The sequence below is a fragment of the Streptomyces sp. RKAG290 genome, from assembly GCF_023701695.1.
Classification (GTDB): Bacteria; Actinomycetota; Actinomycetes; order Streptomycetales; family Streptomycetaceae; genus Streptomyces.
On the sequence record NZ_JAJOZC010000001.1, the window covers coordinates 1,838,817 to 1,896,487 of the forward strand.

At 70.9% G+C, this 57,671-nt stretch carries 40 protein-coding genes and 4 pseudogenes (2 of these 44 cut by a window edge); 22 read left to right on the forward strand and 22 right to left on the reverse strand.

Going from position 1 to position 57,671, the window contains the following annotated elements; all coding sequences use genetic code 11:
* From LNW71_RS07660 to LNW71_RS07670, 3 genes and pseudogenes are all read left to right on the forward strand, one after another.
* Positions 1-194: the end of an ABC transporter ATP-binding protein gene (locus LNW71_RS07660; protein ID WP_250967539.1), read on the forward strand. The gene continues 1,675 nt to the left of window position 1, outside the view; 194 of the gene's 1,869 nt are visible here — the last part of the coding sequence; its start codon lies off the left edge, out of view; it ends in the stop codon at positions 192-194.
* Positions 191-2,085, forward strand: a pseudogene (locus LNW71_RS07665) (ABC transporter ATP-binding protein). The gene LNW71_RS07660 and the pseudogene LNW71_RS07665 overlap by 4 nt, the downstream one beginning before the upstream one ends.
* Positions 2,086-2,515: 430 nt before the next feature.
* Positions 2,516-4,539: pseudogene (locus tag LNW71_RS07670) on the forward strand (M4 family metallopeptidase).
* A 78-nt stretch (positions 4,540-4,617) separates the two neighbouring features.
* Here LNW71_RS07670 and LNW71_RS07675 read toward each other — a convergent pair.
* Positions 4,618-5,847, reverse strand: a complete 1,230-nt coding sequence (locus tag LNW71_RS07675; protein WP_250967540.1) for an alginate lyase family protein — start codon at positions 5,845-5,847, stop codon at positions 4,618-4,620.
* A gap of 203 nt (positions 5,848-6,050) precedes the next feature.
* Complete coding sequence (gene glgP, locus LNW71_RS07680) at positions 6,051-8,654, reverse strand: alpha-glucan family phosphorylase (protein ID WP_250967541.1); 2,604 nt, start codon at positions 8,652-8,654, stop codon at positions 6,051-6,053.
* Between the two features lie 765 nt (positions 8,655-9,419).
* Here glgP and LNW71_RS07685 point away from each other — a divergent pair.
* From LNW71_RS07685 to glgB, 4 genes and pseudogenes are all read left to right on the forward strand, one after another.
* Positions 9,420-11,470, forward strand: a pseudogene (locus LNW71_RS07685) (maltotransferase domain-containing protein).
* Positions 11,467-13,173 (forward strand): maltose alpha-D-glucosyltransferase, encoded by a 1,707-nt coding sequence (gene treS / locus LNW71_RS07690; protein WP_250967542.1) that lies wholly within the window; start codon positions 11,467-11,469, stop codon positions 13,171-13,173. The pseudogene LNW71_RS07685 and the gene treS overlap by 4 nt, the downstream one beginning before the upstream one ends.
* 240 nt (positions 13,174-13,413) lie before the next feature.
* A pseudogene (locus LNW71_RS07695) lies at positions 13,414-14,816 on the forward strand (phosphotransferase).
* A 116-nt stretch (positions 14,817-14,932) separates the two neighbouring features.
* On the forward strand, positions 14,933-17,380 hold the full coding sequence (gene glgB, locus LNW71_RS07700; RefSeq protein WP_250967543.1) for a 1,4-alpha-glucan branching enzyme: 2,448 nt from the start codon (positions 14,933-14,935) through the stop codon (positions 17,378-17,380).
* Positions 17,381-17,428: 48 nt separating this feature from the next.
* On the opposite strand, the gene trxA is transcribed toward glgB, so the two are convergent.
* From trxA to LNW71_RS07715, 3 genes are all read right to left on the reverse strand, one after another.
* Complete coding sequence (trxA, locus tag LNW71_RS07705) at positions 17,429-17,770, reverse strand: thioredoxin (RefSeq protein ID WP_250967544.1); 342 nt, start codon at positions 17,768-17,770, stop codon at positions 17,429-17,431.
* Positions 17,771-17,773: 3 nt separating this feature from the next.
* The gene (locus tag LNW71_RS07710; protein WP_250967545.1) at positions 17,774-18,178 is read right to left on the reverse strand and encodes a MerR family transcriptional regulator; all 405 of its coding nucleotides are present in this window, start codon (positions 18,176-18,178) and stop codon (positions 17,774-17,776) included.
* Positions 18,179-18,312: 134 nt separating this feature from the next.
* The gene (locus LNW71_RS07715) at positions 18,313-19,671 is read right to left on the reverse strand and encodes a cation:dicarboxylate symporter family transporter (protein WP_250967546.1); all 1,359 of its coding nucleotides are present in this window, start codon (positions 19,669-19,671) and stop codon (positions 18,313-18,315) included.
* A gap of 130 nt (positions 19,672-19,801) precedes the next feature.
* Between LNW71_RS07715 and LNW71_RS07720 the strand changes: the two genes are divergently transcribed.
* The 3 genes from LNW71_RS07720 (at position 19,802) to LNW71_RS07730 (ending at position 22,989) form a co-directional block, all read left to right on the forward strand.
* Positions 19,802-21,490, forward strand: a complete 1,689-nt coding sequence (locus tag LNW71_RS07720) for an ATP-binding protein (protein WP_250967547.1) — start codon at positions 19,802-19,804, stop codon at positions 21,488-21,490.
* The gene (locus LNW71_RS07725) at positions 21,487-22,170 is read left to right on the forward strand and encodes a response regulator (protein WP_250967548.1); all 684 of its coding nucleotides are present in this window, start codon (positions 21,487-21,489) and stop codon (positions 22,168-22,170) included. Before LNW71_RS07720 ends, LNW71_RS07725 begins: the two co-directional genes overlap by 4 nt.
* Before the next feature lie 195 nt (positions 22,171-22,365).
* Entirely contained in the window at positions 22,366-22,989 is a 624-nt protein-coding gene (locus tag LNW71_RS07730) for a helix-turn-helix transcriptional regulator (protein WP_250971929.1), read from the forward strand.
* A 218-nt stretch (positions 22,990-23,207) separates the two neighbouring features.
* Here the strand turns inward: LNW71_RS07730 and LNW71_RS07735 are convergent, their stop codons facing one another.
* Positions 23,208-24,233 (reverse strand): ATP-dependent 6-phosphofructokinase, encoded by a 1,026-nt coding sequence (locus tag LNW71_RS07735; RefSeq protein WP_250967549.1) that lies wholly within the window; start codon positions 24,231-24,233, stop codon positions 23,208-23,210.
* 258 nt (positions 24,234-24,491) lie between these two features.
* Between LNW71_RS07735 and pta the strand changes: the two genes are divergently transcribed.
* The 3 genes from pta (at position 24,492) to pyk (ending at position 29,352) form a co-directional block, all read left to right on the forward strand.
* Positions 24,492-26,564, forward strand: a complete 2,073-nt coding sequence (gene pta, locus LNW71_RS07740; protein WP_250967550.1) for a phosphate acetyltransferase — start codon at positions 24,492-24,494, stop codon at positions 26,562-26,564.
* Between the two features lie 5 nt (positions 26,565-26,569).
* Positions 26,570-27,847 (forward strand): acetate kinase, encoded by a 1,278-nt coding sequence (locus LNW71_RS07745; RefSeq protein WP_250967551.1) that lies wholly within the window; start codon positions 26,570-26,572, stop codon positions 27,845-27,847.
* A gap of 74 nt (positions 27,848-27,921) precedes the next feature.
* Complete coding sequence (gene pyk / locus LNW71_RS07750; protein ID WP_250967552.1) at positions 27,922-29,352, forward strand: pyruvate kinase; 1,431 nt, start codon at positions 27,922-27,924, stop codon at positions 29,350-29,352.
* Positions 29,353-29,442: 90 nt separating this feature from the next.
* Here the strand turns inward: pyk and LNW71_RS07755 are convergent, their stop codons facing one another.
* From LNW71_RS07755 to LNW71_RS07770, 4 genes are all read right to left on the reverse strand, one after another.
* Positions 29,443-30,726 (reverse strand): hypothetical protein, encoded by a 1,284-nt coding sequence (locus LNW71_RS07755; RefSeq protein ID WP_250967553.1) that lies wholly within the window; start codon positions 30,724-30,726, stop codon positions 29,443-29,445.
* The gene (locus LNW71_RS07760; RefSeq protein WP_250967554.1) at positions 30,716-31,303 is read right to left on the reverse strand and encodes a DUF6114 domain-containing protein; all 588 of its coding nucleotides are present in this window, start codon (positions 31,301-31,303) and stop codon (positions 30,716-30,718) included. Before LNW71_RS07760 ends, LNW71_RS07755 begins: the two co-directional genes overlap by 11 nt.
* 98 nt (positions 31,304-31,401) lie before the next feature.
* Positions 31,402-32,034 (reverse strand): DUF6230 family protein, encoded by a 633-nt coding sequence (locus LNW71_RS07765; RefSeq protein WP_250967555.1) that lies wholly within the window; start codon positions 32,032-32,034, stop codon positions 31,402-31,404.
* Between the two features lie 599 nt (positions 32,035-32,633).
* Entirely contained in the window at positions 32,634-33,614 is a 981-nt protein-coding gene (locus tag LNW71_RS07770) for a tetratricopeptide repeat protein (RefSeq protein ID WP_250967556.1), read from the reverse strand.
* Positions 33,615-33,933: 319 nt separating this feature from the next.
* Between LNW71_RS07770 and LNW71_RS07775 the strand changes: the two genes are divergently transcribed.
* Positions 33,934-34,563 (forward strand): TetR/AcrR family transcriptional regulator, encoded by a 630-nt coding sequence (locus tag LNW71_RS07775; RefSeq protein ID WP_250967557.1) that lies wholly within the window; start codon positions 33,934-33,936, stop codon positions 34,561-34,563.
* A 9-nt stretch (positions 34,564-34,572) separates the two neighbouring features.
* On the opposite strand, the gene LNW71_RS07780 is transcribed toward LNW71_RS07775, so the two are convergent.
* From LNW71_RS07780 to LNW71_RS07805, 6 genes are all read right to left on the reverse strand, one after another.
* Positions 34,573-35,649, reverse strand: a complete 1,077-nt coding sequence (locus tag LNW71_RS07780) for an alpha/beta fold hydrolase (protein WP_250967558.1) — start codon at positions 35,647-35,649, stop codon at positions 34,573-34,575.
* 82 nt (positions 35,650-35,731) lie between these two features.
* Positions 35,732-37,432, reverse strand: a complete 1,701-nt coding sequence (locus LNW71_RS07785; RefSeq protein WP_250967559.1) for a methylmalonyl-CoA mutase family protein — start codon at positions 37,430-37,432, stop codon at positions 35,732-35,734.
* 116 nt (positions 37,433-37,548) lie between these two features.
* Positions 37,549-37,881, reverse strand: coding sequence for a DUF3817 domain-containing protein (locus LNW71_RS07790; protein WP_250967560.1), 333 nt, complete (start codon positions 37,879-37,881; stop codon positions 37,549-37,551).
* A gap of 64 nt (positions 37,882-37,945) precedes the next feature.
* Complete coding sequence (locus LNW71_RS07795) at positions 37,946-38,455, reverse strand: MarR family transcriptional regulator (protein ID WP_250967561.1); 510 nt, start codon at positions 38,453-38,455, stop codon at positions 37,946-37,948.
* A gap of 161 nt (positions 38,456-38,616) precedes the next feature.
* Complete coding sequence (locus LNW71_RS07800; protein ID WP_250967562.1) at positions 38,617-38,910, reverse strand: MTH1187 family thiamine-binding protein; 294 nt, start codon at positions 38,908-38,910, stop codon at positions 38,617-38,619.
* Positions 38,907-39,257: a DUF3817 domain-containing protein gene (locus LNW71_RS07805; RefSeq protein ID WP_250967563.1), complete on the reverse strand. Its 351-nt coding sequence runs from the start codon at positions 39,255-39,257 to the stop codon at positions 38,907-38,909. The genes LNW71_RS07800 and LNW71_RS07805 overlap by 4 nt, the downstream gene beginning before the upstream one ends.
* A 179-nt stretch (positions 39,258-39,436) precedes the next feature.
* On the opposite strand from LNW71_RS07805, the gene LNW71_RS07810 reads away from it, so the two are divergent.
* The 4 genes from LNW71_RS07810 (at position 39,437) to LNW71_RS07825 (ending at position 42,065) form a co-directional block, all read left to right on the forward strand.
* On the forward strand, positions 39,437-40,069 hold the full coding sequence (locus LNW71_RS07810) for an AIM24 family protein (RefSeq protein WP_250971930.1): 633 nt from the start codon (positions 39,437-39,439) through the stop codon (positions 40,067-40,069).
* Positions 40,069-40,719: an AIM24 family protein gene (locus tag LNW71_RS07815; protein WP_250967564.1), complete on the forward strand. Its 651-nt coding sequence runs from the start codon at positions 40,069-40,071 to the stop codon at positions 40,717-40,719. Before LNW71_RS07810 ends, LNW71_RS07815 begins: the two co-directional genes overlap by 1 nt.
* Positions 40,716-41,480, forward strand: a complete 765-nt coding sequence (locus LNW71_RS07820) for an AIM24 family protein (protein ID WP_250967565.1) — start codon at positions 40,716-40,718, stop codon at positions 41,478-41,480. Before LNW71_RS07815 ends, LNW71_RS07820 begins: the two co-directional genes overlap by 4 nt.
* Before the next feature lie 114 nt (positions 41,481-41,594).
* Complete coding sequence (locus tag LNW71_RS07825) at positions 41,595-42,065, forward strand: MarR family transcriptional regulator (protein WP_250967566.1); 471 nt, start codon at positions 41,595-41,597, stop codon at positions 42,063-42,065.
* A 133-nt stretch (positions 42,066-42,198) separates the two neighbouring features.
* Here LNW71_RS07825 and LNW71_RS07830 read toward each other — a convergent pair whose 3' ends face one another.
* Together LNW71_RS07830 and LNW71_RS07835 are read right to left on the reverse strand one after the other, a co-directional pair.
* Positions 42,199-43,650, reverse strand: a complete 1,452-nt coding sequence (locus tag LNW71_RS07830; protein ID WP_250967567.1) for a HAMP domain-containing sensor histidine kinase — start codon at positions 43,648-43,650, stop codon at positions 42,199-42,201.
* A complete protein-coding gene (locus LNW71_RS07835) occupies positions 43,647-44,306 on the reverse strand; it encodes a response regulator transcription factor (protein ID WP_250967568.1) in 660 nt (219 codons plus the stop codon). The genes LNW71_RS07830 and LNW71_RS07835 overlap by 4 nt, the downstream gene beginning before the upstream one ends.
* A 118-nt stretch (positions 44,307-44,424) precedes the next feature.
* On the opposite strand from LNW71_RS07835, the gene LNW71_RS07840 reads away from it, so the two are divergent.
* Positions 44,425-45,075 (forward strand): PepSY domain-containing protein, encoded by a 651-nt coding sequence (locus LNW71_RS07840; protein WP_250967569.1) that lies wholly within the window; start codon positions 44,425-44,427, stop codon positions 45,073-45,075.
* 20 nt (positions 45,076-45,095) lie between these two features.
* On the opposite strand, the gene LNW71_RS07845 is transcribed toward LNW71_RS07840, so the two are convergent.
* The 4 genes from LNW71_RS07845 to LNW71_RS07860 all read right to left on the reverse strand — a co-directional run bounded on the left by LNW71_RS07845 (position 45,096) and on the right by LNW71_RS07860 (position 52,472).
* Positions 45,096-47,390: a protein kinase gene (locus LNW71_RS07845; RefSeq protein ID WP_250967570.1), complete on the reverse strand. Its 2,295-nt coding sequence runs from the start codon at positions 47,388-47,390 to the stop codon at positions 45,096-45,098.
* Between the two features lie 28 nt (positions 47,391-47,418).
* Positions 47,419-49,899 (reverse strand): protein kinase, encoded by a 2,481-nt coding sequence (locus tag LNW71_RS07850; RefSeq protein WP_250967571.1) that lies wholly within the window; start codon positions 49,897-49,899, stop codon positions 47,419-47,421.
* Positions 49,900-50,268: 369 nt separating this feature from the next.
* Positions 50,269-51,228, reverse strand: a complete 960-nt coding sequence (meaB, locus tag LNW71_RS07855) for a methylmalonyl Co-A mutase-associated GTPase MeaB (RefSeq protein ID WP_250967572.1) — start codon at positions 51,226-51,228, stop codon at positions 50,269-50,271.
* Between the two features lie 41 nt (positions 51,229-51,269).
* Complete coding sequence (locus tag LNW71_RS07860; protein ID WP_250967573.1) at positions 51,270-52,472, reverse strand: acetyl-CoA C-acetyltransferase; 1,203 nt, start codon at positions 52,470-52,472, stop codon at positions 51,270-51,272.
* A gap of 134 nt (positions 52,473-52,606) precedes the next feature.
* Between LNW71_RS07860 and mce the strand changes: the two genes are divergently transcribed.
* From mce to LNW71_RS07875, 3 genes are all read left to right on the forward strand, one after another.
* The gene (gene mce / locus LNW71_RS07865) at positions 52,607-53,035 is read left to right on the forward strand and encodes a methylmalonyl-CoA epimerase (RefSeq protein ID WP_123461701.1); all 429 of its coding nucleotides are present in this window, start codon (positions 52,607-52,609) and stop codon (positions 53,033-53,035) included.
* A gap of 243 nt (positions 53,036-53,278) precedes the next feature.
* On the forward strand, positions 53,279-57,061 hold the full coding sequence (scy, locus tag LNW71_RS07870; RefSeq protein WP_250967574.1) for a polarized growth protein Scy: 3,783 nt from the start codon (positions 53,279-53,281) through the stop codon (positions 57,059-57,061).
* Positions 57,062-57,246: 185 nt separating this feature from the next.
* Positions 57,247-57,671: the start of a cellulose-binding protein gene (locus LNW71_RS07875; protein ID WP_250967575.1), read on the forward strand. 514 nt of this gene lie beyond the right edge of the window; only the first 425 of its 939 coding nucleotides appear in the window; it begins with the start codon at positions 57,247-57,249; its stop codon lies beyond the right edge, outside the window.

Sequence of the window (57,671 nt, forward strand, 5' to 3'; positions counted from 1 at the left end):
TCCTGTCGGAGGGCCGGATCAGCGCGGTCGGCACCCATCAGGAACTGCTGCGCGGCAACGCCGAGTACGCCTGGCTGATGTCCGGTGCCGGGAGCCCGCCGGGCGAGGACCCGGTTGTCGTGCACCCATCCGGCACCACGGCCGATGACCTTCCGGGCACGCACGCCCCAGCCGAGGAGAGCAGCACCCGATGACCAGCACCACGACCGGGCGTCCCACGGAGCCGGGCGGCGACGACAGGGACGAACACGGGACCCCGGCAGCGCCGGAAGCCGAAGCGCCCGTGAGGCGGGCCGGGGACCCGTTCGACCGCGACGACCTGCCCACCCCCGCGGTGCCACGCGCGAGCTGCTCGTCTCGCTGCTGCGCCCGCTGCGCGCCCGGGTCGTGCTGGCCGCGCTGTTCCTGCTGGTCCAGCAAGTCGCGGTACAGGCCGGCCCGCTGCTCGTCGCGTACGCCATCGACAGCGGGGTGCCCGCGTTCCGGGACGAGGACTACGGACCACTGATCGCCGTGGCCGTCGGCTACGCCCTCTGTTCGGTGGGCGCGGGGGTCATGCAGTACGCCTTCATCCGGGCGTCCGCGCAGGTCAACCAGGACGTCCTGCTCGATCTGCGCGGCCGGATCTTCCGTCATGCGCAGGCCCTGAGCGTGGACTTCCACGAGCGGTACACCTCGGGCCGGCTGATCTCCCGCTCCACCACCGATGTCGAGTCGCTCAGGGAGCTGCTCAGCGAGGGGCTGCAGGAGCTGATCGGTGTCATTCTCTCCTTCGTCTCCATCTCCCTGATGCTGCTCTGGCTGGACTTCGCGACGGGCGCCGTCGCCGTGCTCTCCTTCGTCCCGCTGTATCTGCTGGTCCGTCTCTACCAGCGCCGGGCCGCAGTGATCTTCGCCTCCCGGTCGACGGCGATCGCCGCCGTCATCGTCAAGTTCGCGGAGACGATGAACGGCATCCGTCCCGTGCAGGCCTTCCGCCGGGAGCCGGTCAACGACGCGGCCTTCCGGACGCTGAACCACGAGCACCGGCGCACCAACGGCAACGCGATGCTGGAGAACGCGCGCTATGTCGTCGGGTCCCGGCTGGTCGCCAACACCGCGGTGGCCGGAATCGTGCTGTGGGGTGCCTACCGCGTCGCGTCCGGCACTCTCGCCCTGGGCGTGCTGGCCGCGGTGGTGCTGTACCTGCGGCGGCTCTACGACCCCATCGACCGGCTCAGCATGTTCCTCAACTCCTACCAGTCGGCGGCGGCCTCACTGGAGAAGATCGCGGGTCTGCTGGCACAGACCCCCACGGTGCCGGAGGCCCTGGAGCCGCAGGAGCTGCCGGCACTCTCGGGCGGACACCCGGGCCGCGAGGTGGTCTTCGACTCGGTGAGCTTCGCGTACCGCACGGGCGGCGAGGTGCTGCCGCCTTTCGATCTGACCGTCCCGGCGGGGCAGACGGTCGCCGTGGTCGGTTCGACGGGCGCGGGGAAGTCGACGCTCGCCAAGCTGCTGGCCCGCTTCTACGACCCGACGGACGGCCGGGTGCTGCTGGACGGCACCGATCTGCGGGATCTGGCCACCCCCGAACTGCGGCGCGGGGTGGTGATGGTGACCCAGGAGGCCTTCCTGTTCTCCGGGACCGTCGCCGAGAACATCGCGATCGGCAGCCCGGACGCGACGCGCGCGCAGATCGAGCAGGCGGCCAGGGAGATCGGTGCGCACGACTTCATCACCGGTCTGCCCGACGGGTACGACACGGACGTGCGCAAGAGGGGCGGCCGGATCTCGGCCGGCCAGCGCCAGCTGGTCGCGTTCGCCCGCGCCCTGCTGGCCGACCCGGCGGTGCTGATCCTCGACGAGGCGACCAGCTCCCTCGACATTCCGGGTGAGCGTGCGGTGCAGCGGGCGATGGACACCGTGCTGCACGGCCGCACCGCGGTGGTGATCGCCCACCGGCTGTCGACCGTGGAGATCGCGGACCGGGTTCTGGTGATGGAACACGGCCGCATCGTGGAGGACGGCGCCCCGGCCGAACTCATCGGCGGCACCGGCCGGTTCGCCGGCCTCCACCGCGCCTGGCGGGAGAGCCTGGCCTGACAGCACTGCCGCGCGTCATCGGCCTGCTGCGTCCACGAGTCGAGTCCCTGCTCCCGGCAGACCGGGCGTGAGCGGATCCGCCGCGCGGGCCGGGACCGCGCGGATCGAGCCACAGTGCGCAGCCATCTCGACAGGTGGGAACTCCCAGGTTCTTCACACTCTTTTCGAACGCGACAACTTCGGTCCCGACCTCCACACCCTCTTCGAATTCCGGCCCCGAAGGACCCTGGACGGCATCGAAGTGATGATCGGCGAAACGTCCGCTTAACGAACATGACCTTTCAGGCAACGGACGAATTCCGGCCATCTTGTTGACGCGGTCCTGACACAGACCGCTTTCTGCTGACACTCTTCCCCCGTTCTGCGCACTGCCTGCTCTGCCCGGACGGCTCACCCTGCCGCCGGTACCCCCCTTGCAGAAGGAGTCCGCGTGAGATCCACGCTCAGCCGTCGTGCCACCGCGACCGGCGCTCTTATAGCCGCAGCAGCTCTCCTGGCCGGAGTCCAGACCGGCACAGCGACAGCCACACCGGCCGGCGCGACCAGCGCCGCCGTCTCCACCAAGGCCGACCCCGGAGCGCTGCCCAAGCAGCTCTCCCCCTCGCAGCGTGCCGAGCTGATCCGCGAGGCCACCGCGAGCCGGGCGGCCACCGCCAAGGACCTCGGTCTCGGCTCGCAGGAGAAGCTCGTCGTCCGGGACGTCATCCAGGACAACGACGGCACCACGCACACGCGTTACGAGCGCACCTTCAGCGGACTTCCGGTCCTCGGCGGCGACCTGGTCGTCCAGCAGTCGAAGGCCGGCACGACCGAGAGCGTCACCAAGGCCTCCAAGGCCACCGCCGCCCAGCTGGGGCCGTGGACACGGCCGCGGACGTCGCTCCGGCGGCGGCCGAGAAGCAGGCGATCGGTGCGGCCAAGGCGGACGGCTCGAACCGGACGGTGGCCGACAAGGCGCCGCGCAAGGTCGTCTGGATGGCGACGGGCAAGCCGCAGCTCGCCTACGAGACCGTGGTCGGAGGGCTGCAGGAGGACGGCACGCCCAACGCACTCCACGTCGTCACGGACGCCACCACCGGCGCGAAGCTCTACGAGTGGCAGGCCATCGAGACCGGCACCGGCAACACCGAGTACAGCGGGCAGGTCACCCTCGGGACCGCCCCGTCGTACACGCTGACCGACACCGGCCGCGGCAGCCACAAGACGTACAACCTGAACCACGGCACGTCCGGCAAGGGCACCCTCTTCTCCGGCTCGGACGACGTCTGGGGCGACGGCACCGCCCAGAACGCCGAGACCGCCGCGGCCGACGCGCACTACGGTGCGGCCGAGACCTGGGACTACTACAAGAACGTCCAGGGCCGCACGGGTATCCGCGGTGACGGCGTCGGCGCGTACTCCCGCGTCCACTACGGCAACAACTACGTCAACGCCTTCTGGGACGACAGCTGCTTCTGCATGACGTACGGCGACGGCAGCGGCAACGCCTCACCGCTGACCGCGCTGGACGTCGCGGCGCACGAGATGACGCACGGCGTCACCTCCAACACCGCCGGCCTGGTCTACAGCGGTGAGTCCGGTGGCCTCAACGAGGCGACCAGCGACATCTTCGCCACCGCCGTGGAGTTCTACTCCAACAACGCCACCGACAAGGGCGACTACCTCATCGGTGAGAAGATCGACATCAACGGCGACGGCACCCCGCTGCGCTACCAGGACAAGCCGAGCAGGGACGGCGCGTCCAAGGACGCCTGGTACTCGGGCATCGGGAACGTCGACGTCCACTACTCCTCGGGCCCGGCCAACCACTTCTTCTACCTCCTCTCGGAGGGCAGCGGCGCCAAGACCATCAACGGCGTCTCGTACAACTCCCCGACCTCCGACGGCCTGCCCGTGACCGGCATCGGCCGCGACAAGGCCGCGCTGATCTGGTTCAAGGCGCTCACCACCAAGTTCAGCTCCACCACCAACTACGCGTCGGCCCGTACCGGCACGCTGGCGGCGGCCGGTGAGCTGTACGGCACGACCAGCGCCGAGTACACGGCCGTGGCCAACGCGTGGGCCGGCATCAACGTCGGTACCCGCCCCGGCGGCACCGACCCGGGCGGCACGGTCTTCGAGAACACCACCCCCGTGACCATCCCGGACGCCGGCGCGGCCATCACCAGCTCGGTCAACGTCACCGGCCGCACCGGCAACGCGCCCAGCACGCTCAAGGTCGGCGTGGACATCACCCACACCTACCGCGGTGACCTGGTCATCGACCTCGTCGCCCCGGACGGTTCGGCCTACCGGCTGAAGAACTCCTCCTCCAGCGACTCGGCGGACAACGTCCAGACCACGTACACGGTCAACGCCTCCTCGGAGGCGGCGAACGGTACCTGGAAGCTGAAGGTCCAGGACGTCTACGCCAGCGACACCGGCAAGATCAACAGCTTCAAGCTGACCTTCTGAACCGGCCCCACCGCATGACCCGCGACTGACACCGCGTCCCGCCCGGGAGGAGCTCGCTCCTCCCGGGCGGCTGTGTGCTCAGCTCGGGTTGTCCGCGTGGGTCAGCGTCTCCCAGGCGACGAACAGGTTGTCGGTCCCGGCGGGCCTGCGCTGTTCCGTGAGTGCCTGGGTGTTGGTCATCGCGATGCCCATCCGGTTGTGCAGCGCGTTGAACCCGACCTCGGTGACCGGGCCGAGGTTGTCCTTGAGCGATCCGCCGCACAGCGACGAGGGAACGGCCGTCCCCAGCTGGTACTTGGCGTGCAGACCGAGTGCCTGGCGCAGCCGCTCGGCGATCTCCGGGTAGAGGTCCTGCCCCTGGATCCGGCTGGTCTCGGCGATGTGCGAGATGGCGGAGAGGCCGTAGCCGGTGTGCGTGAGGTCGCGGCAGGTCTCCTGCGAGAGGCCGTCCATGAAGGTCGACTGCCCCTGCCAGTAGTTGATGATCTTGTCACGGGTGTCCAGGCCGCTGCCGGGCGCGGTCTTCGGCAGCGCACCGTCCGAGGTCAGGTAGATGTACGCGGGAACACGTCCGCGGAACTTGCTGACCGCCTTGTCGTACGAGGTCCGGTCCTCCAGGAACACCGAGATGCCGATCGCGGCCTCGGTCATGCTCAGTTCCCAGTTCCCGTTGCTGTTCGAACCGTTGATGACCTTGGGCAGGTAGACGTCGCGCAGCATGGTGGAGAACCGGCCCGCGTTCGGCCAGCCGCTGTACGTGTACTTGATGATCTCGGCGGCCCGCGGCCAGGAGGAGCCGGCCCAGCCGGTCTGCAGGGGGGCGTTGCTGTTGGTGTGGTCCTTGATCACGGCCGACCAGGCGTCCATGATGCCGATGGCCTTCGTGGCGTACCGGCTGTCCTGGGTGAGATACCAGGCCAGCGAGAGGGTGTAGGCGGCTATCGCGTCCTCGCGCTCGTCGGTGCACCCGTAGTTGGGGTTCGAGTACGAGCCGCACTCCACGACCGCGCGGGGTTTGGCGGTCCGGGTGAGCGAGGCGTACTTGCTGGCCATCATCTGGTCGAACGCGCTCTTCCAGGGCTGTGCGCCGGCCTGCACCTTGGCGCGCACGAAGTCGAGCTGGGGGCGGCTGACCAGTACGCCGGGGTGGGTGAAGGCCGCGGGAGCGGCGGCCCGTGCGGCCGGGGCGGCGGCGCCCGGGTCCGGGGCGGCTCTGCCCGCCGAGGCCGGGGCCATGGAGAGGCCGGTGATCAGTGCCGCGAGTGCGGTGGCGAGGCCGAGGCCACGCCCGATGGTTCCGGGGCGCATGTGGGGTGCCTTCCGGTGCGGAGGAGGTCCGGCAACTCGACTCGGAACCAACGGAGTTCACAGACATGAACCTTGAGTCGAGTTGTGAACGCTGCGATGAGTGAGGAACCTAAAGACATTGCATGGGCACGTCAAGGACTTGCGTTCAGAAAGCGAAGGGCCCGGCACCGTAACGGTGCCGGGCCCACAGCGGGCGGGCGTCCTCAGCGCATCAGCACACCCGCGCCTTCGCCCGTCGCCTCCGTCGGCTGTGCGACCAGACCGAGTTCGGCGCCGGTCACCAGCAGCCGATGGGCGGGCAGCACCCGCACGGTGTACCCGTAGGGGCCCGTGCGGTCGAGGGCGAGCGGGCCGTCGTACAGCCAGCGGCCCTCCAGGTCCTGGCCCCCGCCCGGCTTCAGCGGGAAGACCTGGGCATCGGTGATGGCGTCTGCGGAGTCGACCCGCCCGGCCACCGCCTGCACCTCCACGTCCTCCGGATCCAGCGCCCCGAGGGTGATCCGGACCCGCAGGGCCAGCGTCGACCCCAGCTCCGCCGAACCGCCCGCGGTGGTGGACGTCACCGCCTCGACATGGTCGACGGCCACCCGCGGCCAGGCCGCCCGGACCCTGGCCTTCCAGTCGGCGAGCTCCCGTGCGGCGGTGGCGTCCAGGGAGCGCTGGGCGAGGGCCGCGGGGGCGTACAGCCGCTCCACGTACTCCCGGACCATGCGTCCCGCGAGAACCTTGGGGCCAAGGGTGCCCAGCGTGCGGCGGACCATCTCGATCCAGCGCTCCGGGAGCCCCTCACCCCCGCGGTCGTAGAAGCGGGGCGCGACCCGGTCCTCGATCAGCTCGTAGAGCGCGTTGGCCTCCAGGTCGTCGCGCCGGTCCTCGTCCAGGGCGGAACCGTCCGCCGTCGGGATCGCCCAGCCGAAGTCCGGCTCGAACCACTCGTCCCACCACCCGTCGAGAACCGACAGATTGAGACAGCCGTTGAGCGCCGCCTTCATGCCGCTCGTACCGCACGCCTCCAGGGGGCGCAGCGGATTGTTCAGCCAGACATCGCAGCCCGGGTAGAGCTTCTGGGCCATCGCCATCCCGTAGTCGGGCAGGAAGACGATGCGATGCCGCACCCGGGGGTCGTCGGCGAACCGGACCAGCTCCTGGACCAGCCGCTTCCCGCTGTCGTCGGCCGGATGCGCCTTGCCCGCCACGACGATCTGGATCGGGCGTTCCGGGTGGAGCAGCAGCGCCCGCAGCCGGTCGCGGTCGCGCAGCATCAGCGTCAGCCGCTTGTACGAGGGCACCCGGCGGGCGAAGCCGATGGTCAGCACGTCGGGGTCCAGCACGCCGTCGATCCAGCCGAGTTCGGCCGGCTCCGCGCCCCGGGTCCGCCATGAGGCGTGCAGCCGTTGCCGCACCTCGGTCACCAGCTGTTCGCGCAGGGTGCGCCGCACCTGCCAGAGCTGCGCGTCGGGGATGCCGGCGGCGGAGTCCCACCGGCCCGGCGTGCCCCCGGACGCGGCCCGCAGCCGGTAGATCTCGGGCGCGACCCAGGTGGGTGCGTGGACCCCGTTGGTCACGGAGGTGATCGGCACCTCCGGGGCGTCGAAGCCCGGCCAGAGGCCGGCGAACATCTCCCGGCTGACCGCCCCGTGCAGGGTGGAGACGCCGTTGGCCCGCTGGGCGAGCCTGAGCCCCATCACGGCCATGTTGAAGACGCCCGGATCGCCGCCGTCGTACGTCTCCGTGCCCAGTTGCAGGATGCGTTCGGCGGCGACGCCCGGCAGCTCACCGTCGTCTCCGAAGTGACGGACGATGAGTTCACGGTCGAACCGGTCGATCCCGGCCGGCACGGGTGTGTGGGTGGTGAAGACGGTGCCCGCCCGTACGGACTCCACCGCGGAGGCGAAGTCCAGGCCGCTACCGGAGAGCTCGCGAATGCGTTCGAGGCCCAGGAACCCGGCGTGGCCCTCGTTGGTGTGGAACACCTCGGGTGCCGGATGGCCGGTGAGCCGGCAGTAGGTCCGTAGGGCGCGCACGCCGCCGATGCCCAGCAGCATCTCCTGCAGCAGCCGGTGCTCGCTGCCGCCGCCGTACAGCCGGTCGGTGACCTCGCGTTCGCCGGGTGCGTTCTCCTCCACGTCGGAGTCGAGCAGGAGGAGCGGCACCCGGCCCACCTGGGCCTGCCAGATGTGGGCGTGCAGGGACCGGCCGCCAGGGAGCGCCAGGACGACCTGGCTGGGCGTCCCGTCGGCTTCCCGCATCAGGGTGAGCGGCAGTTCGTTGGGGTCGAGGACGGGATAGTGCTCCTGCTGCCAGCCGTCCCGGGAGAGACTCTGGCGGAAGTAGCCGTGGCGGTAGAGCAGGCCGACGCCGACGAGGGGAACGCCCAGGTCGCTGGCGGCCTTGAGATGGTCTCCGGCGAGGATGCCGAGCCCGCCGGAGTACTGGGGCAGGGCAGCGGTCACCCCGAATTCGGGCGAGAAGTAGGCGATGGCGGCAGGGAGCTCGGCGCCCTGCGTGAGTTGTTCCTGGTACCACCTGGGGCCCTCCAGGTACTCCTGGAGATCGGCGGACACCTCGGTCAGGCGGCCCAGGAAGTCTTCGTCCCGGGCCAGCTCGGCCAGGCGTCCGGCGGACACGGCGCCGAGCAGGCGCACGGGGTCGCCGTCCGCCGTCCGGCCGGCGACCGGGTCGACGGCCTGGAAGAGCTCACGGGTCTCGGTGTGCCAGGACCACCGCAGGTTGCGGGCGAGGTCGCTGAGCGGTTGAAGGGGGTCGGGGAGGACGGGACGCACGGTGAATCGACGAATGGCCTTCACGCATTCCACCTTTACAGGGGACGTACGAATCCGAGGGGACGCACCACGGTGTGCGCCGCTCCGTCACCCTCGACGGTAGCGGTGTGCGGCACTCGGCAACCACGGCGCACGGCCTTCGCCCGTCGTGCGACCCCGGGCGGACCGACCGCCCCTTGCGCTCCGCCCTCCTGGGCACCGCCCTTCACTTCAGGCACTCCCGGCACATCCGTCACAGGCGTTATGGCCGATTCCCTCCCCTCGTGCGGTCTTGTGGGCCTTCGCCCCACAAGGAAGGCTTCCCTGTGGCGCCGCTGCACCCCGCGTGCGCCGGCCTTCCGCAACCCCGCGCGTGCGCGGCGGAGCCCGGCGCATTCAGACCGTCACAGATACGCCCGAGTAGTTAACACACCACCGGATTGGCCCACCGAGATCCATGGGAAGGCTTCTCCGGTACCCGGTACGAATGCATTCCGACGACCGCTGAAGGCGATCCACCTCCGGCCCCCGGGCGATTCACCCGTCGGCCACCGGCCGTCCACTCGCGGTTCGTATGCAATGCGTACGGACCTCGTACGCATTCGGTCCACACCCGTGCACCACACCCGCGCCCCATCCATTCGAGTGCCATTCGAGTGAACGCGGACAGGAGCGGCCATGCCCACACCCCACCAGTCGTCAACGGAGCAGCTAGAAAGGACAGAACCCCACCATCGCGGCGCGCGCGTTCAGCCCTCCGCGGCCGCCACGCGCCCTGTTGAGTCCGAGCTCCAGTCCCCAGGTGATTCCATGATCGGTCGCATTCCCGTCCTCGACGTCCGCCCGCTCGTCGATTGCGGAAGAAGGCCCGCCAAGGCTGTTTCCGGTGAAACCTTCCAGGTCACCGCAACCGTCTTCCGCGAGGGCCATGACGCGGTCGCGGCCAACGCCGTTCTGCGGGACCCGAGCGGTCGTCCCGGTCCCTGGACGCCGATGCGCGAACTCGCTCCGGGCACCGACCGCTGGGGCGCCGATGTGACCCCGGACGCCGAGGGCCGCTGGACGTACACGGTCGAGGCGTGGAGCGATCCGGTCGCCACCTGGCGGCACACCGCCCAGATCAAGATCCCGGCGGGGATCGACACCGCGCTGGTCCTGGCGGAGGGCGCCGCGCTCTACGAGCGGGCCGCCGAGGGCGTGCCCAAGCGGAACGGCCGTGAGGCGGTGCTGTCCGCCGTCGACGCGCTGCGCGACGAGTCCCGCCCGGCCGCCGCCAGGCTGGCCGCGGCACTGACCCCCGAGGCGGACGAGGCGCTGTCCCGGCACCCGCTGCGTGAGCTGGTCACCGCCTCGCGCCCGCTCCCGCTCGTGGTCGAGCGCCGACGCGCCCTGTTCGGTTCCTGGTACGAGCTGTTCCCCCGTTCCGAGGGCGCGCGGACCGAGCCGGCCGTACCGGCGAAGCCGGCGGGCAAGGGCCGCACCGCCAAGGCGAAGGCCGCCGCGGCGCAGCCGCCCCGGATCATCAGCGGCACCTTCCGCACGGCCGCCGAGCGCCTGCCGGCCGTCGCCGCGATGGGGTTCGACGTGGTCTATCTCCCGCCGATCCACCCCATCGGGACCACCCACCGCAAGGGGCGCAACAACTCCCTCTCCCCCGCCGCGCACGACGTGGGGGTGCCCTGGGCGATCGGCTCGGCCGAGGGCGGCCACGACGCCGTCCATCCCGATCTCGGCACCCTCGACGACTTCGACCACTTCGTCGAGACGGCCCGCACCCTGCGCATGGAGGTCGCACTGGATTTCGCCCTCCAGTGCTCCCCCGACCACCCCTGGGTCAAGGAGCACCCGGAGTGGTTCCACCACCGCCCGGACGGCTCCATCGCGTACGCGGAGAATCCCCCGAAGAAGTACCAGGACATCTATCCGATCGCCTTCGACAAGGATCTGCGCGGCCTCGTCACGGAGACCGTCCGCATCCTCCGGTTCTGGATGGATCACGGAGTACGGATCTTCCGCGTCGACAATCCGCACACCAAGCCGGTGATCTTCTGGGAGAAGGTGATCGCCGAAATCAACCGCACCGATCCCGATGTGATCTTCCTGGCCGAGGCATTCACCCGCCCCGCGATGATGCACGCGCTGGCCACCATCGGATTCCAGCAGTCGTACACCTACTTCACCTGGCGTAACAGCCGGCAGGAAATCACGGAGTACGTCACCGAGCTCTCCGGTGAGACGGCCGCCAGCATGCGGCCCAACTTCTTCGTGAACACCCCCGACATCCTCCCCGGATACCTCCAGGAGGGCGGCAGGCCCGCCTTCGAGGCGCGGGCGGTGCTCGCGGCCACGCTCTCCCCCACCTGGGGGTGTACGCGGGGTACGAGCTCTGCGAGAACACCCCGACGCGCAGCGGCAGTGAGGAGTACCTCGACTCGGAGAAGTACGAGATCCGGCCCAGGGACTGGGAAGCCGCGGAGCGTGAGGGCCGGTCGCTGGCCCCGCTCATCACCTCGCTGAACCGGATCAGGCGCCGCCACCCGGCGCTGCAGCAGCTGCGTGACGTGCATTTCCACTCGGCCGACAACGACGCGCTGATCGTCTACAGCAAGCGCTCCGGTTCGAACACTGTTCTGGTGGTCGTCAACCTCGACCCGCACCACACCCAGGAGGCCACCGTCTCGTTGGACATGCCGCAACTCGGCCTCGACCGGCACGAGAGCGTGCCGGTGCGCGACGAGCTCACCGGCCATTCCTATCACTGGGGCAGGACCTTCTATGTGCGTCTGGAGCCGGGCGTCACGCCCGCGCACATCGCCGTCCTGCGACCGTCCCCGCCGACCGGAGGGTCACCCACGCAATGATCGTCAATGAGCCCGTCCACGACACCTTCGAGGACACCCCGGCCAAGGACCGCGATCCCGACTGGTTCAAGCGTGCCGTCTTCTACGAAGTCCTCGTCCGTTCCTTCCAGGACTCCAACGGCGACGGCATCGGTGACCTGAAGGGGATCACCGCCAAGCTGGACTACCTGCAGTGGCTGGGCGTCGACTGCCTCTGGCTGCCGCCGTTCTTCAAGTCGCCGCTGCGCGACGGTGGTTACGACGTATCCGACTACACCGCCGTGCTCCCGGAGTTCGGCGACCTCGCCGACTTCGTCGAGTTCGTCGATGCCGCGCACCAGCGCGGGATGCGCGTGATCATCGACTTCGTCATGAACCACACCAGCGATCAGCACGACTGGTTCCAGCAGTCCCGCACCGACCCCGACGGTCCGTACGGCGACTACTACGTCTGGGCCGACGACGACAAGCAGTTCCAGGACGCCCGGATCATCTTCGTCGACACCGAGACGTCCAACTGGACCTTCGACCCGGTGCGCAAGCAGTACTACTGGCACCGGTTCTTCTCGCACCAGCCCGATCTCAACTACGAGAACCCGGCGGTGCAGGAGGAGATCATCTCCGCGCTGCGCTTCTGGCTCGACCTCGGCATCGACGGCTTCCGGGTCGACGCCGTGCCCTACCTCTACCAGCGCGAGGGCACCAACTGCGAGAACCTCCCGGAGACCCACGGTTTCCTCAAGCGCGTCCGCAAGGAGATCGACGCCAACTACCCGGACACCGTGCTGCTCGCCGAGGCCAACCAGTGGCCGGAGGACGTCGTCGACTACTTCGGCGAGTTCCAGGCCGGCGGCGACGAGTGCCACATGGCGTTCCACTTCCCCGTGATGCCACGGATCTTCATGGCCGTACGGCGCGAGAGCCGCTACCCGGTCTCGGAAATCCTGGCCAAGACCCCGGCCATCCCTTCGGGCTGCCAGTGGGGCATCTTCCTGCGCAACCACGACGAGCTGACGCTCGAAATGGTCACGGACGAAGAGCGCGACTACATGTACGCGGAGTACGCCAAGGATCCGCGGATGCGGGCCAACATCGGCATCCGGCGGCGCCTGGCGCCCCTGCTGGACAACGACCGAAACCAGATCGAGCTGTTCACCGCGCTGCTGCTCTCGCTGCCCGGCTCCCCGATCCTCTACTACGGGGACGAGATCGGGATGGGCGACAACATCTGGCTGGGCGACCGGGACGCCGTGCGCACCCCGATGCAGTGGACGCCCGACCGGAACGCGGGGTTCTCCTCCAGCGACCCGGGGCGGCTCTTCCTCCCCACGATCATGGACCCGGTCTACGGCTACCAGGTCACCAACGTCGAGGCGGCGATGGCCTCACCGTCGTCGCTGCTGCACTGGACGCGCCGGATGATCGAGATCCGCAAGCAGAACCCGGCGTTCGGCCTCGGCTCGTACAGCGAACTGCCTTCCTCCAACCCGGCGGTGCTCGCCTTCACCCGTGAGCACGGGGACGACCTCGTGCTGTGCGTGCACAACTTCTCGCGGTTCGCCCAGCCGACCGAACTCGACCTGAGGTCCTTCAACGGGCGCCATCCGGTGGAGCTGATCGGCGGGGTGCGCTTCCCCGCCATCGGTCAGTGGCCCTACCTGCTGACTCTCGCCGGTCACGGGTTCTACTGGTTCCGACTGCGGAAGGACGCGCCACCGAGCTGACCGGGTGTCAGCACGCAAGCTGCCGGAGAGGCTCAGGTGCGGGGCGGTTTCCCCCGCCTCGCACGGGGCACTCTCCCCCCATATCGAACGCTTCAGCACCCTCCTGGCGTTTCGATCCCTCCGAGTCGAGTCCGTACGGATCATCCTGACCCGACACGTCCCGCACAGCCGGACAGCCAAAGCCGCAATCCGGGACACTCTTCGCATCCTGTGGTGTGCCCGGGGAAAGGACGCGATGCCATGTCGGAGGCTGCATCCGCTCAGGTCACCCTGGCGAACAGCACAGCCCTGCTCCCGTCTCTCGGACCGCTGCTGCATGAATGGCTCCCCCGGCAGCGGTGGTTCGCCGGCAAGGGACGGCTGATCACCGCCTTCTCCCTCGTGTCGGCGACCGAGATACTGCCGGTGGACAGTCCCGCCGGCGCCACCGCCGACACCGGCCCCGGACTCCTGCATCTGCTGGTCCGGGTCCATCAGCCCACCATGCCCGCCCAGCCCCCAGTCGACTGCTACCAGTTGCTGCTCGGCGTACGCTCCGCCCTGCCCCCGCGGCTCGCGCCCGCCCTCATCGGGCATGTGACGGACGGCCCGCTGGCCGGCCGCACCGTGTACGACGGGCTGCACGACCCACGCCTCGCCGCGCTGCTGCTGGAGCGGCTGCGCACCCCGGGGAGCCTCGGCGCCCTGCGGTTCGACCGGGGCCGGGACCCGATCCCCGACGGCCTCGCCCCCGGGTGCTGGACACCGAGCAGTCCAACTCCTCGCTCGTCTACGGCGACGCCTACATCCTCAAGATCTTCCGCCGGGTCTTCCCGGGCACCAACCCCGATCTGGAACTGCCGCTCGCACTCTCCCGCGAGGGGTGCGGGCGGGTCCCCGCCCCCGTCGCCTGGTTCGAGTCGACCGCACCGGAACACCTCACGCTCGGGGTGCTGCAGCCGTTCCTGCGCGGCGCGCAGGACGGCTGGCAGCTCGCCCTGGGCGCACTCGCGGCGGGCCAGGACTTCCGGGGTGAGGCCCGCGCGCTGGGGCGGGCCACCGCCGAGGTGCACACCGCACTCGCCGCGGCCCTGCCCACGCCGGTACTGCGGCGCGCCCAGACCGACCAGCTGGCCGCGGCCATGGTGCAGCGGCTGGAGGCGGCCGCCCACGCCGTGCCGGCGCTGGTGCCGTACGTCCCCGCGTTGCGTACCGCCTTCGACGCCGTGGCCGCGCTCGGCCACCGGGGTCCCAGCTGGGCGGCCCAGCGGGTGCACGGCGACCTCCATCTCGGCCAGACCCTGCGCGGGGCCGACGGCTTCTGGTCGCTGATCGACTTCGAAGGCGAGCCGGCCCGCCCGCTCCCGGAGCGCCGCAGCCCGCAGCCACCGGTGCGCGACATCGCCGGGATGCTCCGCTCCTTCGACTACGCGGCCCGCTCGCACCGGCCCTGGAACGCCGAGTGGGCCTCGCGCTGCCGGGCCGCCTACTGCGACGGATACGCGGAGGCCGCAGGCGTCGACCCCCGCAGCGAACCGGAGCTGCTGCGTGCCCACGAGACCGACAAGGCGGTGTACGAGGTGCTGTACGAGGCACGGCACCGGCCCGACTGGCTTCCGGTCCCGATGGCCGCGATCCACCGCCTGGCCTCCGTCGCGGACTGACACCCGCCGCTGCCGGCGGCCCCGCCCGACGAGGGCCCCGGCAGCCCGGCGTCCCACCGCACGCCCCCCCTTCGCCCCGCCCCACCCCGCCAACACCTCCCGAGGAGGCTGTCCCTGTGACCGCCCGCAAGCCGTCCCGCAACGCGCCCGATCCCACTCCGCCCACCACAGACGTCCCGCTCTCCGCGGCGCCCGCAGAACTCGCGGACGCCCTTGCCGGACCGGCAACCGGGACCATCGCACCGACGGACGCGAGCACCACGCTCCCCGCCGCCGACGACGCGGCAGCCACCCCCGCGCCGGCCAAGCGGACCAAGCGGGCAGCCGTGCCGCCGCGTCCCCGCCGGGCCGGCGGCCAGGGGGTCCGCCCCGCCCGCGCCCTCGACGACGGGGACCGGGCCCGGCTCCTGGCGGGTGAGCACCACGCCCCGCACGACCTGCTCGGCGCGCACCAGATCCGCGGCGGGATCACCTTCCGGGTGCTGCGCCCCTTCGCCCGCTCCGTCACCGTGCTGGCCAAGGGGCTGCGGGCCGAGCTGCACGACGACGGCGACGGGCTCTTCTCCGGGCTCCTGCCGATGCCCGCGGTCCCCGAGTACCGGCTCCTGGTCGCCTACGAGGACAACGAGATCGAGATCCATGATCCGTACCGTTTCCTGCCCGCGCTCGGCGACCTCGACCTGCATCTGATCGGCGAGGGCCGGCACGAAGAACTGTGGACCGCACTGGGCGCCCAGCCGATGGAGCATCAGGGCGTCACCGGCACCCGGTTCACCGTGTGGGCCCCCAACGCCCGCGGGGTGCGCGTCACCGGCGACTTCAACTACTGGGACGGCACCGGCTTCCCGATGCGTTCGCTCGGCTCCACCGGGGTGTGGGAGCTGTTCCTCCCCGCGATCGGGGAGGGGGCGCTGTACAAGTTCGACATCTGCCGCCCGGACGGCTCGCACACCCTGCGCGCCGACCCGATGGCCCGGCACGCCGAGGTGCCGCCCTCCAACGCCTCGGTCGTGACGGCCGCGCACCATGTCTGGCAGGACCAGGAGTGGATGGCCCGTCGCGGGGACGTCCCCGTGCACGAGGCGCCGCTCTCCGTCTACGAGGTCCATCTGCCGTCCTGGCGCCCCGGCCTCACCTATCGCCAGCTCGCCGATCAACTCCCCGCCTACGTACGTGATCTGGGGTTCACGCATGTGGAGCTGATGCCGGTCTCCGAGCACCCCTTCGGCGGCTCCTGGGGCTATCAGGTCACCGGCTTCTTCGCCCCGACCTCCCGGATGGGCGCACCGGACGACTTCCGCTTCCTCGTCGACGCGCTGCACCGGGCCGGTATCGGCGTCATCGTCGACTGGGTGCCCGCCCACTTCCCGCGGGACGAGTGGGCGCTCGCCGAGTTCGACGGCCGGGCGCTGTACGAGCACTCCGACCCGCAGCGGGCCGCGCATCCCGACTGGGGCACGCTCGAATTCGACTTCGGCCGCACCGAGGTGCGCAACTTCCTCGTCGCCAACGCCACTTACTGGTGCGAGGAGTTCCACATCGACGGGCTGCGGGTGGACGCCGTGGCCTCGATGCTCTACCTCGACTACTCACGCGAGGACGGGGAGTGGACTCCCAACGAGCACGGCGGCCGGGAGAACCTGGACGCCGTGACCTTCCTCCAGGAGATGAACGCCACGGTCTACCGGCGCAACCCCGGAGTCGTCACCATCGCCGAGGAGTCCACCGCCTGGGACGGCGTCACCCGCGCCACCCACCATGTCGGCCCCGGCGGTTTCGGCGGTCTCGGCTTCGGGCTGAAGTGGAACATGGGCTGGATGCACGACTCCCTGGAGTACGTGTCGAAGGAGCCGGTGCACCGCAAGTACCACCACAGCGAGATGACCTTCTCGATGGTGTACGCGTACAGCGAGAACTACGTGCTGCCGATCTCGCACGACGAGGTCGTGCACGGCAAGCGGTCGCTGGTCAGCAAGATGCCGGGAGACTGGTGGCAGCAGCGCGCCAATCACCGCGCCTACCTCGGCTTCATGTGGGCCCACCCCGGCAAGCAGCTCCTCTTCATGGGGCAGGAGTTCGCGCAGGGGGCGGAGTGGTCGGAGGGCCACGGCCCGGACTGGTGGCTGCTCGACCCCTCGTACGCGGCGGAGAGCGACCACCGCGGCGTACGGACCCTGGTGAGCGATCTGAACGCGGTGTACGGGGCGACGCCCGCGCTCTGGCAGCGCGACACCGTTCCGGAGGGGTTCGACTGGGTGGAGGGGGACGCCGCCGAGGACAACGTCTTCGCCTTCCTGCGGTACGACGCGCAGGGCGCACCGCTGCTGTCCGTCTGCAACTTCTCGCCGGTGGTCCGGCACGAGTACCGGATCGGCGTCCCGGACGTCCAGGGTGAGCCCGCCGTCTGGGCCGAGGTGCTCAACACGGACGCGGCGCGTTACGGCGGCAGCGACGTGGTCAACCCCGAGCCGCTGAAGCCGGATGCGGTGGCCTCGCACGGCCGGCCGGGCAGTGTGCTGCTGACACTGCCGCCGCTGGCGACGGTGTGGCTCAAGCCGGTGTGAGCACGGCGTGCGGCCCCGCGGGTGTGAGCACACCCGCGGGGCGCGCGCTCAGGCGGCCTCGAACACGTCCGCCAGCTCCTGGAGCAGCCGGCGCTTCGGCCGGGCGCCCACCATCGACTTCACCGGCTCGCCGGACCGGAACACCATCAGGGTCGGCATCGAGAGCACCCCGTACCGGGCGGTGACCGCCGGGTTGTGGTCGACGTCGATCTGGACGATCTTGATGCGCTCGCTCTCCTCGGCCGCGACCGCGCCCAGCACGGGGGCCAGCTGACGGCACGGTCCGCACCAGTCGGCGGTGAATTCGACGAGGACGGGCAGCCCGGCCCCGAGTACCTCCGCGTCGAAGGTCTCGTCGGTGACCTCGGCGACGCCCGTTACGTGGATCATCTGTCATCCTCCCAGTTCACAACGTGGTTCCGGTCCTCCGGGCAGCTCGGAGGACGCCTCCAGCTCGGCGCGGGCCAGCTGGGCGCCCACCTCCGAACGGACGCTCTGCAGCTGCCCGATGAGCGAGTCGAGCTCGCCGAGCTTGCGCCGGTAGACGGCGAGCGAGGCGGGGCAGGAGTCACCGGCCGGATGACCGGCCCGCAGACACTCGACGAAGGGCCGGGTCTCCTCCAGGTCGAACCCGAAGTCCTGCAGGGTCCGGATCTGCTGGAGCAGCCGCAGATCCCCCTCGTCGTACGTGCGGTACCCGTTCTCCGCCCGCCGCGTGGGCAGCAGCCCGCGCGACTCGTAGTAGCGCAGGGTCCGCGTCGTCGTTCCGGCCCGCTCGGCCAGCTCCCCGATTCGCATGTGAGGACCGTAAGCCTTGACGCCGACGTCAAGGCAAGGGCGGACGGCAGGGCGACGGCGGACGGACACAGCGGACGGACACACACGGCTGCGGCCGGTACGGGAGGTCCCGTACCGGCCGCAGCCGTCTCACGTCACGCCTTGGCGAGCGAGGGCTGCTCCCCTTCGCCGTCCCTGGCCTCGGGGACGTGCGGTTGGGCGGGCCCCTCGTCCGCGATCATCGTCTCGTCGAACGGGAGCGCCCCGGACAGGACCTGGTCCACCCGGGCCCGGTCGATCTCCTTGGTCCAGGTGCCGACGAGCACCGTGGCCACCGCGTTGCCCGCGAAGTTGGTGAGGGCGCGGGCCTCGCTCATGAAGCGGTCGATGCCGACGATCAGGCCGACCCCGTCCACCAGCTCGGGGCGGTGTGACTGGAGGCCGCCGGCGAGGGTGGCCAGACCGGCGCCGGTGACGCCCGCGGCACCCTTCGAGGCGATCACCATGAAGACCAGGAGCGAGATCTGCTCGCCGATGCTCAGCGGGTCACCGGTCGCGTTGGCGATGAAGAGCGAGGCCATCGTGAGGTAGATCGCGGTGCCGTCGAGGTTGAAGGAGTATCCGGTCGGCACCGTGATGCCGACGACCGGCTTGCTGACGCCCATGTGCTCCATCTTCGCGATCAGCCGCGGCAGGGCCGACTCGGACGAGGAGGTGGAGAGGATCAGCAGGAACTCCCGGCCCAGGTACTTCAGCAGGGCGAAGATGTTGACCCCGGCCACCAGGCGCAGGATCGTGCCCAGGATCAGGAAGACGAAGAGCGCGCAGGTGATGTAGAAGCCGATCATGATGACCGCGAGGGACTTCAGCGCGTCCACGCCGGTCTCGCCGACCACCGCCGCCATCGCGCCGAACGCGCCGACCGGGGCCAGCCACATGATCATGGCGAGGATGCGGAAGACGAGGCGCTGGATGTGGCCGATGCCGCGCAGCACCGGTTCGCCGGCCGGGCCCAGGGCCTGCAGCGCGAAGCCCGCGAGCAGCGCGATGAGGAGGGTCTGCAGGACCTCGCCCTCGGTGAAGGCCGACACCATGGTGGTGGGGATGATGCCGAGCAGGAAGTCCGCGGTGGACTCACTGCCGCCCGCCTGCGCCTCACCCGCGGCGCGGGTCGCCTCGGTGAGGTGGAGGCCGGAGCCGGGCTCCAGGATGTTGCCGACGACCAGGCCGATGGCGAGCGCGACCGTCGACATCACCAGGAAGTAGCCGAGGGCCAGTCCGCCGACCGCGCCGACCTTGGCGGCCTTGCGGACCGAGCCGACGCCCAGCACGATCGTGCAGAAGATGATGGGCGAGATCATCATCTTGATCAGGTTGACGAAGCCGGTACCGACCGGCTTGAGCTCCACGGCGGCGTCCGGGGCGACGAGGCCCACCAGGATGCCGAGGCCCACCGCCACGATCACGGCGAGATACAGGTACTTCGTGCGGTCCCGCTCGGCGGCCACTGCCACGGGGTTCTCCTCGGCTCGTCCTTGTCCCTCCCCCGTCCCTGGGGGCCCCGGCGACTATTCCGCGCCCTGTGACCCCGGTCACCCTTACGTGCATTTCGTTCATATGTTTTCGGCCAGGCAGACTGTCGCCATGCGCTTCCCCCGTCCCCGTGCCCGCCCGCGCAGCCTGGCCGGGCAGCTCTTCGCGATGCAGGTGGTGCTGGTGGCGGCCGTGGTCGCGGGGTGCGCCTTCTTCGCGTACGTCTCCGGCAGCGGACAGGCCGAGGAGACGGCGAGCAGGCAGGCCCGGGCTGCGGCGCTGGCGGTGGCCGACTCGCCGTCCGTACGGGAGGCGATCCGCGCCCCGGACCCGTCGGCCGTCCTGCAGCCGTACGCGGAGCAGGTCCGCAAGGACACCGGGATCGCGTTCGTCACCATCATGGATCCGCACCGGGTCCGCTGGACGCACCCGGACGCCGACCGGATCGGCGAGACCTTCCTCGGGCACACCGCGCAGGCGCTGCGCGGCGAGACGTTCTCGGAGACGTACACCGGGACGCTGGGACCCTCGATCCGGGTCGTCACGCCGATCCGGGACGGCGGCAGGATCGTCGGCCTGGTCAGCGCGGGCATCACGGTCGAGCGGGTCTCCACGCAGGTGCGGGCGCAGCTGCGCGCGCTGGGGCTCGCGGCGGGGGCGGCGCTGGCGCTCGGCGGCATCGGCACGTACGTGGTCAACGCCCGGCTGCGGCGGCACACCCACGGGATGAACGCCGCCGAGCTGAGCCGGCTGCACGACTACCACGAGGCCACGCTGCACGCGGTGCGTGAGGGGCTGCTGATGCTCGACGGACAGCGCAGGATCGCCCTGATCAACGACGCGGGCCGGGAGCTGCTCGGGCTGGCACCGGGTACGGTCGGGCGCCGGGTGACCGAACTGGAGCTGCCCGCGCCGCTGACCGGGGCGCTGCTGGCCTCCGAGGAGCGGGTCGACGAGGTGCATCTGACGGCGGACCGGGTGATCGTGGTCAACACCCGGCCGGTGGTCGGCGGGGAGCGGCGCGGCACCGTGGTCACGCTGCGCGACCACACGGAACTCCAGGCGCTGTCAGGTGAGTTGGACTCGGAGCGGGGCTTCACGCAGGCCCTGCGCTCGCAGGCCCACGAGGCGGCGAACCGGCTGCACACGGTGGTGTCGCTGATCGAGCTGGACCGGGCCGAGGAGGCGGTCGGCTTCGCCACGGCAGAGCTGGAGCTGGCCCAGGCGCTGACCGACCGCGTCGTCGGCGCGGTCGCCGAACCGGTGCTGGCGGCGCTGCTGCTCGGCAAGGCGGCCCAGGCGAACGAGCGAGGGGTGGAGCTGGTGCTGGCGGACGACAGCCTGATCGACGACGGTTCCCTGCCCGCGACGCTGCCGCAGCGCGACCTGGTGACCATCCTGGGCAATCTGATCGACAACGCCGTGGACGCGGCCTCGGAGGCGGTGACGGGCACGCCGGGCGCGGCCGCCGCGGACGGTCCGCTGCCCGCGCAGCGTACGCACTCGCCGACGCGCCCCGCACGGGCCCGTGTCACCGTGACCGCGCTCGCCGGGGACGGTGAGCTGCTGCTGCGGGTCGCCGACAACGGGGCGGGCGTCGAACCGGCCGATGCCGCGGAGGTGTTCCGGCGCGGCTGGTCCACGCACGGCGCCGGCCGCGGGCTCGGCCTGGCGCTCGTCCGGCAGGCCGCCCACCGCAACGGCGGGGCGGTGGCGCTGGCGCACGGGCCGGACGGCGGCGCGGAGTTCACCGTACGGCTGCCGCTGACCGGCGCCGCAGGGAAGGGAAGGACCCCATGAGCCCCGCGATCCAGGTGCTGGTCGTCGAGGACGACCCCGTCGCCGCCGACGCCCATCGGCTGTACGTGGACCGCGTCCCGGGATTCACGGTGGCCGCGGTCGCGCGTTCCCGTGCCGAGGCGGTACGGGCGCTGGACCGTACGCCGGTGGATCTGCTGCTCCTGGACCTGTACCTGCCCGACGGGCACGGGCTGCAGCTGCTGCGCTCGCTGCGGGCCGCCGGGCACGCGGCCGATGTGATCGCGGTGACCTCGGCCCGCGATCTGGCCGTGGTCCGGGAGGGGGTGTCGCTGGGCGTCGTCCAGTACGTGCTGAAGCCGTTCACCTTCGCCACCCTGCGCGACCGGCTCGTCCGCTACGCCGAGTTCCGTGCGGCGGCCGGTGAGGCGAGCGGCCAGGACGAGGTGGACCGCGCGCTCGCCACCCTGCGGGCCCCGAACCCCGCGCGGCTGCCCAAGGGACTGAGCGGTCCGACGCTGGAAGCGGTGACCCGGGTGCTGCGCGCGGCGCCGGACGGTGTGACGGCCGCCGCGGCGGGTGTGGAACTCGGGATCTCCCGCATCACCGCACGCCGCTACCTGGAGCATCTGGTGACCGCGGGCCGTGCGCTGCGCAGTCCGCAGTACGGACAGATCGGCCGTCCGGAGCTGCACTACCGGTGGGTGGCACAGGAGCGCTGACCGGGTCACGGGCCGCTCCGCGCCCCGGCCGGCGCGGTCCCGCGGCAGGACTTTCGCTCTAGGAGCTTCCTACGAGCCGTTATCTCGGTCGAACACACCGTAGTCAGACCGCCTCCGGCCTCTTACGGTGGGGCCGTGCACCCCACCCCGCCTTTCAACGCCCCCGCCGCGCGCAGACTGCGCGAGGCCCTGGGGATGGCCCCCGGCCACGTCGCCTACGGCCTCGGCGCCCAGTACGGCCTCCGGATCAGCGCCGAGACCGTCGCCGCGTGGGAGCGTGGGATGCAGATGCCCAGCGAGTACGAGCTCACCGCGCTGGCCGGGGTGCTGTGGTGCGCGCCCGGCGAACTGCTGACCGCCGCCCGGACCCTGCGCGAGCACCGGGTCGCCCGGGAGCTGGCCGCGGACGAGCTGGCGGGGATGGTCGGGCTGGCCACGCAGGCGTATCTGCGGATGGAGGAGTCGGGGCGGTGGCGCGGCAACGAGCGCCAGTCCGCGGCCCTCAGCGAGGCCCTGGGCCTGACGCCCGCCGAATTCGTGACGGCGACCGGCCGGACCGAGGAGCTGGCGGAGCTGCTGCGCAACGCGGTCACCTCCCGCTGGCAGGCCTACGTGCGGCCGGTCGCGAAGCTGGTGCCGGCCGACCGGCAGGTGATCCAGGCCGTACTGGAGCGGCTGCACTCCGACTACCAGGCGCTGATGGTGTCGACGCTGAGCTGGAGCAGTACGGGCACGGAGCGGGCCGGATCGACGGGGGACGCGGGGCGGGCGTTCCTCGCACAGGTCGTGGAGCGGTTCTGGCTGACGGCCGACGACTGAGGCCTGGGGGCCTTTCGCTCGGACCGGGCGCGAGCCCGGCCTGATCAGGTCGGGAGCCCGGCCTGATCCGGGCGCGAGCCCCGGGGGCGGCCCGCGAACGGCGAAGCGGGCCGTGACCACCCACGGGGGCGGTCACGGCCCGCTCGTCGTTCGCGGGGTGCCGGCAGGGTCCGTGCCGCTGACCGGCCCCTGTCGTCGGCCGGTCCGCCGCTGACCGGTCAGAAGACCGACTCGGCCTCGTGCATCCGGTCCAGCGGGACCCTCTTCAGCTGTGTCACCGCGTCGGCGAGCGGCACCATCTCGATGTCGTTGCCGCGCAGGGCCGTCATCCGGCCGAAGTCACCGCGGTGCGCCGCCTCCACCGCGTGCCAGCCGAAGCGGGTGGCGAGCACCCGGTCGTACGCGGTCGGCGTGCCGCCGCGCTGCACGTGCCCGAGAATGACCGGCCGGGCCTCCTTGCCGAGCCGGGTCTCCAGCTCGACGGCGAGGCGGTTGCCGATGCCCTGGAAGCGCTCGTGGCCGAACTGGTCGATCGCGCCCTTGGCGTACGGCATGGAGCCCTCGGCCGGGTGCGCGCCCTCGGCGACGCAGATGACCGCGAACTTCTTGCCGCGGGCGAAGCGCTCCTCGACCATCTTGACCAGGTCCTCGACCTGGAACTGCCGCTCGGGCAGGCAGATGCCGTGCGCGCCGCCGGCCATGCCGGACTCCAGCGCGATCCAGCCCGCGTGGCGGCCCATCACCTCGACGACCATGACGCGCTGGTGGGACTCGGCGGTCGTCTTCAGCCGGTCTATGGCCTCGGTGGCGACGCCCACCGCGGTGTCGAAGCCGAAGGTGCGGTCGGTGGCCGAGATGTCGTTGTCGATGGTCTTGGGGACGCCGACTACGGGCATCCCGGCGTCCGAGAGCATCCGGGCGGCGGTGAGGGTGCCCTCGCCGCCGATCGGGATGAGCGCGTCCATGCCGTAACGGCGGCTCAGCTCGGCGCAGTTCTCGGCGGCCTCGCGCAGCCGGTCGCGCTCCAGCCGGGCGGAGCCGAGGATGGTGCCGCCGCGGGCGAGGATGCCGCTGACCGCGTTGAGGTCGAGGGGGCGGAAGTGACCGTCGAGCAGGCCCTTGAACCCGTCCTCGAATCCGATGACTTCATCGCCGTGACCCACCACGGCACGGTGCACGACCGAGCGGATCACTGCGTTCAGGCCTGGGCAGTCGCCGCCTGCGGTGAGAACTCCGATGCGCATCGTGCTGTATCTCCTGCTCGCTAGGGCCTGTCCGCCGGCAACTCCAGGATCCCCCGTACCGTGAGCCACGGCGATTGTCCCATGCCAGGTCCGTACCTCGCGCTTCCGGCCGCTCAGTGAGCGGGCGGGGCGCGGCGGCCACGGTGCTGACGGCTGCGATCAGGGGCATTCGTCCGGCGGGCGGCTCCTCGGCCCCCGCAGGTATCGTCAAACAGGCGATACCACCCAAACCTGCCAGGCAAGGACGGGAGAGCACGCGTGGCGCGCAGCGTGTACGTGACCGGGATCGACCGGGGAGACGGCCGCCAGGTCGTCGATCTGGGAGTCATGGACCTCCTGACGCGGCAGGTGGACCGGGTCGGGGTGTTCCGGCCCCTGGTCCATAACGGTCCCGACCGGCTGTTCGAGCTGCTGCGGGCCCGCTACCGGCTCTCCCAGGACCCGGGCACGGTCTACGGTCTCGACTACCACGAGGCCTCGGCGATCCAGGCGGACCAGGGTACCGACGAACTGGTCTCCCGGCTCGTCGAGCGCTTCCACCGGGTCGCCCAGCAGTACGAGGTGGTCCTGGTGCTCGGCACCGACTTCGCGGCCACCCAGCTCCCCGACGAGCTGGCCCTCAACGCCCGCTTCGCCAACGAGTTCGGCGCGTCGGTGATCGCGGTGGTCGGCGGCAAGGACCAGAACGCGGAGTCCGTGAAGGCCGAGACGCGCAATGCCTACCGTGCGTACGCCGGTCTGGGCTGCGACGTCCTCGCGATGGTCGTGAACCGGGTGGCCTCCGCGGACCGCGAGGTCATCGCGGAGCGGCTCGCGGCCACCCTGCCGGTGCCCTGCTCGGTCCTGCCCGACGACCCGGCCCTCTCGGCACCGACCGTCGCCCAGATCACCGCGGCGCTGGACGGCACGGTGCTGCTCGGCGACGAGGCCGGGCTTGCCAGGGACGCGCTGGACTTCGTGTTCGGCGGCGCGATGCTGCCGAACCTGCTGAACGCGCTGACGCCGGGGTGCCTGGTGGTGACGCCCGGGGACCGGGCCGATCTGGTGGTCGGCTCGCTGGCCGCGCACAGCGCCGGGACGCCGCCGATCGCCGGTCTGCTGCTGACGCTGAACGAGCGGCCGGGCGAGGAGATCCTCAAGCTGGCCGCACGGCTCGCACCGGGCACCCCCGTGGTCTCGGTGGCCGGCGGCTCCTTCCCCACGGCCGGGGAGCTCTTCGCCCTGGAGGGCAAGCTGAACGCGGCGACGCCGCGCAAGGCCGAGACCGCGCTGGGACTCTTCGAGCGCCACGTCGACACCGGCGCCCTCCTCGACCGGGTCTCGGTCGCCCGCAGCGGCCGGGTCACGCCGATGATGTTCGAGCACGAGCTGCTGGAGCAGGCCCGCGCGGACCGCCGCCGGGTGGTGCTGCCGGAGGGCACCGAGGAACGGGTGCTGCGCGCCGCGGACGTGCTGCTGCGGCGCGACGTCTGCGACATCACGCTGCTCGGCGACCCCGACGTCGTCCGCAAGAAGGCCGCCGACCTCGGCATCGATCTGGCCGGCACCCAGCTCATCGACCCGCAGACCTCCGAGCTGCGCCAGTCCTTCGCCGAACGGTACGCAAAGCTGCGCGCGCACCGGGGGGTGACGGTCGAGCTGGCGCACGACGTCGTCTCGGACGTCAACTACTTCGGCACCCTGATGGTGCAGGAGGGGCTCGCGGACGGCATGGTCTCCGGGGCCGTGCACTCCACCGCGGCCACGATCCGCCCGGCCTTCGAGATCATCAAGACCAAGCCGGACGCCTCGATCGTCTCGTCGGTCTTCTTCATGTGCCTCGCCGACAAGGTCCTGGTGTACGGCGACTGCGCGGTCAACCCGGACCCGGACGCGGAGCAGCTCGCGGACATCGCCGTCCAGTCCGCCGTCACCGCCGCCCGCTTCGGCGTGGAGCCGCGGATCGCGATGCTCTCGTACTCGACCGGGACCTCGGGCACCGGCGCGGACGTCGACAAGGTCCGCGAGGCGACGGACCGGGTGCGCGAGAGCCGCCCGGACCTGATGATCGAGGGTCCGATCCAGTACGACGCCGCGGTGGAGCCGAGCGTCGCCGCGACGAAGCTCCCCGGGTCCGAGGTGGCGGGCCAGGCGACGGTCCTGATCTTCCCGGACCTGAACACCGGCAACAACACCTACAAGGCCGTGCAGCGGTCCGCGGGAGCGGTGGCCGTCGGCCCGGTGCTCCAGGGGCTGCGCAAGCCCGTCAACGACCTGTCCCGGGGCGCTCTCGTCCAGGACATCGTCAACACCGTGGCCATTACGGCGATCCAGGCACAGGGCGAGGAGTGACCCGCATGACCAGCCCCACCGACCCGGGAAACCGGGCAGACGAGACCACCGCGGCCGCCGGCGGGTCCGCCGCCCCGGGGGCCAGCCGGGTGCTCGTCCTCAACTCTGGCTCCTCGTCCGTGAAGTACCAGCTCCTCGACATGCGCGACCGCTCCCGGCTCGCGTCGGGACTCGTCGAGCGGATCGGCGAGGAGACCTCCCGGCTCGTGCACACCCCGCTGACCGGCGGCGGTGGCGAGAGCCGGGAGCGGACCGGCCGGATCGCCGACCACGCGGCCGCCCTGAAGGCCGCCGCCGAGGAGCTGTCCGCCGACGGCCTCGGCCTGGACTCCCCCGAACTGGCCGCGATCGGCCACCGGGTGGTGCACGGCGGCCTGCGGTTCAGCGAGCCGACCGTGATCACCGACGAGGTGCTGACGGAGATCGAGCGCCTGGTCCCGGTGGCGCCGCTGCACAACCCGGCGAACATCACCGGCATCCGCACCGCCCAGGCGCTGCGCCCCGACCTGCCGCAGGTGGCGGTCTTCGACACCGCGTTCCACACGACGATGCCGGAGCACGCCTCCCGCTACGCCATCGACGTGGAGACGGCCGACGCGCACCGGATCCGGCGTTACGGCTTCCACGGCACCTCGCACGCGTACGTCTCCCGCAGAACGGCCCAGCTGCTGGGCAGGGCCCCCGAGGACGTCAACGTCATCGTGCTGCACCTGGGCAACGGCGCCTCGGCATCGGCGGTGGCCGGCGGGCGGTGCGTGGAGACATCGATGGGACTGACCCCCTTGGAGGGGCTGGTCATGGGTACGCGCTCGGGAGACATCGATCCGGCCGTCACCTTCCACCTCAAGCGGGTGGCGGGAATGTCGGCGGACGAGATCGATGTCCTGCTCAACAAGAAGAGCGGTCTGGTGGGCCTCTGCGGCGACAACGACATGCGGGAGATCCGGCGCCGGGTCGAGGCGGGCGACGAGCGTGCCGCGCTCGCCTTCGAGATCTACGTGCACCGGCTGAAGAAGTACATCGGCGCCTATTCGGCCGTCCTCGGCCGGGTGGACGCCGTGGTGTTCACGGCGGGGGTCGGCGAGAACTCGGCGCCGGTACGGGAGGCTGCGATCGCCGGTCTGGAGGAGCTCGGCCTGGTGGTGGACGCGGATCTCAACGCCGTACGGTCCGGCGAACCGCGGCTGATCTCGCCGGATTACGCACGGGTCGCGGTCGCCGTGGTGCCGACGGACGAGGAGCTGGAGATCGCGAACCAGACCTTCGCCCTGGTCGACAACTGAGCACCCCCGCGCCCTTTTGTATCTTCCACCAGACGGAATATTCCGCAGCGAAACAAACCGATAGGATCCGCCTCATGCGCCGTTCCAAAATCGTCTGCACCCTCGGTCCCGCCGTCGACTCCCATGAGCAGCTCGTCGCTCTGATCGAGGCCGGCATGAGCGTGGCCCGATTCAACTTCAGCCACGGCACCCACGCGGAGCACCAGGGTCGTTACGACCGGGTCCGCAAGGCCGCCGCCGAGACCGGCCGGGCGGTCGGCGTACTCGCCGACCTCCAGGGCCCGAAGATCCGCCTCGCGAAGTTCGCCGAGGGCCCTGTCGAACTGGTCCGCGGGGACGAGTTCGTGATCACCTCCGAGGACGTCCCAGGGGACAAGTCGATCTGCGGCACGACCTACAAGGGCCTGCCCGGCGACGTCGCCAAGGGCGACCCGATCCTGATCAACGACGGCAACGTCGAGCTCAAGGTCGTCTCCGTCGACGGCCCCCGGGTCCACACCATCGTCATCGAGGGCGGGGTGATCTCCGACCACAAGGGGATCAACCTCCCGGGCGCGGCGGTCAACGTCCCGGCCCTGTCCGAGAAGGACATCGACGACCTCCGCTTCGCCCTGAAGATGGGCTGCGACCTGGTCGCGCTCTCCTTCGTGCGGGACGCCGGTGACGTCAAGGACGTCCACAAGGTGATGGACGAGGAGGGCCGCCGGGTCCCCGTCATCGCCAAGGTCGAGAAGCCGCAGGCCGTCGAGAACATGGAGGGCGTCGTCGCGGCGTTCGACGGTGTGATGGTCGCCCGTGGTGACCTCGCCGTCGAGTACCCGCTGGAGAAGGTCCCGATGGTGCAGAAGCGCCTGGTGGAGCTCTGCCGCCGGAACGCCAAGCCGGTGATCGTGGCGACCCAGATGATGGAGTCGATGATCACCAACTCCCGTCCGACCCGCGCCGAGGCGTCCGACGTCGCCAACGCGATCCTGGACGGCGCGGACGCGGTCATGCTCTCCGCGGAGTCCTCCGTGGGCGCGTACCCGATCGAGACGGTCAAGACGATGTCGAAGATCGTCGTCGCCGCCGAGGAGGAGCTGCTCTCCAAGGGCCTCCAGCCGCTGGTCCCGGGCAAGAAGCCCCGCACCCAGGGTGGTTCGGTGGCCCGCGCGGCCTGCGAGATCGCGGACTTCCTGAACGGTGAGGCGCTGGTCGCCTTCACCAAGTCCGGCGACACCGCCCGCCGGCTGTCCCGCTACCGCGCGGCCCAGCCCATCCTGGCCTTCACCACGGACGAGGCCACCCGCAGCCAGCTGGCCCTCAGCTGGGGCGTCGAGGCCCACGTGGTCCCGCACGTGGACAACACCGACGCGATGGTGGAGCTGGTCGACGCGGAGCTGCTGAAGCTCGGCCGCTACAACAAGGGCGACGTCATGGTCATCACGGCCGGCTCGCCTCCCGGCGTCCCGGGCACGACCAACATGGTGCGCGTGCACCACGTCGGCGGCGAGGGGCGCGACTGACCCCGGCCCGCACATGACTGTGGCCCGCACCCCCGTTGTCTGGGGGTGCGGGCCACAGTCATGTGCGGCTCCCGAACGGGTCCGGTTGCGTCAGCTGTCGCCCTCGGTGAAGTAGTTGTTCAGTCCGGGCACCTTGAGCGTCCCGCCGAACTGGCCTGCCTGCGTCACCTTCACGTTGGTGAAGAAGGCGAACGGCACGTTGATCGGCGGCGGGGTCTGGGGGCTGAACGTGATCGGGATGAGGCCGAAGAGGTTGCCCTTCAGCTCCTCCGTGTACATCGTCACCGTGCCGTTGCGGATGGTGGACGTGGAGCCCTTGTCCGACGTCACGTGACCGGTGCGGCCCAGCGGGCCGACCGTCTTCTGGTGGAGGTCCTTGATGTCGACGGACGAAGCGGTGAACTTCAGCACCTTCTTCGTGGTGCCGTCGCCCTTCTCCACCTCGACGATGCCCTTGTAGTCGAGTCCGCTCAGGGTGAGCAGCGAACTCTCCAGGATCCACGGGTCGTTCGGGAGGCGGGGGATGCCCTGCTCCAGATCGGCCGCGGCCAGCGCCTTCGGGTCGGCGGTCGGGCACGGGAAGGAGGGCTTGGCGCCGTCCGGGATGTCCTCGTCCTTCTTCGGGTCGAGTCCCTTGACGTCCTTGCTGAGCTCCTCGACCGGCTTGCCGGCCTTCTTCGCCGCGTCACGGATGGCGTCGGTGGTCTTGTCGACCGTGTCCTTCGCGGCGTCCGTGGCCTTCTTGACGGGCTTGTCTGCCGTCTTGTCGGTCGCCTCGGCCGAGGCCGAGGGCTTCGGGGACGCGGTGGTGGCGCTCGGGGACGGGCTGGCCGTCTCCTTGTCCGGTCCGTCGAAGAGGTCCTTGAGGGCGTCGCCGACTCCCAGCGGGTCGAGCGGGTTCTTCGACTTGGTGGGTTCGGGCGTCGCACTCGGCGTCGCGGCCGGGGCGTCGGTGCTCTTCTTGGCCGGGTCGGCCGCGGAGTCACCGGTGGAGGTGGAGGACGCCGACGGCTTCGGGGTGGCCCCGTCGCTCTTGTCCGGCGTGGCCTTGTCGCTCGCGGTGGCGGACGGGGACGGCGTCTTCGTCGCCGACGCAGACGGCTCCGCCGACTCGCCCGGCTCGTCGGAGCGGGTCACGCAGGGGCCGGCCGCGAAGGGGATGTCCGTGCTGTCGTCGGCCATCGCCAGCTTGGGGGTGAGCCCCATGCCCACGAAGACCGCGGTCGGCATCGCCGCGAGTGCGAACGCCTTCTTGCCCGCGGGCATGTGCAGCTTCGTCAGCAGCGACTTGCGGGGGGCCGCGTGACGCGGCCCTCTTCGCTCCTCAAGTCCGCCCTCGCCCAGGGCGTCCACCTGATTGTCGTCACCCCGCACGATGCCTCCCGCCGTCGACCTCAACTGTCGTGTCGTACTTCGCCGGCTGCTGCGGAACGGCCCCGTACAGGGCGCCCCCGGGGTGTGCGGCGGTCTGCTCGTCCGGGGCGTACGCCTGGCCCAGCAGGACCTCTTCTTCGGCGGGAGCTTCCTCGGCGGGCGCGGACCCGTCCGCGTTCGGCGGGGCAGGCGCCCACGAGATGGAGAGCGCTCCGCCGATCAGCGAGAACAAGAAGCCGATCAGAAAGCCGCCGATGTTGGCGACGGGGATCGATATCAGCGCGAGCAGGATCGCCGCGACGCCCGCGAACACCTTGACTATGTGGTGGAACCACATGGTCAGACCGAGCGTGATGAGCAGGATTCCGATGATGAGGGATCCCGCGCCGGCGGTGGTGGACATCGCCAGCGTCATGTTGCCGAGGTGCATGTTCGCGTACGGGAAGTACGCGATGGGTACACCGCCGAGAATGGTGAACAGACCCGCCCAGAACGGCCGGTTACCCCGCCAGGTGCGGAAGCGTCGCCGGAAGACGCGGAGGTTGTGCTCGTTCTGCCCTGTGGATTCGGGGCTCATGGAAAACAGCTCCCTGGAACCGGTACTGCTGTGAGAAGAAGTGAAGGGTGGGCGGCCAGAGGCGCGTCGCGCATGCCCCCGGCCACCCGGGCGAGTGCTTAGTAGCACTCCTTGACGCCCTTGTGGAGCGACAGCTTCAGGTCAGGAAGCTTGAACGTTCCCGCTGTGGTCGCCCACGCCTGCTGCTTGACCTTCGACAGCTTGGCGACCTCGGCCCGCTGCGAGAACCCGTAGGGGTTGGCCTGGGTTCCGGGCTGGATGCCCGGGTTCTTCAGCGCACCGGCGGCGACGCCGATGTCGATGTTCGTGAACTCGGCGTCCGCGCCCAGCGAAGAGACATCGAGGTACAGGTCCTTGGCGTAGACCTTGTCCTTGCCGGTGCCCGCGTGGAGCTCCAGCGTCACACTGCCGAGACCGAACGGCAGGTCAGGGGTGACCACCGACTGGCACATGTTGGTGATCGTGGCCTCGCTGAACCCGGACACGGCGACCGGAGCGGCCATGTCCTTGCCCTTGAGGTCCTTGCCCGTCGCCACACTGCCGTACTGGACGAAGTCCTGGCCGACCAGCTCATCCGCGCTGACCTTGAACTCCTGGCCGGACACGCTGAACGATGCGGCGAGCGCGCCCTGTGCAAGGCCGACACCCACCGCGGCGGTGGCTATGACGCTCGGCACCATGACGACAGCGAAACGCTTCCATCTCGTGCCACCGCGAACCTGGGAACTCATACTTTTCCTCCTTCTCGGACGTACATCTCCGGCCTGGCATCCTGCCCGACCTGGGATGGGAGAAGTGCTACGTCCTCGGAAAGGAGAGCGCCCGCAAACGGAGGCGTGAACCGCGACCGAATCACCGGCGATCACCCCCGAGCGACAACCACTGGCCACGCGTTCGCGCAACCTCTTCGGACAGGCCCTGCAGGTGAGCAGGAACCCCCCTGTCCGGAGTCGGCGCCACTGCCGCCGACCCACCCGGTGGGGACCCAACGGAGCCGCCGCACCGACTGGCAGCCGGACTGGCGTTATTGGACCGAGCGTGGCCGATCGTGGTCCATTCGCGGCCGTGACACAAGGGGGTTCGTTACTCGCTGGTAACGGCCCGATAACCCACCCACGACGGGGTGGTACCGACCGGCCACACAGGGTTGCGCCGGGCCCACAGACGAACTGCAGCATTGACGCCCGAAGTCGGACAGATCCTGCGGCGCGATTTACTCGGAGTAACAGCCCGCGCTTTTATCAAGATTTGGTAAAGCGTGGGTAAGTCTTATCGTCCGGTCGCGAAAACGGCCGCGACTCCGGGTGGGAGCCGCGGCCGTGTTGTCAGATCAGAACAAGACGCGCGCGAGGGCGGTGCGTGCGGCGCCGACGCGTGGATCGTCGGGGCCGATCACCTCGAAGAGCTCCAGCAACCGCACCCGGACGTGGTCCCGGTCGTCGCCGAATGTCCGCCGGACCGTCTCGACGAGACGCCCGAACGCGTCCTCGACATGACCGCCCACCAGATCCAGGTCGGCCGCGGCGAGCTGGGCCGGCACATCGGCCGGATTCTCGGCGGCGTCCTTACGGACCTGCTGCGGGTCCGTCTTCTGGACCCGGGCCAGGAGTTCCGCCTGGGCGAGACCGAGCTTGGCCTCGCTGTTGGCCGGCTCGTCGGACAGCACGTTCTTGTACGCCTGGACGGCGCCGGCGAAGTCATTGGCGTCCAGCGCCTGCGCGGCCGCCTCCAGGAGGGCGTCGTACGGGCCTGCGGGCACCGCTGCGGGCTCCTGCGCGGCCGCGTCCGCAGCCGCGGCCTCCTGGTCGACCACGATGCCGGTGAGCCCGAACCGCTCCTCGCCGACCTGGATCAGCTGGTCCAGGGTCTCGCGGATCTGGGATTCGGGGGCCGCGCCCTGGAAGAGCGGGAGCGCCTGACCGGCGACCACGGCGAAGACCGCCGGAATCCCCTGGATCCCGAACTGCTGCATCAGCATCTGGTTGGCGTCGACGTCGACCTTGGCCAGCACGAAGCGGCCGTTGTACGCGTGGGCCAGTCGCTCCAGGAGCGGGCCCAGCTGCTTGCAGGGCTCGCACCACTCGGCCCAGAAGTCGATGACGACCGGGACTTCGGCGGAGCGCTGGAGGACGTCGCTCTCGAAGCCCGCCTCATCGACGTCGAACACGAGGGAGGAAGGGGGTACGGCGGCGGGACCACCCTGCCGGGCGGTCTCGGCACGGGCCTGCTCCGCCTTCACCTTGGCCTCACCGGCCGCCTTCACCGCGGCGAGGTCGACGACGCCGCTCATGGACATGTTCCTAGGCTGCATACGTACATCCTCCCCCCTTGGCACACCGATCCGGAAAGCGATACGTGAACCGCACCCGTCCGCGACCCCCGCCGGTGTGCGAGGTGTACGGACAGACGCGGCCCGAGGGCCCCTGAAAGACCCGGTTCGGCACCCGGTCCCCACCCGGTGCCTGTGGCTGTCGATCGTTCGTGGCGCGTGCGACGGCCGAGCCGTCGGTTCTTACGCTACGACCCGTAGCGTAACTGGCGCGTACCCCTGGTGCGCAAGAGTGTCCGGTGATCTGTCTCACGGCGAACGGGACCGGCCGGTTCTATCTACTGGCGGGTATGGTCACGGGATGCTGAGCCACAGCCACCCCAAACCCTCACGAACGGGACGTCCGCGCAATGCCGCGGCCGACGAGGCGATCCTTGAGGCGACCAGAGCCTCGCTGGTCGATCTCGGCTGGTCGAAGCTGACGATGGGTGATGTGGCGACGCGTGCCGGGGTGGCCAAGACGACGCTGTACCGGCGCTGGGCGGGCAAGAACGAGCTCGTCGTGGATGCCGTCGCGGTTCTCTTCGACGAGCTGGAGCTGCCGGACCTGGGCAGCCTGTCCGCCGATGTGCAGGCGGTGGTACTCCAGTTCGCGGCACTGCTGGAGCGGCCGGAGACCCAGACCGCGCTGATGGCGGTGGTCGCCGAGTCGACACGCGACGAGGCGCTGCGGACGCGGATCCGCGACTCGATCGTGAACCGGCAGAAGCGGCTGGTGCTCCAGGGGCGTCAGCGGGCGCAGGAGCGCGGCGAGCTGCCCGTCGAACGGGACGAGGCCACCGCCGCCCTGACGGCCGATCTGATCTTCGACGTGATCGCCGGCGCGGTGGTGCACCGGGCACTGGTGAGCGCCGAGCCCGTCGATGCCGACTGGGCCCGGCGCTTCACGCTGCTGCTCCTCGCGGGACTGGGCGCGGCCGCGGCGGGATAGCGGTCCGCGCTACCGCTGCCAGGCACAACTGCCCAGCGTGGCACTGCCCGCCGCGACCAGCCGGTCCGCCCGCTCCGGCGCCATCAGGCTCGTGCGGTCGCGGTGGCAGACGACGGTGCGGTCGCCCTGCCCGGCCAGGTCCACCAGGATCTGGTCCCAGTGGCGGTACTGGACGTCATGGCCGGAGTCGGCGTATGTGCGCACCACCGGAGTGACCGGCAGCGCCTTGCGCCAGGTGGAGAGGGTGGCCGGCGGGACGGTGGTGTCCTTGTCGCCGCCGTACAGGTAGACGGGCGCCTTCAGCTTCGACAGGTCGGGCCCCGGGCGTTCGCAGTAGAGCCGCTGCTCGTGCACCTGCGGGGCCGGGTCGGACTTCTGGCCGCGCTGGTTGTACGTGCGGGCGCCTTCCTCGTACGCGGTGTCGGCGAAGCCCGGGATGGACTTGACGGCGCTGTCGTCGGGGAACGCCCACCAGGAGCGCGGGTCGGCGATCGAGTCCTTGACCGCGTCGGCGAGCGCGTCGTCGCTCAGGCCGCAGTAGGCGGCCTTCTCACCGTACGGCGGGAGGGCGGCGGCCAGATGGAGGGCCTTGATGCGGCCGGGGGCGCGGGCGGCGAGCTCGGCGGCGTACGGTCCGCCGCCGGAGATCGCGATCACCGAGACCTTGTTGACGCCGATCCGGTCCAGGACTTCGAGGGCGTCCTTCGCGAAGTCGGCCTTGCCCAGGGACGGGTCGTACTCGGTGTCCCCGAAGCCGTTGCGTTCCACGGATATCAGCCGGAGGCCGAACGACTCCCGGGTGGAGCGGAAGAAGTCGGTCATGTGCGCGGCCCGCGCGCTGGTGCCGGTGCCGCCGATGAAGAGGACCGGCGTACCGCCCCGGCGCCCCTCGTCGATGTAGTGCGCGGTCCGGCCGGTGGAGAGCTCCGCCGCCTTCACGTCCGGCCCGAGCGAGTCGAAGGTGTCCTGCACCCTCGGTTTCGGCGCCGGTGCGGCGCTGACCGCCGTGGAACCGCTGACCAGCAGCGTTCCGAGCACGGCGAGCGCGGCGCCCGCGGCCGCGGCGATTCTCCCGGACAGTCTCAAGTTGTTCCTCCAGGGGGTACGGGTATCGCGGCTGCGCCTACCCGAGCCCCTGGAGGTGACACCTGTAACTGCCAACTACCTGTCAGAAGCCGGGCGGCTCCGTGTAGGTGCCCCACTCCTCGCGCAGCACCCCGCAGATCTCGCCCAGGGTCGCCTCGGCGCGTACGGCGTCGAGCATCGGGGCGATCATGTTGGAGCCGTCCCGGGCGGCGGCCAGCATCGCGTCCAGCGCCGCGCCCACCCGGGCGTCGTCGCGGCCGTCCTTGCGGCCGGCGAGCTCCTGGACCTGGTCGCGCTCGACCTCGTGGCTGACCCGCAGGATCTCCAGGTCGCCGGTGACCGAGCCGTGGTGGACGTTGACGCCGACGACCCGCTTGTCGCCCTTCTCCAGCGACTGCTGGTAGCGGAAGGCCGATTCGGCGATCTCGCCGGTGAACCAGCCGTCCTCGATGCCGCGCAGGATGCCGGAGGTCATCGGCCCGATGGGGTGCTGCCCGTCCGGGTGGGCCCGGGTACCGCGCTCCCTGATCTGCTCGAAGATCTTCTCGGCGTCCGCCTCGATCCGGTCGGTGAGCTGCTCCACGTACCAGGAACCGCCCAGCGGGTCGGCCACGTTGGCGACGCCGGTCTCCTCCATCAGCACCTGCTGGGTGCGCAGCGCGATCTCGGCGGCCTGCTCGGAGGGGAGCGCGAGGGTCTCGTCGAGGGCGTTGGTGTGCAGGGAGTTGGTGCCGCCGAGGACGGCGGAGAGCGCCTCGACCGCGGTCCGTACGACGTTGTTGTACGGCTGCTGGGCGGTGAGCGAGACGCCGGCGGTCTGGGTGTGGAAGCGGAGCCACTGCGCCTTGTCCGTCTTCGCGCCGTACGTCTCCTTCATCCAGCGGGCCCAGATCCGGCGGGCGGCGCGGAACTTGGCGATCTCCTCGAAGAAGTCGAGGTGCGCGTCGAAGAAGAAGGACAGGCCGGGTGCGAAGGTGTCGACCTCCAGCCCGCGGGAGAGGCCGAGCTCCACGTAGCCGAAGCCGTCCGCGAGCGTGTACGCCAGCTCCTGCGCGGCCGTGGCTCCGGCCTCGCGGATGTGGTACCCGGAGACGGAGAGCGGCTTGTAGGCGGGGATGTCGCGGGCGCAGTGCTCCATCAGGTCGCCGATGAGACGCAGATGGGGCTCGGGCTGGAAGAGCCACTCCTTCTGCGCGATGTACTCCTTGAAGATGTCCGTCTGGAGCGTGCCGTTGAGCACGGCCGGGTCGACGCCCTGGCGCTCGGCGGCGACGAGGTACATGCAGAAGACGGGCACGGCGGGGCCGCTGATCGTCATCGACGTCGTGACGTCACCGAGCGGGATGTCCTTGAAGAGGACCTCCATGTCGGCGGCGGAGTCGATGGCCACACCGCAGTGGCCGACCTCGCCCAGCGCGCGGGGGTCGTCGGAGTCGCGGCCCATCAGGGTCGGCATGTCGAAGGCGACACTGAGTCCGCCGCCACCGGCGGCCAGGATCATCTTGTAGCGCTCGTTGGTCTGCTCGGCGTTGCCGAAGCCGGCGAACTGGCGGATCGTCCAGGTGCGGCCGCGGTAGCCGGTCGGGTAGAGCCCGCGGGTGAAGGGGTACTCGCCGGGCCAGCCGATCCGCTCGAACCCCTCGTACGCGTCCCCGGGCCGGGGGCCGTACGCGGGCTCGACCGGGTCCCCGGAGAGCGTGGTGAAGTCCGCGTCACGCTTGCGGGCCTTGTCGTAACGGGCCTGCCAGCGTTGGCGGCCTTCCTCGATCGCGTCAGCGTCCATGGTACGAATTTACTAGGACGTCCTAGTAAATGTCGATGGCAAACCGCCCGGCGCTTCGCACGGGGCGGTTCGGGAGGCGTACGGGAGGTGCGCCAGGGATGTTCGTGAGGTGCGGCTCAGGCCTTCGCGGGCACCGGGGCGGCGTCCGTGAGCAGCGGCTCGACCTCGCGGACGACCTTGCGCTCGACGAAGAACGCGGCCGTCGGGATCGTGCCGGCGATCAGCACCCAGAGCAGCTTGCCCATCGGCCACTTCGCCTTGGAACCGAGGTCGAAGGCGAAGATCAGGTAGATGATGTAGAGCACGCCGTGGATCTGCGAGACGACGAGCGTCAGGCTCTCACCGGTTTCGAAGCCGTATTTGAAGATCATGCAGGTGCAGAGCACCAGCAACATGACGGCGGTGACGTAAGCCATCACCCGGTACCGGGTCAGCACGCTGCGTTTCATGCCGTCGAGCCTAACCGGACACCCTGGGCGATCTTGCAGCGGGATGGGCCCGCAGGCCCGCCTCTCAGATCTCCTCGAAGTCCTGGGCCGCGATCCGCAGCGGGCGCATCAGCGCGAAGATCTCGCCGCACTCCTCGGCGTCGTACACCCCGAGTCCGAACTCCATCGCGACCAGGTCCCGGGTGGCGGCCTCGACGACCTCACGCCCCTTGTCCGTGATGGAGGCGAGCGTCCCGCGGCCGTCGTTCGGGTTGGGGCGCTTGTCGACCAGGCCGGAGCGCACCAGCCGGTCCACGGTGTTCGTGACGGACGTGGGGTGGACCATCAGCCGCTCACCGATCTTGGACATCGGCAGCTCGCCGGCCTTGGAGAAGGTGAGCAGCACCAGGGCCTCGTACCGCGCGAAGGTCAGTCCGTACGGTTTGACGACCGCGTCGACCTCGGCGAGCAGGATCTGCTGCGCACGCATGATCGAGGTGATCGCCCCCATGGAGGGGACCGGACCCCAGCGCTGCTGCCAGAGCTCGTCGGCGCGCGCGATGGGGTCGAAGGGGAGACTGAGCGGCTTCGGCACGGCATCGACCTTACCCACTGGTCATATGTTGATCCTCCCCGTCTCGAACTTCGGTCCGAACAGGGTGCGCGGGTGCGGGTCCGCGGCGCCGCCGATGCCGCGCCGCAACGACCGGAGCCCCCGGCCGGCGAGGCAGGGGGCTCCGGGTGCGGGGTCCGTGGTCAGTCCGCGAGGTGCCGCTCGACCGTCGCGACCTTGGAGGTCAGGCCGTCGGTGACCCCCGGGCGGATGTCCGCCTTCAGGACGAGGGAGACCCGTCCGGCGCGGGCCTCGACGGCCGCGACGGCACGCTTGACGACGTCCATGACCTCGTCCCACTCCCCTTCGACGGAGGTGAACATGGCGTCCGTGCGGTTGGGCAGACCGGACTCGCGGACGACTCGGACGGCGTCGGCGACGTACTCGCCGACGTCCTCGCCGACACCGAGCGGGCTGACGGAGAAGGCGACGATCATGCGCTGACCGTGCCTTCGCGGCGGGCGCGGGCGGCGATGACGCCGTCGGCCTCGTAGCGCTTCAGCACCTTGTCGCCGTACAGCCCGCCGAACGGCAGCAGCGCAAGCAGGAAGAAGAACGCGACGCGCTTGAGCGGCCACTTCGTCTTGGCCCAGACGTCCAGCAGCAGCACGGCGTAGATCACGAAGAGCACGCCGTGCAGGATGCCGAGCGGCATCATCAGGAAGTCGATGTCCGAGACCCGGCTCAGGATCGATCCGAAGATGATCAGCGCCGGGAAGGAGAGCGCCTCGGGAATCGAGATGAGGCGCAGCCGGTGCAGGGCGGTAGCGGTCTTGATGTCCACGGGGGCACCTTCGGTGGGAGGACGGTGACGGCTTGTGAACGCAGGCACAAGCGCGACCATTGTGGCACCGGACCCGGCCGGACAGTGATGCGGGGGGGCCGTTTCGCGCGCTTCGGGCACTCCTTGTCCCCAATAGTCTTACGGGCACGATTCCCGGCGGCTACCGTCGCACCGTGGCAATGTTCCGACTCCAAGGCAGCAAGACGCTCGCCGTCGACCTGGCCGGCGACGCCGTCAAGGCGAAGAACGGCTCGATGGTCGCCTACGACGGCCGGATGGCGTTCAAGAAGATGACCGGTGGCGGTGAGGGCCTGCGCGGCATGGTCACCCGCCGGCTGACCGGCGAGCAGATGGCCGTGATGGAGGTGACCGGGCAGGGCACCTGCTATTTCGCCGACCGCGCGAGCGAGATCAATCTCGTCTCGCTGCGGGGCGAGAAGCTGTACGTCGAGGCGAGCAATCTGCTGTGCACCGACGCCGGGCTGCGCACCGGCACCACCTTCACCGGGCTGCGCGGCGGCGCGACGGGCAACGGCCTGTTCACCACGACCGTCGAGGGAACCGGCCAGGCGGCGATCATGTCGGACGGTTCGGCCGTGGTGCTGCGGGTCTCCGCCCAGTACCCGCTCTTCGTCGACCCGGGCGCCTACATCGCCCACCAGGGCAACCTCCAGCAGCACTTCCAGTCCGGGGTGAACTTCCGGACGCTGATGGGCGAGGGGTCGGGCGAGTCCTTCCAGATCCGCTTCGAGGGCGAGGGCCTCGTCTACGTCCAGCCCAGCGAGCGGAACACGATCGGGGGCAACGTCTGATGCCGTTCCGTGAGATCAACTCGAAGATGGTCGAGGCGACGGTGCTCCCCGGCCAGAAGATGTTCAGTCAGCGCGGCGCGATGCTGGCCTACCGCGGCGAGGTGTCGTTCACCCCGAACATCCAGGGCGGCCAGGGCGGGGTGATGTCGATGATCGGCCGCCGGATGGCGAACGAGGCGACCCCGCTGATGACGGTCGAGGGAAGCGGCACGGTGATGTTCGGTCACGGCGGTCACCACATCCAGGTGATCAATCTGGCCGGGGACACCCTCTACGTGGAGGCCGACCGGCTGCTCGCCTTCGACGGGGCGCTCCAGCAGGGCACGATGTTCATGGGCTCGCAGGGCGGGGTGATGGGCATGGTGCGCGGCCAGGTGACCGGGCAGGGCCTGTTCACCACGACGCTCAAGGGGCACGGCGCGGTGGCGGTGATGGCGCACGGCGGGGTGATCGAGCTGCCGATCACGCCGGGCCGCGAGGTGCACGTGGACCCGCAGGCGTACGTCGCCCACCACGGCGACGTGCGCAACAAGCTGTCCACCGCGCTCGGCTGGCGCGAGATGGTGGGGCGCGGCTCCGGCGAGGGGTTCCAGCTGGAGCTCAGCGGCAACGGTGCGGTGTACGTCCAGGCCTCGGAGGAGAAGCTGTGAGCACGCCTGTCGTCTTCGACCCGATGACGCTGCCGACGGACGACAACGTCAACGCGTACACCTTCTGCGTGGAGCTCAAGGGGAGCCAGTGGTTCCTGCAGAAGGGCAAGATGATCGCCTACTACGGGCGGATCGAGTTCAACGGCATCGGGCACGGCCGCTTCGAGGGCCTGATCCGTACGAGCTTCCACTCGCCGCTGCACGCGAGCGACTGGGTGGTGGCCGAGGGCAGCGGGAAGATGCTGCTCGCCGACCGGGCCTTCGACGTGAACTCCTACGACCTGGACAACGGGAATCTGACCATCCGGTCCGGCAACCTGCTCGCCTACCAGCCGACGCTGGCGCTGAAGCAGTCGATCGTGCCGGGGTTCCTGACGCTGATCGGCACGGGGAAGTTCGTCGCCGCGTCCAACGGCCCGGTGGTCTTCATGGAGCCCCCGCTGCGGGTCGACCCGCAAGCGCTGGTGGGCTGGGCGGACTGCCCCTCGCCGTGCCACCACTACGACCACGGCTACATGAGGGGCGTGATGGGCGGGCTGCGCGCGTTCACCGGGATCGGGGGCGCCTCGGGCGAGGAGCACCAGTTCGAGTTCGTGGGCGCGGGTACGGTGCTGCTCCAGTCCACCGAGGTCCTGATGGCCGAGCAGCCGACGGGTGCGGTGCCGCAGCAGCCGGGGGTCCCGGGCGGTGGCGGTCAACCCGGGTCCGCCCCCCGTGCGCCCGGCCAGCTGGGGGACCTCCAGCGGCGCTTCGGGTTGTGAACGGTAGTCTGCGGAGTGTGACGTCGAACGTCTGCACCCAGTTCTGTGAGCGCGTGCCGGGCGTCACACCAACTAACTTCGTCCGGATTTCAACTTCTTAGGTAGAATCCATATATGGAGACCGAGACGGCCACCCGCTGGCTGAGCGACGCGGAGCAGTGCGCCTGGCGCACCCACCTGGACGTCAGCAGGCTGCTGATGCACCAGCTGGAGAGGGACCTCCAACCGTTCGGCCTGACCAACAACGACTACGAGATTCTCGTCAACCTCTCGGAGTCGGACGACCAGCGCCTGCGGATGAGTGACCTCGCCAGTGCGACTCTGCAGTCCAAGAGCAGGCTCTCGCACCAGATCACCCGCATGGAGAGCGCGGGCCTGGTCCGCCGGGAGAACTGCGAGTCCGACCGGCGCGGCCTGTACGCGGTCCTCACCGACCAGGGCGCCGAGACGATGCGCAGGGTGGCGCCGCACCATGTCGCATCGGTCCGCAAGCACTTCATGGACCTGCTGCCGCCGGAGGCGCTGGAGCAGCTCCACGCGGCGCTGGCCCCGGTCGCCGGCCATCTGCGCGGGCGACGCGCCTGAGCTCCTGGGGCTCACGTTCGGGTCATGCCGGGCTCGCGTGCCCTGGTGGTCGGGGGCGACGCCGCCCCCGACCACTGTTCCGGCCGTTTCCGGGCCATCTGCCGACACACTCCGAGCCGTCCCGCGGTCCGGCTCAGCGGGCGCCCGGCAGCCACAGCTCGAACCGCGCGCCCTGCCCCACCGTGCCCGCCACGGTCAGCCGGCCCCCGTGCCGGCCGGCCACGTCCCGCGCAATGGCGAGGCCCAGACCGGCCCCGCCCTCGTCCCGGGTGCGGGCGTCGTCGAGGCGCACGAAGCGTTCGAAGATCCGCTCGCGCTCCGTCTCCGGAACGCCGCCGCCGTCGTCGGTGACCGCCACGACCACGCCACGGCCTTCCCCGCGCACCGAGACGGCCACCGAGCTTCGGGCGTGCCGCTCGGCGTTGTCCAGCAGATTCCCGATCACCCGGGCCAGCTGGCCGCGTGAACCGGTCACCTCGAAACCACCTGGCTCCGGCACGGAGACCGCCACCGGGATCCGGTCGCCGGTGCGCTGCGAGACCTCCTCGTGGACCAGCGCCCCCAGGTCCAGGCCGGCCCTTCCCGGCTTCTCCCCCGCGTCCAGCCGGGCCAGCAGCAGCAGATCGGCGGCCAGCGCCTGGAGCCGTACGGTGTCGGCGACCGCGCCCGTCACGTCCAGCAGCTCCGGGTGCGCGGCCCCCACCTCCAGCTGGGTGCGCAGTGAGGCGATCGGGCTGCGCAGTTCGTGCGAGGCGTCCGCGACGAAGCGCCGCTGCCGGTCGACCGAGGCCTCCAGGGCGGTGAGCGTCTCGTTGGTCGTACGGGCCAGCCGGGCGACCTCGTCACGCGAACCGGGCTCCGGCACCCGCCTGCTCAGGTCCTCCGACGCGGTGATGGCCGCCATCTCGCGCCGGATGCCCTCGACCGGGCGGAGCGCCCGCCGGGTCACCAGCCAGGTCACCCCGGCGACGACGAGCAGCACGACGGGCAGCCCGGCCAGCATCGCGCCGCGCACACTCGCGACGGCACGCTGCTCCGCGGCGAGCGGGGCACCCGCGTGGACGGTCAGGGTCAGCCCGGCGGAGTTCGTCGCCTCGACGGACGCGAACCGGTAGTCGGCGCGGTCGCCGTCGACCGTGGCGGAGCCATTGGTGAAGTCCGGTTCGTCGGTGGAGACCTCGCCGCGGCCGGGGTCCCTCACGTCGTCGTCTTCGTCGTCGCGGTCCTCTCCCCCGTGGCGGTCGCCGTCATCCGATGCCGAGGGGAGTGTTGACGGCCGCGGGGTGACGCGGCCCGTGCCCGTCCCGGAGATCGCCTCCAGGTCCTTGGAGACCGCCACCACCCGCCCGTCCTCGTCGGTCACCTGGACCGGGTGGTCCTCCTCGTCGCTCATCTCCAGCTTGTCGTACGGCACGTCGAGGGCCAGTTGTCCTGCGGTCTCCCGGGCCGCCACCTCGGCCTGGAGTCCCGCCTGGTCGGTGAGGTTGGCGCGCAGGACCAGGAGGACCGCGAGCCCGGCGGCGACGAGCGCGAGGGCGACCACCACGGTGGCGCCGAGCGCGGCTCTGGCCCGTACCGATCTCACAGCGCCTCCAGCCGGTAGCCGGCGCCGCGCACCGTACGGATGGCGGCCGCGCCGAGCTTGCGGCGCAGCGCGCTCACGTACACCTCGACGATGTTCGGGTCGCCGTCGTAGGCGAAGTCCCAGACGTGTTCCAGGATCTGCGCCTTGCTCACCACCTGGCCGGCCCGCAGCGCGAGCTGTTCGAGCACCGCGAACTCCTTCGTGGTGAGCACGATCTCGGCCTCACCGAGATGGACGCGGCGCGCCGAGGTGTCCATGCGCAGGGCGCCGACGGTGACCACCGGCGAGGCGGAACCGCTGCGGCGGCGCAGCAGCGCGCGGACCCGGGCGACCAGCACCACGTAACTGAACGGCTTGGTCAGATAGTCGTCGGCCCCGGTGTCGAGCCCCTCCGCCTCGTCGTACTCCCCGTCCTTCGCCGTCAGCATCAGGATGGGCACCTCGTGCCCGGCGGCGCGCAGGGCGGCGCAGACCCGGTAGCCGTTCATCCCGGGCAGCATGATGTCGAGGACGACGAGGTCGTACGCCCCCTCGGAGGCCCGGTGCAGCCCTTCGAGCCCGTCGTGCACGACGTCCACGGCGAATCCTTCGGCGGTGAGCCCCCGGGCCAGGGAGATCGCCAGCCGCTTCTCGTCCTCCACGATCAACAGGCGCATACGCACAGCCTCGCAAACCGAAGCTGAAGAAGGCTTCAGGTGGCTTCAGGCTGCGTTCAGCATCGCCCCGGCAGTGTGGATCCCGTCGCAACCGGAACCCGATCGAGGAGGAACCCTCATGAAGCGAAAGATCGTCATCGCGGCCGTCACCGCAGCCGTACTCGTCGGCGGCACAGCCGCCACGGCAGTCGCCTTCGCGGACGACGACAGCTCCGGCAGCACCGCCACCGCCTCCAGCTCCCCCACCGCCTCCAGCTCCCCCACCACCTCCGGCAACAGCACGGCGAGCAGCACCACCGCCCGCGTCACGGTCGGCGACGCGGTGAAGGCCGCCGCCCGGTCCGTCCCGGGCACGGTGACCGAGGCCGAGCTCGACGACGAGGACGGCGGGCTCGTCTGGGAGCTCGACGTGTACGGCTCCGACAAGGCCTGGCACGACGTGACGGTGGACCCGGGCAACGGCAAGGTGCTCGGCAAGCACGTCGACAACGACGACGACCGCGACCGGCACGCCCCCCGGAAGGCCTCCGTCACGCTCGACGAGGCAGCCGCCGCCGCGCTGCGCTCCACCCCGGGCACGGTCACCTCGATCGAGCTGGACGACCACGACGGCCGGAGCGGCGGCGCGGTGCGCTGGGAGGTCGACGTCCGGGGCAAGGACGGCAAGGAGCACGAGCTGAACGTCGACGCGAAGACGGCCGGGGTCACGGTGGACCGGTCGGACGACGGGCACGGGGACGACGACGGGGATGACGGGGACGACGGCTGAGCGGGCTCTCCGGCCGGGGCTCAGGGGGCATAGGCCGACAGGACCGTACCGTCTTCGAAGCTCAGGATCAGCGCGTCCCCCTGGGCGATGAGCGAGACGGAGGCCGGGTCGAGAGAGTCTCCGGGCTCAGCGGGCCAGCCGTTGAGCGCAGCACCCGTGGGCCTCGGCTCGCCCTCGGTGGCCATGGGGATGGCACCCGGCCCGTACCCCTCCACCACGATGGCGTTGTCTCCGACGATGGAGGGCACACCTGAGGTCTCCAAGCCCTCGCCGCACTCGCAGGTCGCCCAGCGCATTTGTCCGTCGTACAGGCCCAGCGTGAACACCTGTGTCTTGCTGCTCACCACGACCAAGCCGTCCCGCGAAACTGCGGGGCGGTAGGCGATGTTCACGCCGGGGGCGGCAATGCGGCGCTTCTGCGGGTCCGTCACGTTCACGATCGTCAGGCCGTCCGAGCCCGAGCAGAGAAGCTGCTGCCCCTTCAGGACCGGCGTCCGGCAGGTGACGTCACCTGCCGGGATACCGGCCAACCGTGAGCCGTCCGTACTCTTCAGGACGGTGACACCCTCGCCGACCGCAACGAGACGGCCGTCGTCCAGGACCAGTTCGGCTTCGTCAGCCCGCTCCTGCCAAGCTTCGTCCCACGCTTGTAGGTGCTTGCCGGTGAGCTCCTGGGCGATCAGTCGGCCGGCCCCGGTGCCCGTGTGCTTGGTGGCGTAGTAGAGGACGTCGCCGGACTGTACCGAGTCGGCCACCCGGACGCCGTCCGGCAGAGGGGCCCGCCACTTCTCAGCGCCGTCGGACAGGTCACGGGCCACCAGGGCACCGCCCTCGAAGGCGTAGACGGTGGTGCCGACGACGGCTCCCACCGACGGCGAGGCCGCGCCGGCCCGGCCCATCGAGGTACGCCAGCGCTGCTTGCCGGTTGCCGCGTCCAGGACGGTGATGCGCTGCGGGCCGCCGCACACGAGGGACACACCCGCGAGCACGCACTCCACGCGGCCGTCCGCGATCTTGGTGTGCCAGGCCCTCCAGCCCGCCGGCTTGGTGGAGACGTCAGCGGCAGCTGCACCGAAATCACCGGTGCGGCCTGGATCCGCACCGGGTGCAACGACGGCTCCGGACTCCGTCCGCACCGCTTCCGAGGCGGACGCCGTCGGCTTTTTGGCGCCTCCGCCCGCATCGTCGCCGCCACCGTTGTCCGCCGTGAAGAGCCCCGGCAACAGCGTCGAGCCAAGAATCACGCACACCACAGTGGCCGCCGCCAATCCGATCCACCTTCCCTTGCCGCTCTTCCTCCCTACCGGGACGGTCACTGGTACGACGGGTGAAGGACCGAGGCCTTGGCCGCCGAGTACCGGGGCGTGGAAGGGGAGCGGTGGCACGACTGCCGACGGTGCGGCCGCCTCCGCGGATCGAGCGGCGGCAGCGTGGGCGGCAAGCTGCGCCCGTATCGCGTCCGTCCAGGGGAAGGAGGCGCGGGCGGGGGTCACACGTTCCGGCAGCAGCAGATCCGCTAGTTGCAGAGGCGTCGGCCTGGCCGCCGCGTCACCGCGCAGACACTTCTCGATCACCGTCCGCAGCTGCGCCGGTACGCCGGACAGTTCGGCCTCACCCCGGGAGATGCGGAAGATGACGGCCGCCATGTCGGAATCGTCGAACGGACCACGCCCCGTCGCCGCGAACGCCAGCACCGCACCGAGGCAGAACACGTCGGACGCCGGCACGAGCGACCGCGAGCCGTTGACATGCTCGGGTGAGATGTAGCCAGGGCTGCCGACCACCACACCGGTCCTGGTCAGCTGGGTGGCATCGAAGGCCTGCGCGATCCCGAAGTCGATCACCTTGGGCCCATCCGGCCCGAGGAGCACGTTGCCGGGCTTGAGGTCACGGTGCAGGACGCGCACGGCATGCATGTCGGCGAGCGCATGGGAGAGACCTGCGCCCATGGCCCTGACCACCGGCTCAGGCAGAGGTCCGCTACCCGCCAGCGCCTCGGCAAGCGAGGGTCCCGGCACATATTCGGTCGCTAGCCAGGGCAGCCGGCCACCCGGGTCACCGTCCACAAGGCCCGCGGTGTGCGGGCTGCGGACGGCCGCGGCGGCGTCGATCTCACGGCGGAAGCGGACCCGAAAACCGTCGTCGAGGTCCAGATCGGCCCGAACGGTCTTCAGCGCGACCAGCTCGCCGGATGTGCCTGCCGCTCCGGCGGGCCTGGCCAGATATACCTCACCCATCCCGCCCGCGCCCAGCAGGCCTAAGAGCTGGTACGGGCCGATCAGCCGGGCCCGTCCGGCCGGAAGCAGCTCGATCACTGCACGATCCCCCTAGTCCTTTGGCGATTTATCCGGGCAGGGGCACGGAGACCGTAGTGCCGTCGTCGTAGACAACCTGTACGACACCGCCCACCGGCAACACCTCGGGATCGAGCAGTTCGCTCTCCAGGTCGACGCCATCGGTGACGGAGTCGTACGTCGGTGTCCTGCTCGGCCCCGGGGCGCCCGGAAGCCGGGTCCGTATCAGCGGGCCCGGGGTGCCATCGCGGCGGATCGGGACCGTGTACAGCGTCGTGCTGTCTGCCCAGACGACCGTGTCTGCGACGATCATGGGGTCGGAGACCGGGTTGCTCATCCCCGATGCGCGCTTCCCGTCGAGCGGGAACCGCGCCAGCGCCTTGCCGTTGCCCCGTCCCACAATGACGATCTCGTCGGGCACGCTCGGCACGAACTCGTCGCCCCTTCGCAACACAATCACCTGATCGTCGAGCGCCGTCAGCGACGCCCCGCCCACCAGCCCTGAGTCCACCGGCGCCCGCCCCTGTGCCTTGAGATCTCCCGTCGTGAATCGCAACACCGCGACATCGTCGCCGTAGCCGGAGGGGTCGTCGTTCGCAGAGCTCGTCTCGCAGAACGCGAACCCTCCCCGTACCCGAAGGTCCCCACACCCCGAGTTCGTACCCTCGTCACCCCCCTGCACTGCCTCGCCGCCTGCGGTGCCCAGCACCGTTCCGTCCTTTGGCCGGAACGCCATCGGGGCCTCCTCGCCAATCGCGTACAGCACCTTGCCGTCGGTGGCGACCGGCCAGAAATTGCCCTTCTGTGCGTTGGAGATGTCCTCCGACGCCAGTGGCCTCCGCCACTTCTCGGCGCCTGTCCTCAGGTCATATCCGGCGAGCCCCGCGCCCTGAGGTACCGATGTCGTGGCGGCGAAGACCAGACCACCGACGACGACCGGTGCGCTCTCCAAGTTGTGAGCGCCCCCGGACCGGGTCTCCCAGCGGACCTTCCCTGTCCGCGCGTCCAGGGAATGCAGCCGATCGCCCGCCGCGAGCAGCACGGAATCCCCGTACACGGTGGGCCGGGTGGCACCGGCGGGCATGAAGAACTGCCCACGAGGCCCCCAGCCCGCCCCGCGTGGGCCCAGGTTCTGCCCGGTGTCGAAGGTCCACATCCGGTGGCCGTCCGCCGCCGACAGCGCCTCGTACGTACCGTCGGTCAACCGGCAGACCACCACTTGACGCCCCCCGGAACAGCCCAGCGGGTCCGCGGAGAACTTCCCCTTCCACGACTTCGTCCACCCCGACGGCCGGACGTCACGGCCGTAGGGAACGGTGCCCGAAGCGTCCGGCCCGCCCTTCTCACCCACACCCGCCACGATGGTGGGAGCCCCGGGTGAACCCGCCTCGTTTGGGCCGCTCCCGTCGTTGCGCCAGGCCAGGTACCCGCCGGTCGCGGCTCCGAGCAGGACCAGCGCGACGAGGGCCGCGGCCAGAGTGCGCCGCCGGACGCGCCGCCCGGGTTCCGTGATCCCCGGCCCCTGCGTGGGCGCCACGTGCAGTCCCGGCGCGAAGTCCGTCCCCTGCGTAGGAAGTTGATGGGGCCCGCCCCTGCTCCCCGTGGCCGCCTCGGTCGGCGTGTAGCCCGGCAGCAGCGGCCCGTCCAGCGCGACGACCCGGGCCAGCTCCCGCCCGTACTCCGCGATCTGCTCGCCCACCGGCGCGGGCCACCCGGCGGCGGCTCCCGGTTCGAGCCGCCGGGCCAGCTCCGCGGCCGTGGGGCGGGCGGCGGGGTCGGCGGTCAGGCAGGCCTCCAGGACCGCGCGCAGTTCCTCGGGCACGTCCTCCAGGTCGGCCTCGACGTACTTGACCCGGTACAGGACGGCCGCGACCGGGCCGTCCCCGAACGGGTCGCGGCCGGTGGCGGCGAAGCAGAGCACGGAGGCGAGGCAGAAGACGTCGGACGCGGGTACGACGCGTCCGCTGCCCGCCACGTGTTCCGGCGACATGAAGGCGGGGCTGCCGACCATTCGGCCGGTGGTGGTGAGCGGGGTGGCGCCGGCGTCCCGCGCGATCCCGAAGTCGATGAGACGCGGGCCGTCGGCCGCGAGCATCACATTGCCCGGCTTCACGTCACGGTGGACGATCCCCGCCGCGTGGACGGCCGCCAGGGCGTGGGCGAGTCCGGCGCCCAGCAGCCGGACCTCGGCCTCGTCGAGCGCACCGGCTCCGCGGACCGCGGCGGACAGGGTCGGCCCGGCCACGTACGCGGTGGCGAGCCAGGGCACCTCGCTCTCGGCGTCCCCGTCGAGCAGCGGCGCGACGTGGGGGCCGGTGACGGACCTGGCCATGGTGATCTCGCGACGGAAGCGGCTGCGGAAGCCGGCGTCCTGCGCCACGTCGCGGCGGACCGTCTTGACCGCGACGGGATCGGACCCGTCGCCCCGCTCCCCCAGGAAGACCTCCCCCATACCGCCCGCGCCCAGCCGGGCCCGTATCGCGTACGGGCCGATCTGTCTGGGCGAGTCCTCCCGCAGCGGACCCAGCATGTGGCACTTCCCCCCTGGCACGCACGAGCACGTGACCGGCGGCAATCCTGACACGGGCGTCGCGGTGACGGCAGGGCCGCATAGGACGAACGGCGCACTCCCGCACTACACCTGACGTGTTTTCAGCCACGCAGCGGGGGCGAACGCGGAGCGCGAACGGCGCACCTCGGGACCACAGGTGACGTGAACTCGGCCGTGGACAACGGAGGTGCGCCGCAATTTCGGCAGGGGTGGTGCCGGGACCGGCCACCCTCCAGTCCGGTGCGGCCCGCACGCCGCGCCGGACTGGAGGGGGAGGTTCCGTCCGGATCAGGCCGGACCGAGGAAGGGACCGGGGCATGATCCGCACGAGGGGCCCAAGGGGAACGCTCAGGCCTCTCCGGTGAGCCCTGCCACCAGTTCGTCCGCCGCCGTGTACGGGTCGAGCCGGCCGGCCACGATGCGTTCGGCGAGCGCGCCGAGGCGGCGGTCGCCGTGCAGGTCGCCGATGCGTTCGCGGAGCCGGGTGACCGCGATCGTCTCGACCTCGTGGGCGGCACGGGAGGCCCGCCGCTCGGCCAGGACGCCGTGCTCCTCCATCCACGCCCGGTGCTTCTCCAGCGCCTCGACCACCTCGTCGATGCCCTCACCGCGGGCGGCGACCGTCTTCACGATCGGCGGCCGCCAGGCACCGGGCCCCCGGGACTCCCCGAGGCCCAGCATGTGGTTGAGCTCCCGGGCGGTGGCGTCTGCGCCGTCCCGGTCGGCCTTGTTGACGACGTACACGTCGCCGATCTCCAGGATGCCGGCCTTGGCCGCCTGGATGCCGTCACCCATGCCGGGGGCGAGGAGGACGACGGAGGTGTCGGCCTGGGAGGCGATCTCCACCTCCGACTGGCCCACGCCCACGGTCTCCACCAGGATCACGTCGCAGCCCGCCGCGTCCAGCACCCGGATCGCCTGCGGTGCCGACCAGGCGAGGCCGCCCAGGTGCCCGCGGGTGGCCATGGAGCGGATGTAGACGCCCGGGTCGGAGGCGTGGTCCGACATCCGGACCCGGTCCCCGAGGAGCGCGCCGCCGGAGAACGGCGACGACGGGTCGACCGCGAGCACGGCGACCCGCTTGCCCTGCCGCCGGTAAGCGGAGACGAGCGCCGATGTCGATGTCGACTTGCCGACACCCGGGGATCCGGTCAGACCGACGACGTAGGCGTTGCCCGCCAGCGGCGCCAGGGCCGCCATCACCTCGCGCAGCTGCGGCGACGCCCCCTCCACCAGGGAGATGAGCCGGGCCACGGCCCGCGGCCTGCCCTCGCGGGCCTGCTCCACCAGGGTGGGGACGTCCACCATCACCGCTCCGTCTCCTCGTTGCCTGTTCTGCGTACTACGTACTACTTGCCCGGAACGCGGAGGATCAGTGCATCGCCCTGACCGCCGCCGCCGCACAGCGCCGCCGCACCGGTGCCGCCGCCGCGCCGCTTCAGCTCCAGGGCGAGGTGCAGCACCACACGGGCGCCGGACATCCCGATCGGGTGGCCGAGCGCGATGGCGCCGCCGTTGACGTTGACCTTGTCCGAGGTGACGCCGAGGTCCTTCATCGACTGGACGGCGACGGCCGCGAACGCCTCGTTGATCTCGATGAGGTCGAGGTCCTCGACGCCGAGCCCCTCCTTCTTCAGGGCGTGCCGGATGGCGTTGGACGGCTGGGACTGGAGCGAGTTGTCCGGGCCCGCCACGTTGCCGTGGGCGCCGATCTCGGCGATCCAGTCCAGGCCGAGCGCCTGCGCCTTGGCCTTGCTCATGACGACGACCGCGGCGGCGCCGTCGGAGATCTGCGAGGAGGTGCCCGCGGTGATCGTGCCGTCCTTGGCGAAGGCGGGGCGCAGCTTGCCGAGCGACTCCGCGGTCGTCTCGGCGCGGATGCCCTCGTCCTTGGAGAAGAGGACCGGGTCGCCCTTGCGCTGCGGGATCTCGACCGGGGTGATCTCGGCCTCGAAGAGGCCGTTCTTCTGGGCGGCGGCGGCGCGCTGGTGGGACAGGGCGCCGATCTCGTCCTGGGCCGCACGGTCCAGTCCGAGCCGGGTGTTGTGCTTCTCGGTGGACTCGCCCATCGGGATGTTCTCGTAGGCGTCGGTCAGACCGTCGTACGCCATGGAGTCGAGCATCTCGATCGCGCCGTACTTGTGGCCCTCGCGCGACTTGGGGAGGAGGTGCGGGGCGTTCGTCATGGACTCCTGGCCGCCGGCCACGACGATGTCGAACTCACCGGCGCGGATCAGCTGGTCGGCCAGCGCGATGGCGTCGAGTCCGGAGAGGCACACCTTGTTGACGGTGAGCGCGGGGACGTTCAGCGGGATGCCGGCCTTGACCGCGGCCTGCCGTGCCGGGATCTGCCCTGCCCCGGCCTGCAGCACCTGGCCCATGATCACGTACTCGACCTGGTCGCCGCCGATGCCGGCCCGTTCCAGCGCCGCCTTGATGGCGAAGCCGCCGAGATCGGCCCCGGAGAAGCTCTTCAGTGAGCCGAGGAGGCGGCCCATGGGCGTACGGGCGCCCGCGACGATCACGGAAGTGGTACCGGTCGTTCCTGACATGAGGCACAGCCCCTTGGAATAGGAGTGAACGAGGGTTTACCTGAATGTACTGAGCGGTACGGCGCCCGTCATCCGGCAGCGGGTGTGATCGCGCGCACGTTGCGTAACCATCCCCGGAGCGCTGCACTGTTCCCATGCTGACGCGAATCGACCACATCGGGATCGCCTGTTTCGACCTTGACGCCACTGTCGAGTTCTACCGCTCGACCTACGGGTTCGAGGTGTTCCACTCCGAGATCAACGAGGAGCAGGGCGTACGGGAGGCCATGCTCAAGATCAATGAGACGTCGGACGGCGGCGCCTCCTACCTCCAACTGCTGGAACCGACCCGCGAGGACTCCGCCGTGGGCAAATGGCTGGCCAAGAATGGCGAGGGTGTGCACCACATCGCCTTCGGTACGGCGGACGTGGACGCGGACGCCGCGGACATCCGTGAAAAGGGTGTCAGGGTGCTGTACGACGAGCCCAGGACGGGGTCGATGGGGTCCCGGATCACCTTCCTCCACCCCAAGGACTGCCACGGCGTCCTCACCGAACTGGTCACGTCCCGGACGGAGCACTGACCCGAGGGATACCCGGCCCGGTAGAGTGGGCTGTTCCGGGCCGGGGCCGGGTCGGGGCCGCGACGCGTCCTCAGCCGTTGATCTGTCACCATTCCCCGGGGGGACCGTTCGCCGGCGAACGGTACTCGTTTGGAGTTATCGACCAGGGTTGGGGTCTCCCCTGCTCAGTGGGCATCCCCTGCTCGAACGAAGTTGAGAGCTTGGGGAAAGAGTTGAGAGCTCGGGGAAGGATGGGACCGCGCAGTGCGGGGCTACGAACGCCAGGAGAGCCACCGAGCTGAAGACGACCATCTCTCGCGGTTCGAAGCCGAGATGGACCGGCTGAAGACCGACCGGGAGAAGGCCGTCCAGCACGCCGAGGACCTCGGTTACCAGGTCGAGGTCTTGCGTGCCAAGCTGCACGAGGCCCGCCGCAGTCTGGCGACCCGTCCCGCCTACGACAGCGCGGACATCGGCTACCAGGCGGAGCAGCTGCTCCGTAATGCCCAGGTCCAGGCCGACCAGCTGCGCAACGACGCCGAGCGCGAGCTGCGCGAGGCCCGTGCGCAGACGCAGCGGATCCTGCAGGAGCACGCGGAGCACCAGGCGCGGCTGCAGGCCGAGCTGCACAGCGAGGCCGTGCAGCGGCGCCAGCGGCTCGACCAGGAGCTGGCGGAGCGCCGCCAGACCGTCGAGTCCCATGTCAACGAGAACGTCGCGTGGGCCGAGCAGTTGCGGGCCAGGACCGAGTCCCAGGCCCGCCGGCTGCTGGAGGAGTCCCGGGCGGAGGCCGAGCAGGCGCTCGCCGCCGCCAGGAGCGAGGCCGGCCGGCTGGCGGACGAGACCCGGCAGCGGCTCGGTTCCGAGGCGGAGTCCGCCCGGTCCGAGGCCGAGTCGATCCTGCTGCGGGCCCGCAGGGACGCCGAGCGACTGCTGAACGCCGCCTCCAGCCAGGCGCAGGAGGCCACCAGTCACGCCGAGCAGCTGCGTACGTCGACGACGGCCGAGACCGAGCAGACCCGGCAGCAGACCACCGAGCTGAACCGCGCCGCCGAGCAGCGCATGCAGGAGGCCGAGACGCAGCTGCGCGAGGCCCGGGTGGAGGCCGAGAAGGTCCTGTCCGAGGCGAAGGAGTCGGCGGTCAAGCGGCTGGCCGGCGCCGAGTCGCAGAACGAGCAGCGCACCCGTACGGCCAAGTCGGAGATCGCCCGGCTGGTCGGCGAGGCCACCAAGGACGCCGAGTCGCTCAAGGCGGAGGCCGAGCAGGCGCTGGCCGATGCCCGTGCCGAGGCGGAACGGCTCCGGTCCGAGGCGGCCGACAGCGCCCGCACCGCCGCCGCGGAGGACGCGGCGGCCCAGCTCGCCAAGGCCGCCCGCGCCGCCGAGGAGGTCCTGACCAAGGCGTCCGACGACGCCAGGTCGACCACCCGGGCGGCGGGCGAGGAGGCCGACCGGATCCGCCGCGAGGCGGAGGCCGAGGCGGACCGGCTGCGCGGCGAGGCCGCCGAGCAGGCCGACCAGCTCAAGGGCGCGGCCAAGGACGACACCAAGGAGTACCGGGCCAAGACGGTCGAGCTGCAGGAGGAGGCGCGCAGGCTGCGCGGCGAGGCCGAGCAGCTGCGTTCCGAAGCGGTCGCCGAGGGCGAGCGGATCCGGGGCGAGGCCCGTCGGGAGGCCGTCCAGCAGATCGAGGAGGGCGCGAAGACCGCCGAGGAGCTGCTCTCCAAGGCGCGGACGGACGCGGACGAGCTGCGCGGCGCCGCGGGCACCGAGAGCGAGCGCATCCGTACCGAGGCCACCGAGCGGGCCGGGGCGCTGCGCAAGCAGGCCGAGGAGGCCCTGGAGCGGGCCCGCGCCGAGGCCGACCGGCTGCGCACCGAGTCCGAGGAGCAGGCGGAGTCGACGACGTCCGCGGCCGAGCAGGCGGCGGCGGAGCTGCGCGAGGAGACCGAGCGCGCGGTCGCCGCCCGGCAGGCGGAGGCGGCCGACGAGCTGACCCGGCTGCACACCGAGGCCGAGACCAAGGTCAGCACCGCCGAGCAGACGCTGGGCGAGGCGCGCACCGACGCGGAGCGGCTGCGGCGCGAGACGAACGAGGAGACCGAGCGGCTGCGCGCCGAGGCCGCCGAGCGGCTGCGCTCGCTCCAGGAGCAGGCCGAGACCGAGGCCGAGCGGCTGCGCGACGAGGCCGCGGCCGACGCTTCGCGCTCCCGCGCGGAGGGCGAGACCGTCGCCGTACGGCTGCGCAGCGAGGCCGCGGCCGAGGCGGAGCGGCTGAAGTCCGAGGCGCAGGAGAGTGCCGACCGGGTGCGCTCGGAGGCCGCGGCCGCTGCGGAGCGGGTGGGCACGGAGGCCGCCGAGGCGCTGGCCGCCGCCCAGGAGGAGGCGAACCGGCGCCGCCGCGAGGCCGAGGAGACCCTCGACGCGGCACGTGCCGAGGCGAACCAGGAGCGCGAGCGGGCCCGCGAGCAGAGCGAGGACCTTCTCGCCTCCGCCCGCAAGCGGGTCGAGGAGGCGCAGGCCGAGGCCCAGCGCCTGGTCGAGGAGGCGGACAGCCGGGCGACCGAGATGGTCTCCGCGGCCGAGCAGACCGCCCAGCAGGTACGGGATTCGGTCAACGGGCTGCAGGAACAGGCCGAGGCGGAGATCGCCGGGCTGCGCTCCACCGCCGAGCACGTCGCGGAGCGGACGAAGTCCGAGGCGCAGGAGGAGGCGGACCGGGTCCGCTCCGACGCCTACGCCGAGCGGGAGCGGGCCGGCGAGGACGCTGCCCGGATCCGCCGGGTCGCGCAGGAGGAGACCGAGGCCGCGGAGGCGATGGCCGAGCGGACGGTCTCCGAGGCGATCACGGAGTCGGAGCGGCTGCGCGCCGAGACGGCGGAGTACAGCCAGCGGATGCGCACCGAGGCGTCCGACGCGCTGGCCTCGGCCGAGCAGGACGCGGCCCGCAGCCGCGCGGAGGCCCGCGAGGACGCCAACCGGATGCGGTCGGAGGCGGCGGTCCAGGCCGACCGCCTGATGTCCGAGGCGACCGGCGAGAGCGAGCGCATCCGTACGGAGGCGGCTCAGCTGGCGGCCCGGGTCGGCGACGAGGCGGCGGGCGAGGCGGAGCGGATGCGGGCGGAGGCCGCGGCCACCGTCGGTTCCGCGCAGGAGCACGCGGCCCGCACCCGCGAGGAGGCGGAGCGGCTGCGCGGCGACGCCGAGGCCGCGGCCGAGCAGATGCGGTCCGAGGCCCGACAGGAGGCGGACCGGCTGCTCGACGAGGCGCGCGAGTCCGCGTCGAAGCGCCGGGCCGACGCCGCGGAGCAGGCCGACCAGCTGATGAACAAGGCCCAGGAGGAGGCGCTGCGCGCCGCCACCGAGGCCGAGGGGCAGGCCGACACGATGGTCGGAGCGGCCCGCAACGAGGCCGTCCGGATCACCTCCGAAGCGACCGTCGAGGGCAACTCCCTGGTCGAGCGGGCCCGGACGGACGCGGACGAGCTGCTGGTCGGCGCGCGCCGTGACGCCACCGCGATCCGGGAGCGGGCCGAGGAGCTCAGGACTCGCCTGGAGGGTGAGATCGAGGAGCTGCACGACCGTGCCCGGCGGGAGACCTCCGAGCAGATGAAGACGGCCGGCGAGCGCGTCGACAACCTGATGAAGGCGGCGACCGAGCAGCGCGAGGAAGCCGCGGCGAAGGCCAAGGAACTGCTGGCGGACGCCAATTCGGAGGCGAGCAAGGTCCGGATCGCCGCCGTGAAGCGGGCCGAGTCGCTGCTGAAGGAGGCCGAGCAGAAGAAGGCCAGCCTGGTGCGCGAGGCCGAGAAGCTGCGGTCCGACGCCGAGGCCGAGGCCAAGCGGACGGTGGACGAGGGAAGGCGCGAACTCGATGTACTGGTGCGCCGGCGCGCTGACATCAACACGGAGATCTCCCGTGTCCAGGACGTTCTGGAGGCGTTGGAGTCTTTCGAGACCCCCGCGGCGGGCGGTAAGGGCGCCGACGGCGTCAAGGCCGGGGCCGCGGCGGGCACTCGTTCGAGTGGCAAGCCGTCCGATGGGTAGTCGGTCGGCCCTCTCCCGTGGTTCGGCAAGGACGTTCAGCCCTCCGAGTGGCAAGGGTTGCGGGGGTTAGCCACTCAAAAGGGGTGTCATTCTCCAGATCAAACGGGCATCTGCTCGATGACACGCCGTCCGGGCCCCTAGGATTCCCCCTATCACCTCACCGGTCTTACTTCGACAGGAACCCCATGAGTGACCCTTCCTCCCCCTTCGGCTTCGAGCTCGTGCGGCGTGGTTACGACCGCGGTCAGGTGGATGACCGCATTACCAAGCTCGTCGCCGACCGTGATAGTGCTCTCGCCCGCATCACGTCTCTGGAAAAGCGCATCGAGGAACTCCACCTCGAAACGCAGAACGCCCAGGCCCAGGTGAACGACGCCGAGCCGTCGTACGCCGGCCTCGGCGCGCGCGTGGAGAAGATCCTCCGCCTTGCCGAGGAGGAGGCGAAGGACCTGCGCGAGGAGGCCCGTCGCGCCGCCGAGCAGCACCGCGAGCTCGCCGAGTCCGCCGCCCAGCAGGTGCGCAACGACGCCGAGACCTTCGCCGCCGAGCGCAAGTCCAAGGCCGAGGACGACGGTGTCCGCATCGTCGAGAAGGCCCAGGGCGAGGCGAC

Excerpts from the sequence above, each read along its gene's own strand:
- LNW71_RS07745 (WP_250967551.1), top strand. The coding sequence starts at position 26,570 with ATGACCAGCCCCACCGACCCGGGAAACCGGGCAGACGAGACCACCGCG.
- LNW71_RS07860 (WP_250967573.1), bottom strand. The coding sequence starts at position 52,472 with ATGTCAGGAACGACCGGTACCACTTCCGTGATCGTCGCGGGCGCCCGT.
- LNW71_RS07810 (WP_250971930.1), top strand. The coding sequence starts at position 39,437 with ATGTTCCGACTCCAAGGCAGCAAGACGCTCGCCGTCGACCTGGCCGGC.
- LNW71_RS07775 (WP_250967557.1), top strand. The coding sequence starts at position 33,934 with ATGCTGAGCCACAGCCACCCCAAACCCTCACGAACGGGACGTCCGCGC.
- LNW71_RS07735 (WP_250967549.1), bottom strand. The coding sequence starts at position 24,233 with ATGCGCATCGGAGTTCTCACCGCAGGCGGCGACTGCCCAGGCCTGAAC.
- LNW71_RS07720 (WP_250967547.1), top strand. The coding sequence starts at position 19,802 with ATGCGCTTCCCCCGTCCCCGTGCCCGCCCGCGCAGCCTGGCCGGGCAG.
- LNW71_RS07850 (WP_250967571.1), bottom strand. The coding sequence starts at position 49,899 with ATGCTGGGTCCGCTGCGGGAGGACTCGCCCAGACAGATCGGCCCGTAC.
- pyk (WP_250967552.1), top strand. The coding sequence starts at position 27,922 with ATGCGCCGTTCCAAAATCGTCTGCACCCTCGGTCCCGCCGTCGACTCC.
- treS (WP_250967542.1), top strand. The coding sequence starts at position 11,467 with ATGATCGTCAATGAGCCCGTCCACGACACCTTCGAGGACACCCCGGCC.
- LNW71_RS07675 (WP_250967540.1), bottom strand. The coding sequence starts at position 5,847 with ATGCGCCCCGGAACCATCGGGCGTGGCCTCGGCCTCGCCACCGCACTC.
- LNW71_RS07785 (WP_250967559.1), bottom strand. The coding sequence starts at position 37,432 with ATGGACGCTGACGCGATCGAGGAAGGCCGCCAACGCTGGCAGGCCCGT.
- LNW71_RS07710 (WP_250967545.1), bottom strand. The coding sequence starts at position 18,178 with ATGCGAATCGGGGAGCTGGCCGAGCGGGCCGGAACGACGACGCGGACC.
- LNW71_RS07835 (WP_250967568.1), bottom strand. The coding sequence starts at position 44,306 with ATGCGCCTGTTGATCGTGGAGGACGAGAAGCGGCTGGCGATCTCCCTG.
- LNW71_RS07840 (WP_250967569.1), top strand. The coding sequence starts at position 44,425 with ATGAAGCGAAAGATCGTCATCGCGGCCGTCACCGCAGCCGTACTCGTC.
- LNW71_RS07760 (WP_250967554.1), bottom strand. The coding sequence starts at position 31,303 with ATGAGCCCCGAATCCACAGGGCAGAACGAGCACAACCTCCGCGTCTTC.
- LNW71_RS07730 (WP_250971929.1), top strand. The coding sequence starts at position 22,366 with ATGGCCCCCGGCCACGTCGCCTACGGCCTCGGCGCCCAGTACGGCCTC.
- mce (WP_123461701.1), top strand. The coding sequence starts at position 52,607 with ATGCTGACGCGAATCGACCACATCGGGATCGCCTGTTTCGACCTTGAC.
- meaB (WP_250967572.1), bottom strand. The coding sequence starts at position 51,228 with ATGGTGGACGTCCCCACCCTGGTGGAGCAGGCCCGCGAGGGCAGGCCG.
- LNW71_RS07725 (WP_250967548.1), top strand. The coding sequence starts at position 21,487 with ATGAGCCCCGCGATCCAGGTGCTGGTCGTCGAGGACGACCCCGTCGCC.
- LNW71_RS07800 (WP_250967562.1), bottom strand. The coding sequence starts at position 38,910 with ATGATCGTCGCCTTCTCCGTCAGCCCGCTCGGTGTCGGCGAGGACGTC.
- LNW71_RS07770 (WP_250967556.1), bottom strand. The coding sequence starts at position 33,614 with ATGCAGCCTAGGAACATGTCCATGAGCGGCGTCGTCGACCTCGCCGCG.
- LNW71_RS07825 (WP_250967566.1), top strand. The coding sequence starts at position 41,595 with ATGGAGACCGAGACGGCCACCCGCTGGCTGAGCGACGCGGAGCAGTGC.
- LNW71_RS07815 (WP_250967564.1), top strand. The coding sequence starts at position 40,069 with ATGCCGTTCCGTGAGATCAACTCGAAGATGGTCGAGGCGACGGTGCTC.
- LNW71_RS07790 (WP_250967560.1), bottom strand. The coding sequence starts at position 37,881 with ATGAAACGCAGCGTGCTGACCCGGTACCGGGTGATGGCTTACGTCACC.
- trxA (WP_250967544.1), bottom strand. The coding sequence starts at position 17,770 with ATGATCCACGTAACGGGCGTCGCCGAGGTCACCGACGAGACCTTCGAC.
- LNW71_RS07765 (WP_250967555.1), bottom strand. The coding sequence starts at position 32,034 with ATGAGTTCCCAGGTTCGCGGTGGCACGAGATGGAAGCGTTTCGCTGTC.